Source organism: Reyranella sp., from assembly GCF_965279465.1.
Taxonomy (GTDB): Bacteria; Pseudomonadota; Alphaproteobacteria; order Reyranellales; family Reyranellaceae; genus Reyranella.
Genome location: NZ_OZ257242.1, coordinates 5,028,483 through 5,085,491, shown reverse-complemented (window position 1 = coordinate 5,085,491; position 57,009 = coordinate 5,028,483). Strand labels below are relative to the sequence as shown.

At 66.4% G+C, this 57,009-nt stretch carries 50 protein-coding genes and 2 tRNA genes (2 of these 52 running past the window's edge); 18 read left to right on the top strand and 34 right to left on the bottom strand.

All coding sequences use genetic code 11. From position 1 onward, the window contains the following. The 5 genes from ACQY8M_RS24755 to ACQY8M_RS24735 form a co-directional block, all read right to left on the bottom strand. Window positions 1-1,866, bottom strand: partial view of a TonB-dependent receptor gene (locus ACQY8M_RS24755; protein ID WP_428661067.1) — the 5' portion only. Its footprint begins 366 nt before the window's first position; the window shows 1,866 of its 2,232 coding nt (coding positions 1-1,866); it begins with the start codon at window positions 1,864-1,866; the stop codon falls past the left edge of the window. A gap of 119 nt (window positions 1,867-1,985) precedes the next feature. Beyond that, on the bottom strand, window positions 1,986-2,975 hold the full coding sequence (locus ACQY8M_RS24750; RefSeq protein ID WP_428661064.1) for a hypothetical protein: 990 nt from the start codon (window positions 2,973-2,975) through the stop codon (window positions 1,986-1,988). Between the two features lie 19 nt (window positions 2,976-2,994). Further along, window positions 2,995-3,071 (bottom strand) — tRNA-Arg (locus ACQY8M_RS24745). 7 nt (window positions 3,072-3,078) lie between these two features. Further along, window positions 3,079-3,381: an ETC complex I subunit gene (locus ACQY8M_RS24740; protein WP_428661061.1), complete on the bottom strand. Its 303-nt coding sequence runs from the start codon at window positions 3,379-3,381 to the stop codon at window positions 3,079-3,081. 34 nt (window positions 3,382-3,415) lie between these two features. Beyond that, window positions 3,416-3,492: transfer RNA gene (locus ACQY8M_RS24735), tRNA-Pro, on the bottom strand. Window positions 3,493-3,574: 82 nt separating this feature from the next. On the opposite strand from ACQY8M_RS24735, the gene ACQY8M_RS24730 reads away from it, so the two are divergent. Both ACQY8M_RS24730 and ACQY8M_RS24725 read left to right on the top strand, forming a co-directional pair. After that, a complete protein-coding gene (locus ACQY8M_RS24730) occupies window positions 3,575-3,982 on the top strand; it encodes a DUF2237 family protein (protein WP_428661059.1) in 408 nt (135 codons plus the stop codon). Between the two features lie 24 nt (window positions 3,983-4,006). Next, a complete protein-coding gene (locus ACQY8M_RS24725) occupies window positions 4,007-5,665 on the top strand; it encodes an amidase family protein (protein WP_428661057.1) in 1,659 nt (552 codons plus the stop codon). A gap of 6 nt (window positions 5,666-5,671) precedes the next feature. Here the strand turns inward: ACQY8M_RS24725 and ACQY8M_RS24720 are convergent, their stop codons facing one another. From ACQY8M_RS24720 to ACQY8M_RS24700, 5 genes are all read right to left on the bottom strand, one after another. Then, window positions 5,672-6,871 (bottom strand): GNAT family N-acetyltransferase, encoded by a 1,200-nt coding sequence (locus ACQY8M_RS24720; protein ID WP_428661055.1) that lies wholly within the window; start codon window positions 6,869-6,871, stop codon window positions 5,672-5,674. Window positions 6,872-6,940: 69 nt separating this feature from the next. Continuing rightward, on the bottom strand, window positions 6,941-7,306 hold the full coding sequence (locus ACQY8M_RS24715; RefSeq protein ID WP_428661052.1) for a hypothetical protein: 366 nt from the start codon (window positions 7,304-7,306) through the stop codon (window positions 6,941-6,943). Between the two features lie 71 nt (window positions 7,307-7,377). Next, complete coding sequence (locus tag ACQY8M_RS24710; RefSeq protein WP_428661050.1) at window positions 7,378-9,009, bottom strand: gamma-glutamyltransferase family protein; 1,632 nt, start codon at window positions 9,007-9,009, stop codon at window positions 7,378-7,380. A gap of 12 nt (window positions 9,010-9,021) precedes the next feature. Next, window positions 9,022-10,149 carry a divergent polysaccharide deacetylase family protein gene (locus tag ACQY8M_RS24705; RefSeq protein WP_428661047.1) on the bottom strand — a complete coding sequence of 376 codons (1,128 nt, stop codon included), beginning with the start codon at window positions 10,147-10,149 and terminating at the stop codon, window positions 9,022-9,024. Window positions 10,150-10,225: 76 nt separating this feature from the next. After that, window positions 10,226-12,904: a GNAT family N-acetyltransferase gene (locus tag ACQY8M_RS24700; protein ID WP_428661044.1), complete on the bottom strand. Its 2,679-nt coding sequence runs from the start codon at window positions 12,902-12,904 to the stop codon at window positions 10,226-10,228. Window positions 12,905-12,987: 83 nt separating this feature from the next. Here ACQY8M_RS24700 and ACQY8M_RS24695 point away from each other — a divergent pair, with 83 nt between their 5' ends. Continuing rightward, a complete protein-coding gene (locus ACQY8M_RS24695; RefSeq protein WP_428661042.1) occupies window positions 12,988-14,442 on the top strand; it encodes a S10 family peptidase in 1,455 nt (484 codons plus the stop codon). 84 nt (window positions 14,443-14,526) lie between these two features. Here ACQY8M_RS24695 and ACQY8M_RS24690 read toward each other — a convergent pair whose 3' ends face one another. Genes ACQY8M_RS24690 through ACQY8M_RS24680 form a run of 3 tightly spaced genes read right to left on the bottom strand, consistent with a single transcriptional unit; the run spans window position 14,527 to window position 17,968 of the window. Next, window positions 14,527-15,411: an EamA family transporter gene (locus ACQY8M_RS24690; RefSeq protein WP_428661040.1), complete on the bottom strand. Its 885-nt coding sequence runs from the start codon at window positions 15,409-15,411 to the stop codon at window positions 14,527-14,529. 7 nt (window positions 15,412-15,418) lie between these two features. Beyond that, window positions 15,419-16,153 carry a hypothetical protein gene (locus ACQY8M_RS24685; protein WP_428661037.1) on the bottom strand — a complete coding sequence of 245 codons (735 nt, stop codon included), beginning with the start codon at window positions 16,151-16,153 and terminating at the stop codon, window positions 15,419-15,421. A 9-nt stretch (window positions 16,154-16,162) separates the two neighbouring features. Then, window positions 16,163-17,968, bottom strand: a complete 1,806-nt coding sequence (locus tag ACQY8M_RS24680) for a chloride channel protein (RefSeq protein ID WP_428661034.1) — start codon at window positions 17,966-17,968, stop codon at window positions 16,163-16,165. A gap of 40 nt (window positions 17,969-18,008) precedes the next feature. On the opposite strand from ACQY8M_RS24680, the gene ACQY8M_RS24675 reads away from it, so the two are divergent. From ACQY8M_RS24675 to ACQY8M_RS24665, 3 genes are all read left to right on the top strand, one after another. Further along, the gene (locus tag ACQY8M_RS24675) at window positions 18,009-18,611 is read left to right on the top strand and encodes an anthranilate synthase component II (protein ID WP_428675481.1); all 603 of its coding nucleotides are present in this window, start codon (window positions 18,009-18,011) and stop codon (window positions 18,609-18,611) included. Between the two features lie 93 nt (window positions 18,612-18,704). Continuing rightward, window positions 18,705-19,670, top strand: a complete 966-nt coding sequence (locus ACQY8M_RS24670; RefSeq protein ID WP_428661032.1) for a Bug family tripartite tricarboxylate transporter substrate binding protein — start codon at window positions 18,705-18,707, stop codon at window positions 19,668-19,670. Window positions 19,671-19,724: 54 nt separating this feature from the next. Beyond that, window positions 19,725-20,792, top strand: a complete 1,068-nt coding sequence (locus ACQY8M_RS24665; RefSeq protein ID WP_428661030.1) for an isopenicillin N synthase family dioxygenase — start codon at window positions 19,725-19,727, stop codon at window positions 20,790-20,792. Between the two features lie 38 nt (window positions 20,793-20,830). Here ACQY8M_RS24665 and ACQY8M_RS24660 read toward each other — a convergent pair whose 3' ends face one another. The 4 genes from ACQY8M_RS24660 to ACQY8M_RS24645 are packed head-to-tail and all read right to left on the bottom strand — an operon-like array spanning window position 20,831 to window position 24,462. Beyond that, window positions 20,831-21,763, bottom strand: a complete 933-nt coding sequence (locus ACQY8M_RS24660) for a dihydrodipicolinate synthase family protein (protein ID WP_428661028.1) — start codon at window positions 21,761-21,763, stop codon at window positions 20,831-20,833. A gap of 5 nt (window positions 21,764-21,768) precedes the next feature. After that, entirely contained in the window at window positions 21,769-22,557 is a 789-nt protein-coding gene (locus tag ACQY8M_RS24655) for an ABC transporter permease (RefSeq protein ID WP_428661026.1), read from the bottom strand. Beyond that, on the bottom strand, window positions 22,554-23,312 hold the full coding sequence (locus tag ACQY8M_RS24650; RefSeq protein ID WP_428675479.1) for an ABC transporter ATP-binding protein: 759 nt from the start codon (window positions 23,310-23,312) through the stop codon (window positions 22,554-22,556). Before ACQY8M_RS24650 ends, ACQY8M_RS24655 begins: the two co-directional genes overlap by 4 nt. Before the next feature lie 55 nt (window positions 23,313-23,367). Beyond that, window positions 23,368-24,462, bottom strand: coding sequence for an ABC transporter substrate-binding protein (locus tag ACQY8M_RS24645; RefSeq protein ID WP_428661023.1), 1,095 nt, complete (start codon window positions 24,460-24,462; stop codon window positions 23,368-23,370). A gap of 231 nt (window positions 24,463-24,693) precedes the next feature. On the opposite strand from ACQY8M_RS24645, the gene ACQY8M_RS24640 reads away from it, so the two are divergent. Beyond that, entirely contained in the window at window positions 24,694-26,265 is a 1,572-nt protein-coding gene (locus ACQY8M_RS24640; RefSeq protein ID WP_428661020.1) for a PepSY-associated TM helix domain-containing protein, read from the top strand. 14 nt (window positions 26,266-26,279) lie between these two features. Here the strand turns inward: ACQY8M_RS24640 and ACQY8M_RS24635 are convergent, their stop codons facing one another. After that, window positions 26,280-26,483: a heavy-metal-associated domain-containing protein gene (locus ACQY8M_RS24635; RefSeq protein WP_428661017.1), complete on the bottom strand. Its 204-nt coding sequence runs from the start codon at window positions 26,481-26,483 to the stop codon at window positions 26,280-26,282. 76 nt (window positions 26,484-26,559) lie between these two features. On the opposite strand from ACQY8M_RS24635, the gene trpD reads away from it, so the two are divergent. The 7 genes from trpD (at window position 26,560) to ACQY8M_RS24600 (ending at window position 32,889) form a co-directional block, all read left to right on the top strand. After that, on the top strand, window positions 26,560-27,573 hold the full coding sequence (gene trpD, locus ACQY8M_RS24630) for an anthranilate phosphoribosyltransferase (protein WP_428675477.1): 1,014 nt from the start codon (window positions 26,560-26,562) through the stop codon (window positions 27,571-27,573). After that, entirely contained in the window at window positions 27,570-28,367 is a 798-nt protein-coding gene (gene trpC / locus ACQY8M_RS24625) for an indole-3-glycerol phosphate synthase TrpC (RefSeq protein WP_428661015.1), read from the top strand. Before trpD ends, trpC begins: the two co-directional genes overlap by 4 nt. Further along, the gene (gene moaC / locus ACQY8M_RS24620; RefSeq protein WP_428661012.1) at window positions 28,364-28,846 is read left to right on the top strand and encodes a cyclic pyranopterin monophosphate synthase MoaC; all 483 of its coding nucleotides are present in this window, start codon (window positions 28,364-28,366) and stop codon (window positions 28,844-28,846) included. Before trpC ends, moaC begins: the two co-directional genes overlap by 4 nt. A gap of 124 nt (window positions 28,847-28,970) precedes the next feature. Continuing rightward, window positions 28,971-30,188: a molybdopterin molybdotransferase MoeA gene (locus tag ACQY8M_RS24615; protein ID WP_428661009.1), complete on the top strand. Its 1,218-nt coding sequence runs from the start codon at window positions 28,971-28,973 to the stop codon at window positions 30,186-30,188. Between the two features lie 108 nt (window positions 30,189-30,296). Then, window positions 30,297-31,040: a transcriptional repressor LexA gene (gene lexA / locus ACQY8M_RS24610; protein ID WP_428661006.1), complete on the top strand. Its 744-nt coding sequence runs from the start codon at window positions 30,297-30,299 to the stop codon at window positions 31,038-31,040. Between the two features lie 108 nt (window positions 31,041-31,148). Then, entirely contained in the window at window positions 31,149-32,120 is a 972-nt protein-coding gene (locus ACQY8M_RS24605; RefSeq protein WP_428661003.1) for a Bug family tripartite tricarboxylate transporter substrate binding protein, read from the top strand. 10 nt (window positions 32,121-32,130) lie between these two features. Then, window positions 32,131-32,889: a class II aldolase/adducin family protein gene (locus ACQY8M_RS24600; protein ID WP_428661001.1), complete on the top strand. Its 759-nt coding sequence runs from the start codon at window positions 32,131-32,133 to the stop codon at window positions 32,887-32,889. A 78-nt stretch (window positions 32,890-32,967) separates the two neighbouring features. Here the strand turns inward: ACQY8M_RS24600 and ACQY8M_RS24595 are convergent, their stop codons facing one another. Further along, complete coding sequence (locus ACQY8M_RS24595) at window positions 32,968-34,557, bottom strand: ABC transporter substrate-binding protein (RefSeq protein ID WP_428660998.1); 1,590 nt, start codon at window positions 34,555-34,557, stop codon at window positions 32,968-32,970. A 77-nt stretch (window positions 34,558-34,634) separates the two neighbouring features. After that, window positions 34,635-36,764 carry a ComEC/Rec2 family competence protein gene (locus tag ACQY8M_RS24590; RefSeq protein ID WP_428660996.1) on the bottom strand — a complete coding sequence of 710 codons (2,130 nt, stop codon included), beginning with the start codon at window positions 36,762-36,764 and terminating at the stop codon, window positions 34,635-34,637. Between the two features lie 72 nt (window positions 36,765-36,836). Here ACQY8M_RS24590 and gltX point away from each other — a divergent pair, with 72 nt between their 5' ends. The 4 genes from gltX to ACQY8M_RS24570 all read left to right on the top strand — a co-directional run bounded on the left by gltX (window position 36,837) and on the right by ACQY8M_RS24570 (window position 40,747). Continuing rightward, on the top strand, window positions 36,837-38,240 hold the full coding sequence (gene gltX, locus ACQY8M_RS24585; RefSeq protein ID WP_428660994.1) for a glutamate--tRNA ligase: 1,404 nt from the start codon (window positions 36,837-36,839) through the stop codon (window positions 38,238-38,240). A 32-nt stretch (window positions 38,241-38,272) separates the two neighbouring features. Next, on the top strand, window positions 38,273-39,157 hold the full coding sequence (locus ACQY8M_RS24580) for a DMT family transporter (protein ID WP_428660991.1): 885 nt from the start codon (window positions 38,273-38,275) through the stop codon (window positions 39,155-39,157). An 84-nt stretch (window positions 39,158-39,241) separates the two neighbouring features. Next, on the top strand, window positions 39,242-40,540 hold the full coding sequence (gene gltA / locus ACQY8M_RS24575) for a citrate synthase (protein WP_428660989.1): 1,299 nt from the start codon (window positions 39,242-39,244) through the stop codon (window positions 40,538-40,540). 6 nt (window positions 40,541-40,546) lie between these two features. Then, window positions 40,547-40,747 (top strand): hypothetical protein, encoded by a 201-nt coding sequence (locus tag ACQY8M_RS24570; protein ID WP_428660986.1) that lies wholly within the window; start codon window positions 40,547-40,549, stop codon window positions 40,745-40,747. Window positions 40,748-40,822: 75 nt separating this feature from the next. Here the strand turns inward: ACQY8M_RS24570 and gloA are convergent, their stop codons facing one another. The 14 genes from gloA to ACQY8M_RS24500 form a co-directional block, all read right to left on the bottom strand. After that, window positions 40,823-41,230 (bottom strand): lactoylglutathione lyase, encoded by a 408-nt coding sequence (gene gloA, locus ACQY8M_RS24565; RefSeq protein ID WP_428660983.1) that lies wholly within the window; start codon window positions 41,228-41,230, stop codon window positions 40,823-40,825. 9 nt (window positions 41,231-41,239) lie between these two features. After that, complete coding sequence (gene fabZ / locus ACQY8M_RS24560; protein ID WP_428660980.1) at window positions 41,240-41,722, bottom strand: 3-hydroxyacyl-ACP dehydratase FabZ; 483 nt, start codon at window positions 41,720-41,722, stop codon at window positions 41,240-41,242. Window positions 41,723-41,739: 17 nt separating this feature from the next. Continuing rightward, window positions 41,740-44,034, bottom strand: a complete 2,295-nt coding sequence (gene bamA / locus ACQY8M_RS24555; protein WP_428660977.1) for an outer membrane protein assembly factor BamA — start codon at window positions 44,032-44,034, stop codon at window positions 41,740-41,742. A 106-nt stretch (window positions 44,035-44,140) separates the two neighbouring features. Then, window positions 44,141-45,517, bottom strand: a complete 1,377-nt coding sequence (gene rseP, locus ACQY8M_RS24550) for an RIP metalloprotease RseP (RefSeq protein WP_428660974.1) — start codon at window positions 45,515-45,517, stop codon at window positions 44,141-44,143. Between the two features lie 30 nt (window positions 45,518-45,547). Next, on the bottom strand, window positions 45,548-46,756 hold the full coding sequence (dxr, locus tag ACQY8M_RS24545) for a 1-deoxy-D-xylulose-5-phosphate reductoisomerase (protein ID WP_428660971.1): 1,209 nt from the start codon (window positions 46,754-46,756) through the stop codon (window positions 45,548-45,550). Beyond that, complete coding sequence (locus ACQY8M_RS24540) at window positions 46,747-47,388, bottom strand: phosphatidate cytidylyltransferase (protein ID WP_428660968.1); 642 nt, start codon at window positions 47,386-47,388, stop codon at window positions 46,747-46,749. The genes dxr and ACQY8M_RS24540 overlap by 10 nt, the downstream gene beginning before the upstream one ends. 34 nt (window positions 47,389-47,422) lie before the next feature. Further along, window positions 47,423-48,163 (bottom strand): isoprenyl transferase, encoded by a 741-nt coding sequence (locus ACQY8M_RS24535; RefSeq protein WP_428660965.1) that lies wholly within the window; start codon window positions 48,161-48,163, stop codon window positions 47,423-47,425. Next, window positions 48,163-48,717, bottom strand: coding sequence for a ribosome recycling factor (gene frr / locus ACQY8M_RS24530; protein ID WP_428660962.1), 555 nt, complete (start codon window positions 48,715-48,717; stop codon window positions 48,163-48,165). Before frr ends, ACQY8M_RS24535 begins: the two co-directional genes overlap by 1 nt. 3 nt (window positions 48,718-48,720) lie before the next feature. After that, complete coding sequence (pyrH, locus tag ACQY8M_RS24525; RefSeq protein WP_428660959.1) at window positions 48,721-49,446, bottom strand: UMP kinase; 726 nt, start codon at window positions 49,444-49,446, stop codon at window positions 48,721-48,723. A gap of 65 nt (window positions 49,447-49,511) precedes the next feature. Beyond that, window positions 49,512-50,438 (bottom strand): translation elongation factor Ts, encoded by a 927-nt coding sequence (tsf, locus tag ACQY8M_RS24520; protein WP_428660956.1) that lies wholly within the window; start codon window positions 50,436-50,438, stop codon window positions 49,512-49,514. Window positions 50,439-50,511: 73 nt separating this feature from the next. After that, window positions 50,512-51,321: a 30S ribosomal protein S2 gene (gene rpsB, locus ACQY8M_RS24515; RefSeq protein ID WP_428660953.1), complete on the bottom strand. Its 810-nt coding sequence runs from the start codon at window positions 51,319-51,321 to the stop codon at window positions 50,512-50,514. Window positions 51,322-51,525: 204 nt separating this feature from the next. After that, window positions 51,526-52,536 (bottom strand): DUF72 domain-containing protein, encoded by a 1,011-nt coding sequence (locus tag ACQY8M_RS24510; protein ID WP_428660951.1) that lies wholly within the window; start codon window positions 52,534-52,536, stop codon window positions 51,526-51,528. Beyond that, window positions 52,533-55,982 (bottom strand): DNA polymerase III subunit alpha, encoded by a 3,450-nt coding sequence (dnaE, locus tag ACQY8M_RS24505; protein ID WP_428660948.1) that lies wholly within the window; start codon window positions 55,980-55,982, stop codon window positions 52,533-52,535. Before dnaE ends, ACQY8M_RS24510 begins: the two co-directional genes overlap by 4 nt. Before the next feature lie 42 nt (window positions 55,983-56,024). After that, window positions 56,025-57,009: the 3' portion of an alcohol dehydrogenase catalytic domain-containing protein gene (locus tag ACQY8M_RS24500; protein WP_428660945.1), read on the bottom strand. 83 nt of this gene lie beyond the right edge of the window; only the last 985 of its 1,068 coding nucleotides appear in the window; its start codon lies off the right edge, out of view; the stop codon is at window positions 56,025-56,027.

The window sequence follows — 57,009 nt, the reverse complement described above, 5'->3', positions numbered from 1 at the left end:
ATAGCCGCCCCATACCTGCAGCTCCGGCGTGATGCGCCCGGCGATGCCTGCACGCAGGCCTTGGACCCGTATCTGGCCCGTCGCGCTGTAGGTGCCGTCGAAATTCAGCGTGCGCGCGTTGTTCTTGGTGATCTGGAACAACGCGCCGGTCAGCGACAGGCCGCCGTTCAAAAGGTCATATTTGGCGCCAAGCTCGAAAGCCTCGTTGTTTTCCGGCGGCAGCGGGTCGCGTGAACCCGTCGTGGAAACCAGCTGCTCGAGCGAGGGATTGAACGAGGTGCTGTACGAGAAGTAGTAGCTCTGCACCTTGTCAGGCTGAAACAACAGGCCGCCGCGCCAGCTTACGAAGTTGACGCTCTGCTGCATGTAGGGCGTGGCGGTATTGCCGGGCGTATTGGCGAGGTTGATCGAGTTTCCGATCTGCGCCCAGTAGTTGTCGAGGCGCACGCCGCCGACGAGCTTGATCTCCGGGATGATCTGGATCGTATCGTTGATGTACGGGGCAAAGTCCCAAGCCTGGGCTGAAGCGTAGTTGCCGGGGATTTGCGAAAGATTATTGCTGTAACCGGTGGTGTAGGCTGCCGCCACGCAGCCGACCTGCCCAACTGCCAGCAGATTGCCGTTGCACGTGCCCCGTCGCGAGAAGGACTTGTTGGTGTAGCTGTCGTAGTCGACCTCGAATCCGACGAGCAGATTGTGCGACAGCGGGCCGGTGTCGAACTTGGCCGTTAATTCCGTCTGATTCGTTACCGTGATGTCATTGATGTTTCTATCGCGACTGATCTGGCGAATGGTGAGATACGCAGGGCTGTTTGGACCTACCGGCGTGGGCACGAAGTTCCACGCACCATTCAATACGCCGGCGACACCGCCGGAAGTCTGCCGCACGTCGGTATTGACCCAGTTGAACTGGCTCTGGTTGCGCAGGCTCAAACTATTGTTGAACTTATGGTCGACAGTCGCATTGACCATGACCTGGTCGGTATTGGTGCGGTCGTCGGCGAGACCGTAGTTCGTATTGCGCGGCGGCGTCAGCAGATACCCGTTATAATTCGGAACGCCGTAGTCGACGTTGTCGTGGTTGTGCTGCAACAGAGCCGACAAGGTGACTTGGGTCGGCCCGCCGATACCCAGCTTGACCGACGGCGAAATGCCGAAGTCGAGCACGTCTGTCAGGTCGCGGGTCGATATCTTGCCGCGTTGGAACATCATGTTCACACGCGCCGCGGAGTCGGAATCCATCGGCTGGTTCACGTCCGCGGTGAATCGCGTTAGGCCGTTGCTCGTTAAGGCCGCCGAGACTTCCGTCGCCTTGTTCAACGACGGCTTCTTCAGGACCTGGTTGATTACACCACCGGTCGAGCCGCGGCCGAACAGCATCGACGACGGACCCATCAGGATCTCGATCTGCTCCAAGGCAAACGTGTCGCGATAGTACTGGCCGCGATCGCGCATGCCGTCGAGATAGATATCGGTTCGGGCCGAGAAGCCGTTGAGGTTGACGTTGTTGCCGATGTTGCCGCCTTCCGCCGCGCCGAGGGTCACACCGGGCGTGTTGCGGATGGCGCTCTGGAACGAGGTGGCGCCCTGCGATTGCATTAGCGCCTTGTCGATGATGACGATCGACTGCGGGATGTCGCGGATCTCGCCCCCCAGCCGGTTGATCGATGCCGGCGGTGGGAGGAAGTCGTCGCTCGGCCGGGAGCCGGTGACGGTCACCGGCGTCATCGTTGCCGCGGGTGCTGCGGGATTGGCTGGCGAAGCCGGCTGGGCCTGGGCGGCAGCGGGATCCGGAGTGGTGCCTGGCGTCTGCTGGGCGGGTGTTTGCTGAGCCATCGCGGCCGGTCCAACGAGCAGACCCACCATGGCAGTTTTCATAGGCAGACGACGCTTCACTGGTACTCCCCCACTTTACGCCGCCCCAGGGAATGTGGCGGCAATGCGAATTATTAGCATCTGAATAGATCAGATGCGAATGGCTCGCATTATCTTTTTTGGGGTTCGTTCCGCGAGGCGCGCAAGCCCGAGGCCAACAAGGCGCCTCCGACAACCAGCAAGGCTAAGCCTGCAAACATCAGTGCCTGTGTCCACCAATTCTGTTCCGGTGCATCGTCGACGATCAGGGGCCGAGGCTGCGGATCGTCCGGCCGGTAACGAATAAGTGTTTGCCGCACAGCGAGTTGGCCGTCGCGGTTGATCCTGTTCCAGAAGGCCTCGCTGACCGGTATCGGGCCGAAATGATGGACCGACCCCTGCCCGTCCTTCCAGGCAAGGCGAACGGCATGCGAGGCCTTGCCGCCGTCCCTCGCCGGCAGAGTGGTGGCGTCGACGATGTCGGCGGTGACCTCGCTGCCGCCCAAGGCGATCGCGTCGGCCGAACGTCCGTCGGACCAGGCGCTGAAGGCCATGAAGCCGCCGACCACGAGGGCGCCCAGCCCGATCAAGGTGCGCCGGGGCGGGGGCGCGGGCGCCGGCCTTGCCATGGCGGTGACGCGGCGGCCGCGGCCCTGAAGCAGGGTAAGCGCCGCAAAGCCCGCCCACGAGGCCAGTGCAGCATAACCCGCAGCCGCGAGCCAGGATTGCAGCGATTCCAGGCGTGCCGCCGCATCGGCCGTGATGACCGGAACGGCCGTCGCGTCGTCGAGCACCTTCACCGGAAGGGTCGCCAGGCGTACCTGCTCGCCGCGAACGATGCTGCGCGCCAGCGTCTCCGTAATCGGTACGTTGCGGAACTCACGCGGCTTGCCGTCCTTGCCCTGCCAGCGCAGATCGACCGACAGTTCCTGCTCGACGAAGCGCGGCCGCCAGCCGTCTGCCGCGATCGGCATCTTGCGCTGATACTGCGCACCGGTGACCTGGGCGGTCGTCGCATAGCCCTGGTCGAGCACGCGCTGCATCGACTGCCGATTGTCCCAGCAACCGAGCACGACGAGCGTGGCCAGCAGAGCGATCACCAGAAGGAGTTTGCGGCCCACGACTTCCCTTCAGTGGGAATGGCGACCCCGGCGTGACTCGAACACGCAACATCCTGCTTAGAAGGCAGGTGCTCTATCCGGTTGAGCTACGGGGTCAATCTCTTCAGTGCGTCCAGCGGCCCACGCGGTTGAAGGCGAAATTGTCGGCATAGGCCTTGGGCCTCACCGGGCGGCTGTGCGGCATCTCGACGGTGTATTGCCAGCCGCTCTTCTCTGCATGCGCCTTGGCCTCGTCTAGCGTCGGAAACCACAGCTGGACCTGCTGCATCGTGTCGCGCGAGCCGGTCCAACCCATCAGCGGGTCGACGAACTTGGGCGCAGGCTCGCTCTCCAGCAGCCATTCCTTGGTCTTGCCGACGCCGGACTGCATGGCCGTCTTGGCCGGCTTGAAGATGCGAACCTTCATAGGACTCCACTCTCCATATCGTCCCTGCGGGCGGTGGTCGGGGCGGCAGGATTTGAACCTGCGACCCTCTGGTCCCAAACCAGATGCGCTACCAGACTGCGCTACGCCCCGCCGCGACCGCTCGATGACGCGGCGCTTTCTACCAGCGGTCGGCGCGCCTCGAAAGCCCTAACTCCGGGTGCTACACTAAGCCATGTTCGATCAGACTCCGGAACAGGGCCGCCCCGGGCGAGCCCCCGCCATCAATGTCCTGGGCGGAGCCCTGCAGATCTGCTCGGGAGAGCCGCTGACGGGCTTCTATCGCGACGGCTGCTGCAACACCGGACGCGAGGACCATGGCCTGCACACTGTTTGCTCGGTCATGAGTGCGGATTTTCTCGCGTTTTCCAAGGCCGCCGGCAACGATCTCACCACGCCGATGCCGCAATACGGCTTCGCGGGCCTGCAACCCGGCGACCGGTGGTGCCTGTGCGCCGAGCGCTGGAAGGAGGCGCTCGAGGCCGGCGCGGCGCCGCAGGTCGTGCTCGAGGCCACCCATGCCGTCACCCTGCAGGTCGTGCCGCTCGAAGAGCTGAAGAAGCACGCCTTCAGGCTTCAATGAACTGCTGACGGGTCGGAGAGCACCATGGCCGAACCAACCCGGCGCGATCTCGCCATGCTCCCCGTGGCGGTCGCTGCTGCCGCGTCGGGACGCGCCGCCGCCCAGTCCGGCCTCGCCGTCGACAACGCCTCGCTTGCCGACGTGACCCAGGCGCTGGCGGACGGGAGGATCACCGCCAGCGCCCTCACCCGCGCCTATCTTGCTCGGATCGAGGTGTACGACCGCGCCGGGCCCGGGCTCAATTCGGTTCGCGAGGTCAATCCCAATGCGCTGTTCATCGCCGAGCGCCTCGACGGTGTGAAGCCATCGGCGCAACAGCCGCTGGCCGGCGTTCCGATCCTGGTGAAGGACAATGTCGCCACTGACGACCAGCAGCACACGACCGCAGGGTCGCTCGCCCTTGCGACGGCGCGCGCCCGGAACGACGCCACCGTCGTCAAGCTGCTGCGCGCGGCAGGCGCGGTCATCCTCGGCAAGGCGAACCTGACGGAGTTCGCCAACATCCTCGCGATCGACATGCCGTCGGGCTACAGCTCGCTGGGCGGCCAGGTGAAGAATCCCTATTCGCCGGCACTGCTCGACGATCGCGGAATCCCTGTCGTGCTGCCTGGCGGATCGAGTTCGGGATCGGCGGCTGCGGTCGCCGCAGGCCTTTGCGCGGCGGCGATCGGCACCGAGACGTCGGGCTCGCTGCTCAGCCCCGCGACGCAGAACGGCCTGGTCACCGTCAAGCCCACGGTCGGGCTGATCAGCCGCGCCGGCATCATCCCGATCGCCCATAGCCAGGACACGGCGGGTCCCCTCACCCGCACCGTGCGCGACGCGGCGATCCTGCTCAACGTGCTCGCCGCACACGATCCGCTCGATCCCGCCACGGAGCCATCGCAGCGGCCGGACGATTACACGGCCGGGCTCGACAAGGACGGGTTAAAGGGCGCGCGCATCGGCGTGCCGAGCGATCCTGCCGATCCGCTCAACGATCCTTATTTCGGCAAGTTGCCGGCGCGCTCCGCCGCTGTGATGGCCCAGGCGATCACGGTCCTGCAGGACGCCGGCGCTACGGTCGTCCGCGCCGGCATCCCGACCGCGGGCTGGATTGGCGGACCGGGCACGAACATGGCCGTGCTCAACCGCAACCCGCTCAGCAGGAACAAGGGAAATCCGGGTGGCGCGTCGATCGTTTTCCTCTACGAGCTGAAGCACGACCTCAATCTCTATCTGCGCGACTGGGCGGTCGGCACCGACATCAAGACCATGGCCGACGTGATCGCGTTCAACCAGGCCAACGCCGACAAGGCGCTGCGCTTCGGCCAGGACCTCTTCCTGGCGGCCGAGGCGACGCGCGGCGACCTGTCGGAGCTGGAATACCGCTCGGCCCGCGCCATGGATCTGCTGTCCGCCAGGGAGCGTGGCCTCGACGCCTACATGACCCGGCACCAGCTCGACGCGGTGGTGTTCCCGGGCACCGCCGGGGCGTCGATCGCAGCCAAGGCGGGCTATCCCAGCATCCAGGTGCCCGGTGGCTTCGTCGCCGGCTTCAACGGCAAGGAAACCCCGGACTATCCGCTCGGCATCACCTTCGCCGGCCGTGCGTGGAGCGAGGCCAGGCTGCTGCAATTGGCGTATGCCTACGAGCAGGCGTCGGACGCCCGCCGCCCGCCGCCGGGATTGCCGGCCCTTTAGGCTTCGCTAGCGGATCGCCATCACCATGGCGGACCCGAGATAACGCCAGACCTCCTCGGCGTCGACGAATCCGGCATCGAACAGCTGTCGCTTGTGGGCATCGGGCGCGTGACGCACGGTCCAGCGCGTCTTGGCCTGGCGGTCTCTGGCGATTGCGGCCGCCACCTCGGGCAGCTTTTCAAAGCGCGCGTTGAAGGCGGGAAAGCTGCTGCCGAGGCGGCGGCGCTGATAGTCGCCGCCGAGGTTGCGCCAGTCGCCCTGCAGGCCGTCCATGAAGTCGGCGTTGAACAGGAGCCCGCCGGGCCTCAGCAGCTGCGCGATGTTTCCGTACAGCGTCAGCAGATGCCGGGGCTCGATCTCGTGGGTGACCCAGCCGAGGAAGGCAACGTCGTACGATCCTGCGGTCAACTCCGACGCCCATGCATTCTCCGTCAGATCGCCCTTGATGAAAGTCACGGGAGCGTCGGACGCAACGAGCTGCCGGGCGACCAGCAGGCCTTTTTCCGAGCCGTCGACGGCGGTTATCTTCCGCGGCGGCGACTTGATGAGCAGCTGTCGTGCCGTGAACGCTGCGGTGCCGCAGCCGACGTCGAGAACGTTCAACGCTTCGCCCTGCAGCATCTGGCGCATGAGTTCCTCGACCAGCTCGAAGCACGAGGTGCGGCCGCCGCAGTAGCTCGACATGTAGCCGTTCCAAAGCCGCTGGTATTCGATGGCCGCCTGGCTCAGCTCGACCGGCTTCGGCCGATCGAGGCGATAGAAGACCCACGCGTCCCCGTCGAAGCGCTCTGCGAAGCGACCCTCCACCGGCAAATCGGAGTGTGACTTGTCGGGGGTGAATCCGAGCGACTCGAGCGTCTTGCGCGACGCTGGATTGCTGTCGCGCAGGCAATGGGCGTGCGCGTAGTCGAGGAGCAGACGATTGAAGGCGTAGCCGAGAGCAAGATCGGCGGCCTTGCTCGCGAGTCCCTTTCCCCGGTGCTCCTGTCCGACCCAGAAAGCCAGCTCGCCGGAATTGTCGGAAGCATCCAGCCTTTTGAGCGTCACGGCGCCCGCAACCACGCCTCGATCGATGATCGCAAAGGTCAGGGAGGTCCTTGGCGCAGCGTTGTTGTCACTGATCCAGGCGGCAACGTCCGATGCCTCGCAGGCCGCCGGGACCGAAGACGTCCGGCTGAGCTCCGGATCGCGCGCCAGGCGCAGCATTGCATCGGCATGGGATGGGTCGAGGACTTGAATCGAGACGTCTGTCATCGGTCCAGTATATCAGCTCGGTCAGGCTTCGATGAACTGATAGCCGGTCCGAATGCGGCCATCGTCAGCCAGGACCAGAAAGTCGAATCCGATCGAGATCACCTCGCCGCCTCCCGCCGGCAGCATCTCCCAGCGCAACTTGATCGTGTCGTGATGGCCGTCGACACCGTCGCGCAGACGGAAGACGTTGCCCTTCTCCTTGACCCATTTCTCGTAGGCGGTAGCGACGCGGCTCTCGATCCCCGCATGGCCGACCGCCTCGATCGTGCGCGCCAGATGCCGGGCGTCCTCATACCAGAGGTCCCGGATCGTCTGCCGCCGGCGTTCGGCGTCCGGCTCGTTCCAGACATTGATGTAGCGATCGACGAAGCTTGCGATGTCGTTCATGGCGGGTCTCCTTGTCGATGGAGACATGGCGCTTTAAGCGCGCCGCGACGATGACATCGCAGGTAATTGCGTCAAACCGCGATCACCACCCCGTCGTGGCCGGGATCGGCACCGCCGTCCAGACCGTCCTCGTGAATGCGGATGCCGTGCACGGCGGCGAAGCCGAAGCCGTAAGGACTGCGCACAACCGGATAGCCCTTCCCCTTCAGCTCGCGCTCGACCCGGCCCTGGATCCGGTTGGAGATATCGATCGTGTCGGAGGTCGCCGAGAAGCGCGGCGCGCTCACCGCTTCGACCATGGTCATGTCGAAATCGAGCGCGTTCAGGATCACGTGCAGCACGCCCATCGCGATCTGGGTCGCGCCGGGCGCGCCGATGATCAGGTGGGGCTTGCCGTCCTTGAACAGGATCGAAGGCACCACCGAGCTGAAACGCGCCTTGCCCGGCGCGATCGAACCGGCACGGCCCGGCCGCGGATCGAACACGCCCATGCAGCCATTGTACATGAAGCCCAGGCCCGGCGTGATCACGCCCGAGGGCATGCCCAGCGAATGGGTCATGGTGAAGCAGTTGCCGTCCTTGTCGAGCACGGAGATGTGCGTGGTGTCCTTCGATACCGCGCCCGAGTTGAACCGCGTCACCGAGGCCTTGACGCCGCGCGCGATCTCGCCCGCCATGGTCTTGGCGTAAGCCTTGGAGTTCAGCTCCGCGACCGGCACGGTGACGAACTTCGGATCACCGACCTTCGCGTCCTTGTCGATCGTCGCGCGCTTCATCGCCTCGGCGACGATGCGCAGATGCTCGGCCGAGCCGTGCTCCAGCGCGCCGATGTCGAAGTTCTCCAGGATGTTGAGCATCTCGATCAGCATCACGCCGCCGCCGGGCGGCTGGTTGGTCGAGACCCGGTAGCCGCGATAGTCGCCCCACAGCGGCGCAGTGCGCACGGTCTTCCAGGCCTCGAGGTCGGCGATCGACAGCAGCGCATCGTTGCGGCGCATGTCCTCGTCGATCGCGTGGGCGATGTCGCCTGAATAGAAGACATCGGCGCCGCCCTTGGCGATGGCGCGCAGGGTCTGGCCATAGTCGCGATTGATCACGGCGTCGCCGACACGCTTGGGCACGCCGTCCGGGCGGCAGTACAACGCGCGCGCTGCAGGCGTGAAGCCGGTGCGCTCGAAGTTGGGCGCGCGGCCGAAGGCGCCGTCGTCGGCCCACCAGAAGTGGACGTGCGGCCGCACCGTCCAGCCGTTCTCCGCCCAATGGATCGCGGGCTCGACAATACGCGACCACGGCAGGCTGCCGTGCTCCTTGTGCGCCTCGTAGTACATCTTGAGGTTGGCCGGCGTGCAGATCGACTGGTAGCCGATGTCGTTGACCCGGCCTTTCAGGATGAAGCCGTAGCCGTCGCGCGCCTCGCTTTCGATCAGGTTGGCCCACATGTCGGGCCGCGCGGCGAGCGGCGCCGGCGCGTGGGCGTCGATGTATCCGTGGAACTTCTTGCCCGGCATGTAGATGCCGCAGGAACCGAACCCGGCGATGCCGCACATCTGCGGATCGACCACCGTCTGCACCAGCGCGCAGGCGATGCCGGCATCGACGGCATTGCCGCCCTCGCGCAGCACGTCGGCGCCGGCCTCCGCCGGCTCCGGCTGCGGCGCCACGATCATCGCCTTCTTGTGATATCGCACGAACGTCTCTCCCATCCTTTGATGTACTCAATCCCAGCCATTGCGCTTGCGCAATACAGCGGACAGCGGCGCGAGAGCGAAGCCCTTCCCGCTAACCGTCGGCAGCCAGTCGGCGAGTGCCTGGATGGTCGCCTCGTGTGGATGGCCGATGGCGACGGCGAACCCCTGGCGCCGCGCCACCTCCTCCGTTTCGGCCAGCCGGCGGCGCACGGCGCCGAGCGATTCGTCGTCATCCAGGAAGACGTTGCGCGCCACGCTCGGCACGCCGAGCTCCCGCGCGAGCTGGTCGCCGACCGACTGCGGCGTGGTCCGCGAGTCGAGGAACAACAGGCCGCGCGCCTTGAACTGGCGCAGCACCGTCTCCATGCCCGGCTTGAAGGCGGTAAAGCGGCTGCCCATGTGGTTGTTCACGCCGACATAGCCGTCGAAGCTGTCGAGCGCCATCGTCACGCGCTGCTTCAGCTCCGCATCGGGCAAGCTCACAAGCAGCGCGTTGGGGCCGGGATCGGCGCGGCCGGTCGGCTCCATCGGCAAATGCAGCATCAGCTCCTGGCCGTGGGCGCGTGCGGCCTTCGCCTGCTCGCGCAGGTCCTTCGCATAAGGCAGGAACGACATGGTCAACGGTCCCGGCAGCTCCCAGGCACGCTTCGAGTGTGGCCGGTCGAGGCCGACGTCGTCGATCACGATCGCGATCAGCGGTTTGCCGTCGAGGTCGCGGAACGGCAGCGCGTTGCGCCGCCAGCTCTGCTCCGTCGCTGCAGCCGCCATCGCGACCTGCCTGGTGCGCGGCTTCTCCTCGACGGTCGCCCTCTGCTGGCCCGGCTCGGTCTCGGTGTAGCGCGGCAGGCCGGGAATATCCTCGATGCGCGCGTAGGTCTCCCTGAGCGGCGGAGGTGGCGCCTGCGCGCCGCGCTTCATATCCTCGAGCGCATCGCGGGCGATCTTGTCACGGTCAGAACCATCCACACGTCCGGCGATCCAGTAGCCGCCGACGAGGCCGCCGGCGAACAGCAGCAGGAGTCCGATGGTCGCGGCGTGCCAGCGATGAGTGTGTATCCAGCCGGCAAATGCACGCCAACGCAGCGTCAGCGCGGACGGCGGCCGCTTCGCCCTCCTTCTGTTCGCCTTCCCGCTTCTGTTCTTCCTAGACGCCATCTCAGCGGTCGATTCTAACTCGTTGGCCCGTCGCCACAATTCTGCCCTCAAGCAGACGGCGGTGGCGGAACACGGGTTACAATGTTCCGAGCTGCTTCACCATCGTGATGTCGGTGTTTCCGGCACGCCCAGTTTCCGGCGCGAAGCCGAGGCGCTTGCTGAGCTCGATCATCCCGCGATTCTCGCGCAGGATATGGCCCACCACGCGCTTCACGCCGCGCGCCTGCGCGTAGGCGAGGACGTGGCGCAGCAGCAGTTCGCCGTAGCCCCTGCGTTGCCGGTCGGAGGCGACGACCAGCGCGAACTCGGCCTGCTCGAAACCCGGGTCGGCCGCGAGGCGCCCGACGCCGAGCAGCTCCTCGCCGTCGAGCAGCAGGAAGGCCATCTCGCGGTCGTAGTCGATCTGGGTGAGCCGTGCGGCCATTTCGTGCGTGAGCTCGCGCATCGGCCCGAAGAAGCGCAGCCGGATGTCCTCCGGCGTCAGGCGACGGATGAAGCGCTGCAACAGCGCCTCGTCGTCGGGCCGGATCGGCCGGATGCGCAGCTTCTCGTCGCCGTGCCGGACCTCGATCTCGAGCTCGACCGGATAGGGCTTGATCGAGAAACGCGCGGCGCGCTCCTCGCCCGCTTCCGGCTTGCGCACGACGATGCGGGCGTCGAGCGCGAGCACGCCGTCGGCATCGACCAGCAGCGGATTGATGTCCAGCTCGGCGATCTCGCCCACGTCGGCGATCAGCTCCGACAGACGCACCATGGCCTCACCGACCGCGCCGCGCGCGGCCGGCGCGCGGTCGCGATAGCCGCGCAGCAGACGATCGACCCGCGTGCGGCTGAGCGCATCCTCGGCCAGCACGAGATCGAGCGGCGGCAAGGCCAGCGCCTTGTCGTCGATCACCTCGGCCGCGACGCCGCCGTGGCCCACCATCAGGATCGGACCGAAGACAGGGTCCTCGGCCGCGCCCATGATCAGCTCGACCGCATGTGGCCGCTTGATCATCGGTTGCACGACGAAGCCGTCGATCCGGGCGCCGGGCGCAACGGTGCAGACCTTGTCGTGCATCGCCTGCACGGCGTCGCGTACCGCCTGCTCGGTGCCGAGATCGAGTGCAACACCGCCGACGTCGGTCTTGTGCGTGATGTCGCGCGACAGGATCTTCACGGCGACCGGAAAGCCGATACGGGTCGCGGCATGCGCCGCCTCGGCAGCGTCGAGCGCGACCTCGGTCGGCACCACGGGGATTCCGTAGGCCGCGAGCGCGCGCTTGGCCTCGGGTTCGGTCAGCACACTACGCTTTTCCGCCAGCGCACCGTTGACGATGGAATGCACCAGATCGGTATCGGACCGCGCTTCGGGAATCGAGGGCGGCGTGCGCTGCAGGGCGCGCTGGCCGCGTCGGTAGGCCACGATGTGCATGAACCCGCGCACGGCGCGCAGCGGTGTATCGAAAGCCGGCATGCCCGCGTCCTGCAGCACCTTGCGGCCGACCGCGGCATCCGGACCGCCGATCCAGCAGCCGATCACCGGCACCACCTTGCGGCCGGCGGCGCCGGCGATGGCCTGCGCGGCCTCCTGCGACGAGGTGAGTGCGGTCGGCACGTTCATCGCCAGCACCGCGCCGACGCCGCGGTCGTCGGCCAGGATGTCGAGCGCGGCGGCATAGCGCGCGCCGTCGGCATCGCCGACGATATCGACCGGGTTGGCATGCGACCAGATGCGCGGCATCGCCTTGTCGAGCTGCCCGATGGTGCGCGGATGCAACGGCGCCAGCTCGCCGCCTTCGTCGATCAGCAGGTCGGTCGCCACGATGCCGGCGCCACCGCCGTTGGTCAGGATGGCGAGCCGCTCGTTGCGCGGCAGCAGGCCGTGGCCCAGCGTCTCGGCAGCATCGAACAGCTCGCCCAGCCCCTTAACCGATACCAGGCCCGCGCGCGCGAAGGCAGCGTCATAAACCGCGGCCGAGCCTGCCATGGCGCCGGTGTGCGAGGCAGCGGCTTGTGCCGCCGCGGCATGCCGGCCGGCCTTGAGCACGATCACCGGCTTCAGGCGGGCGACGCTGCGGGCGGCGGACATGAACTTGCGCGCCTGGGTGATGCCTTCGACATACATCAGCACCGCGCGGGTCTCGTAGTCGCGCGCCAGCATGTCGAGTACGTCGCCGAAATCGACGTCGGCCATGTCGCCCATGGAGAAGAGGTGCGAAAAGCCAATTCCCTGCGCGCTGCCCCAGTCGGCGAGCCCGGCCAGCACAGCGCCCGACTGCGCGATCGCGGCCAGACGTCCCGCCTTGACCTTGGCCGGCCCGAAGCTGGCGTTGAGACCATGACGCGGGGCCATGTAGCCGATGCAGTTCGGCCCCACGATCCGCAACAGATGAGGCTGGGCGATGCGCAGCAGCTTCCGGCGCCAGCGCTCGTTGTCCTCGCGGCCGTCGGCGCCTGCGCCGGGACCGGCGCTGATGATGACCGCCGCCCGGGTCCCCTTCGTACCCAACTCCTGCAGAATGCCCGGCACGGTCTCCGCAGGCGTCATGACGACGGCAAGATCGGGCACGCCCGGCACCTCCGCCAGCGACTTCAGGACAGGACGGCCGGAGATTTCGCCGCCCTTGCGGTTGACCAGATGGATTTCGCCTACGAATCCGCCGCCGAGCAGATTGCGCGTGACGGCGGCCCCGACCGAGCGCGGCCGCGAGCTGGCGCCGATGGCGACGATCGATTTCGGCGCCATCAACTTGTCGAGATTACGGGTGGACATCGATCCCTTCCATCGTCGACCGCTATAGTGAACGCATGACAGTGAACCCTGTGTTAAGCAAGCCGGCCGCGACGATGCGACCGTTGCTGCGCCGAGCAGTGCTGGCGGTGCTCTTCCTCGCCGCCGTTCCCGTCGCTTACGCCGCGACGCCCGATGCCCCGCCCGACTCCGTCACGCATCACCAGTTCAGGATCGGCGATGCGAGCGTCGCCTTCACCGCCACGGCAGCGACCTTGCCGCTGACCGACGACAAGGGCGAGCGGCAGGCCGGCATGTTCTATGTCGCCTATACGCGCGACGAAGCGAATGCCGAACGCCGGCCAGTGACCTTCGCCTTCAACGGCGGTCCGGGTTCGAGCTCGGCCTATCTTCATCTCGGGGCGCTGGGGCCGCGCATCGTCCCTTTCGGACCGCAGGGCCAGATGCCGCCGCCGGCGTCCGGGTTGATCGACAATCCCGACCATTGGCTCGACCTCACCGACCTCGTCTTCATCGATCCGGTCGGCACCGGCTACAGCCGCGCCGTGGGCGACGCGGGCAAGCGCTACTGGGGAGTCACCGAGGACCTGGCCTCGATCGCGACCTTCATCGACCGCTATCTCACGGCAGCCGGCCGCCGCGCCTCGCCGAAATATCTCGCCGGCGAAAGCTACGGCGGCTTTCGCGCGGCGCGCCTGCCCGAGGTCCTGGCCGACGACCACAACATCGCTGTTTCCGGCGTGCTTTTGATTTCGCCGGTGCTCGAATTCAGCCTGATCGCCGACGACAGCCTGGCCCTCCTGCCCGATGTGCTGCGCCTGCCCTCCTACGCCGCCGTCCGGCTCGAGCAGTCGGCGGCATCGACGCGCGAGGCGCTGGCCGAGGTCGAGCGCTTCGCCCTGGGGCCCTACCTGACGGCATTGGCCGCCTCACCGCGCGACGAGGCCGCGATGCAGGGCATCTACGCCGAGGTCGCCCGCCACACCGGCGTGCCGCAGGCGGTGATCGCACGGCATGACGGCCGCCTGCCGCTCGGCGTGTTCGCCAAGGAAGCGCGCCGGCCGGACAAGCTCCTGGTCAGCCGCTACGACGGCTCGGTGACCGGCCTCGATCCCTATCCCGACTCCAATCGCGCGCGCGGTGATGGATTATTCGACGGTCTGCGGGGCGTGCTGGCCAACGCCATGCCCGCATATCTCGCCGGCTCATTGGGCGTGCGCACCGAGCTGCCCTATCGGCTGTCCAACGGCCAGGTCGTGCGGCAATGGAATTGGCGGAGCGGCCTTGGCGGCCGCGAGGGTTATGCCGGCGCATCCGACTCGCTGCGCGAGGTGCTGGCCCGCAACAAGGACTTCAGGATCGCGATCGCGCACGGCATGACCGACTTGGTGACGCCCTATCTCACCAGCCGCTACGTCATCGATCACCTGCCCGCCTCGCTCACCGGGGACCGGGTGACGTTCAGCCTGCATCCCGGCGGCCACATGATGTACCTGCGCGCCGCCTCGCGCGCCGGGCTGCACGCCGATGCGGAGAGGCTGTATCCGAAGGCGGAGTAGGTCATGCTCTTCCGGACCGCGAGCCTCTGGCTCGCTCATGCTCACGAGAGAGCCAGAGGCTCGCGGTCCGGAAGACCATGAAACTTAAAGAAGCTGCGGTCCGTTCATCAGGATCAGGCCCGACACGATCACCGCGGCGGCCAAGACACGGCGTAACCCGAACGGCTCGCCGAGCAGCAGCGTGCCCATCAGTGCGCCGAACAGCACCGAGGTTTCTCGCAGGGCCGCGACATGCGCCATCGGGCCGAGGGCAAGGGCGTAGATCGCAATGCCGTAGCCGGTGTTGGCGATCAGGCCGCCGACCTCGCCCCGCCACCAGTTGCGCCGCAGATGCGACCACACAGTCTGCGGCCGCACCATGACAGCGAAGACCAGCAGCCACGGCCCCTCGAGCACACAGAGCCAGGCGATATAGGCGAGGCGATGGCTGGCATCCGGCCCGGCGGCGCGCACGCCAAGACCGTCGGAGATGATGTAGCCCGCGATCGTGAAGCCGGTCAGCACGGCAAAAAACGTCGCCAGGCCGTGCCGCGCGCCGGGCTTGGGCACCAATGACTTCAGTGGAATGGCGAGCGTCACCAGGCCGGCACTGAGCAGGATCACACCGACGATATCTTGCACCCGAAGGTGCTCGCCGATGAACTGCCCCGACACCATTGCGACCAGCAAGGGGCCCATTCCCCGGGCGATCGGATAGGTGTGGCTGAGATCGCCGTAGGAATAGGCCTGGAGCAAGAAGGTGTAGTAGGCGACGTGCACGATCACCGAGATCGCGAGATACTTCCAGGCGCCAAAGGCGATCGACGGCAGGAACGGCACGGCGATCAGCCCCATCACGGTACCGGTCGTCATGATCACGCCGAAAGTGGCGAGCCGGTCGGAACGATCCGCCTTGAGCAGCGCATTCCAGGTCGCATGCATCAGCGCGGCCGCCAGCAGCAGCCCCACGACCAGGGGTTCCACGACCATTGCGGACTCAGCGCGCCTTGTAGTTCGAGTATGTCACCGTGACGCGCACGTGAACCGTCTCGTTGCCGATTCGCGCATCCTCATCGGCGCGGATCGATATCGGGAACCAATACTGGTCGTCGACGAGCTGCCGCTCCACCCGATAACGCATCGGCGCGATCGGTGCGCTGCTGCTGCGGCCGCACAGCCGCATCACCGCGTCGTTGCGCGCGCGCACCCAGGCCCGGCCCTCGAAGCCGCGTATGTCGGCCGTCGTGCTGCGCGGCATGACGTCGAACAGCGAGGCATTGATCTCGCCGATGCGCTGACGCCCGGAATAGGCGATGTCGCCGGCCGACACGCGATCGGCCGTCAGCACGAACGCGTCGCGCAACGTATCGAGGTCCCGGTCTGCGAACTTGATGCGCGTCAGCGTATTGACCGCCCCCTCGGCGATCTCCCGCTTGGGCCCGCTGTCGTCGAAGCGGAGGGTCGCGACGTGGCGGTATTCGCCGTCGACGGTGTCGCCCTGCAGGGTCTGGATGCTCGCTTCGACAGTGTAGCCGAAATTGGCCAGTGCACGGGCGAAGGCGGCTTCCTTGGCCGACACCCTCCGGATGAAGTCCGGCGCGCTCAGCCGCGATACGGCCTCCTGATCGACCGGCCCGAGATCGTCGCTGCACTTGACTTGAGCCACGGCAGGCCAGGCCACGGCAACAGCTGCCACGGCAACGGCGAGGGATCCGAGGACACGCCCGTACATGGCCCTATTCTAGCGCGGCGGCTCGCCAGTGGAGAAGAGGTCGCGTTCGCCCAGCTCGGCGGTGCGCCGGCGCTCCAGCTCCTGATTGTAGCGGCGCAACGCGTATTGCTCGGAGAGATAGCCGATGACTTTCTTGTCGGTCGGCGACTCGAGGACGGGCAGGCTCTCGACCTCCTTGTCCTCGAAGCGGGCGAGTGCCGTACGCACATTCTCGTAGGACAGCAGATAGAGGTCGCCCTCTTTCGCGAAGTTGCGCGCAGTCTGCGTCGCGAGATCGGACGGCATCTCGTCGTACAGCGCCGCCACGTCGAGCGATCCGGCATACTCGCCGCTCTCGGAAACCACGAACGCGCGCTTGGTGCTGCCCGGTGGAAACCTCTCGCGCAGTTCTGCGAGCGGGGTCGTTTCGGGCACCGTCTTGGCATCTGTGCGCATCAGCCGGCTCACCGTCAGGTCGGCAAGCCAGCCGATGTCGTGCGCGCTGCGGATGCCGATGCCGCGCTGGTGGAAACGCCAGGTCGAGAAGGAATAGCCGAAGGCCAGGCGCACGATGGTCGAGGCGACCACCACGCCCGCCATGACCCCGACCGTCACAGGGAAGTTGTCGGTGCCCTCCAGTACCAGGAACACCATGGTCAGGGGCGAGCCGATCACCGCCGCCGCCACCGAAGCCATCCCGACCAGCATCAGCACGGCCTGCTGTCCGGCAAGACCGGGCGCGATCAGGGTGAGGAGCTGGCCGAACACCGCGCCGAACAGGCAGCCCAGCAGCAACGAGGAGCTGAACATGCCGCCACGGAAGCCCGACCCCAGCGAGATCGCCGAGGCAACGAGCTTGGTCACCAGCAGGACCAGCAGGAAGATCAGCCCCAGATCCCGGTCGAACAGCTCCTGGATCGCGCCATGCCCGCTGCCCAGCACCTGGGGCACCACCAGCGCCATGGCGGCGACGAGCGCGCCGCCGATGGCGGGGCGCAGCCATTGCGGCAACGGCAGCCGGCGCAGCAGCCGCTCGGCCCAGGTCACCGACTGCATGGCGAGCACGCTGTAGCCGGCCGCCGCGGCACCCAGCAGGGCGAACATCAGGTAGAACCACGACGGGATGGCCGGGAACGGGCCGACGAAGAACAGCGCCGTGGGGTGGACGATCGCCCTCTCCACCAGGGTCGCCGACAGGGTGGCGGCCGCCACGGGCGCGAGCGCCCGCACCGAATAGCCCCCGATGATCAGCTCGAAGGCGTAGAAGGCGCCGGCCAGGGGCGCGTCGAAGGCGGCCGCGATCGCCGCCCCCGCCCCAGCGCCGACGAAAATGCGCTGGTCGGGGCGGCGCAGGCGGAAATATTGGCCGACCTTGGCCAGGATCGCTGCCCCGAGCTGGCTGTAGCCCGCCTCCATGCCGACCGCGACACCCGACGCATTCGACCAAAAGGTCGCGATGAGCAGGCGCAGGCTGTCGGTCATCGACATGCGGCCGCCGTGCAGGGCGTTGGCCTCGATCGGATCGACCACCTCGGTCGGGCGTAGCCGGCGCATGACCACCACGCCGATACCCAGCACCAGCCCGCCCGCCGCCGGCACGATCAATATGCGCATCGGATCGACGCCGATACCGGTGCTGAGGGTGAAGGTGCCCGAGAGGTTGAAGGCCAGGGCATGGACGAGGTCGACCAGCTTGTGCAGGCCCGAGATCAGGGCGCCGACCAACGCGCCGAAAACGGCGCAGACAAAGATCTGCGTCGGCTCGTTGGAACGCAGCCTGCCCTGCAGGAGCAGGAACCGGCGCGCTTGCCCCAAGGCGGAAAGCCGGATGTCCATCAGGCTTCCCTTCTACGACCGAACCGGCGAAAATGCCCGCATGTTGCTCCTGATCGATAACTACGACAGTTTCACCTACAACCTCGTGCACTTTCTGGGCGATCTCGGGGCACGCTGCGCAGTGCACCGCAACGACCAGATCACGGTCGACGAGGCGATGGCGATGAGGCCCGACGGCATCGTGTTGTCGCCCGGGCCGTGCACGCCCAACGAGGCGGGCATCTGCATGGACCTGATCAAGGCCGCAGCCAAGGCACAGGTACCGCTGTTCGGCGTCTGCCTCGGCCACCAGGCGATCGGGCAGGTGTTCGGCGGCGAGGTGGTGCGCGCACCGACGCCGATGCACGGCAAGCTGTCGGGCATCCAGCACAAGGGGCAGAGCGTGTTCGAGGACGTCCCCTCGCCGTTCGAGGCGACGCGCTATCACTCGCTGATCGTGGCGCGCGACAGCCTGCCGAACGAGCTCGAAATCACCGCCGAGACCGGCGACATCGTCATGGGCCTGCGCCACAGGACGCTGCCGATCCACGGCGTGCAGTTCCATCCCGAGAGCATCGCCTCGCAGCACGGCCACAAGATCCTCGAGAACTTCCTCAAGATTGCCGGCGAGCATCCGACGCAGCAAAACAAGAAGGCGGCCTGAGGATCCCAATCGCCGGCTGCCGTCATCCCGAGCGGAGCGAGGGATTCTTACGGCAACGGGAAAAGCCCCCCTCGTTTCACTCGGGATGACAGCATGCTGATCCGTCGCTCCTTCGTTTCCTCGATCGCAATATCTGCGGCTCTCCCGGCCCGCGCCCAACAGGCCTGGCCCACCAAGCCGTTGCGCATCATCGTCCCCTTCCCGGCCGGCCAGTCGACCGACATCCTGGCCCGCGTGACGGCCGACCAGCTCGGCAAGGCGCTCGGGCAGCAGGTCATCGTCGAGAACCGCCCCGGCGCGGGCGGCAGCATCGGCGCCGACGTCGCGGCCAAGGCGGCGCCCGACGGCTACACGTTGCTGATGGTGACGATCTCGACCCACGGCATCGCGCCGGCACTCTATCCGAAGCTGCCCTATGACCCGCTGAAGGATTTCGCGCCGATCATCAATGTCGGGCTGACCCCGCAAGTCCAGATGGCCAGCCTCAAGAGCGGCATCACCTCGGTGAAGGATCTGATCGCCAAGGCCAAGGCCGGCGGCGACCTCAATTACGGCTCCTCAGGCAACGGTTCGGCGAGCCATCTGGCAATGGAGCAGCTGCGCAGCGCCGCCGGCATCAAGCTCACCCACGTCCCCTTCAAGGGCAACGCCGATGCCTATCTCGCCCTTCAGAGCGGCGACATCCAGCTCATGTCCGACGCGATCCCGGGCGCCGTCGGACCGGTGCGCGCCGGCAAGGTGACGGCAATCGGCATCGCCGACACCAATCGTTCGCCCTACCTGCCCGACGTGCCGACCGTCATCGAGCAGGGCCTGCCGGGCGTCGTCGCGGTCGGCTGGATCGGCCTCTCGGCGCCCGCCAACGTCCCCGGCCCGATCCTCGACAGGCTGAATACCGAGATGCAGAAGATCCTCAAGGAGCCCGAGGTCGTCGATAAGCTGAAGGGGTTGAGTTTCATGCCCGCCGGAGAATCGCGGCAGGCGTTCGCACGCTACATCGAAGCCGAAATCGCCAAGTGGCGCGGCGTCATCCAGACGGCGGGCGTCAAGATCGACTAGAGTCTGGCTCGGATCGTGCTTCTTGCGATGCCGCCAGACCGCGGGGACAACGCCATGGACACGCTGCAGAGCCGCCCGATCGGGATCAACGAGATTCCCGTCCTGGACTTCGCGCAATTCGATCGCAGCGCCTCGGCGCAGAACCGCCTGTTCCATGAGATGCATGAGGCCTGCGCCTCGGTCGGCTTCTTCTACATCCGGAACCATGGCGTCCCGGCCGCAGCGATCGACGACATCTTCACGCAGGCGCACCGGTTCTTCGACTTGCCCGACACCGAACGCGACGCGCTGCACCTCACCGATTCACCCTGGTATCGCGGCTACTTGCCGACCGGCGCGCCGGGCGCCAACAAGGTGACGCGCAACAATCTGCTCGAGGCCTTCAACCTTGCGCGCGAACTCGGGCCCGACCATCCCGACGTCAAGGCGCTGAAGCCGCTGCACGGCCCCAACCAGTGGCCGAAAGAAGAGAGCCTGCCCGGTTTCCGTACTTCAGTCCTGACCTACTACGACCTGATGGAAGTTCTGTCGCGCCGCGTGCTGACGGTGCTCAGCGGCGCCATGGGCATCGCTACGCACGATCTCCTGCCGAAGTTCGATAACCAGCTCGCCCAGCTCCGCCTGCTCTACTATCCGGCGCAGCCGGTGCAGGACGATCCCGTGCTCGGCGTGCGGGCGCATCACGACACCTCGTTCATGACCATGCTGGTGCAGGACGACGCCGGCGGGCTGGAAGTCGAAGGCCGCAACGGCGAATGGCTGGTGGCGCCGCCGCGGCCCGACATGTTCGTGGTCAATGTCGGCAGCTACCTGGAATGCCTGTCGAGCGGCATCTACACCGCGGCCAAGCACCGCGTCGTCAACCGCTCCGGTCGGCGGCGCTTCTCGGTGCCGTTCTTCTTCAGCCCGAAGTTCGAAGTCACGGTCGAGCCGCTGCCGCATTTCGCCGACCGTCCCGAGGCCCGCAAGGTCGCGCCGATGAATGTCGGCCAGGACATGGTCCGCTTCTTCGATACGCTGTTCCCCGCCGTCGCCGACAAGGGCGGCGGCCCGCACGACAAGCACAGGACCGCTGCCAGCCGGGTCGTGCACAGGATGGCCGAAGGCTACGAGGCGGCCTGAGGCTTCTCGTAGGACCGCGTGCCTGGAGGCCCGCGGTCCTATGAGTTCGAATATGCAGCGCTTGCGGCGCGGAGTTCGGTAGCGGCGGCGGTGATCGCCTTCAGCGCGTCCTCGTCGGTGGTGTTGGCAAAGAATGGCCCGATCGGGCCCGTGTCGGAGATGCCGGCCAGGCGAACGGCATCGTGCAGGACGGGGATTTGCCCCCAGGTCAGGCGCAGCGCTTCGAGCTCGAGGAAGTGCTCGCGCAGCCGTCCCGCCTCCTCGAGGTCGCCCCGCTTGACGGCCGCCAGCAGTGCCATGGTCAGATGCGGCGCCACCACGCCGGAGCCCGAGGTATAGCCCTTCAGCCCGAAACGGGCGTGCGTCGTGATCGTGCGCTCGCCCGCCCCATCGATGATCGCATCGGCGCTACCCGCCCGATCCAGCAGTTCGGCGAGAAATGGCTCGGCCTTGTCGTCGGTCGAGCCGCCAACGCCGTACTCCACGCAGCACAGCACGCCGTCCTTCAGCAGGACGGCGAGATCGGCCGCGCGCACGTATTCGGGACTTTTGAAGAAGACCATCAGTGGCTTGCCCATCGTGTCGGATAGCCGCCGCAAACCGGTGGCGACGCCCGACTGGCTCACGGGCGCGAGCGGCAGCAGCATGGCGGAAGGAAAGCTGCGATCCTTCAAGATCGCGACCTGGTCGAGCGCCTTGCCGAAATCCGGTCCGATGGTCGGGATCACCCAATCGTCGGCCTGGGCCAGGGATTCGATCGTGTCGAGCGTCGCCGCATAGTCGCGCACGCCCATGTTGAAGAAATTGGCGCAGCCGCCATAAAGGAATGTCGTCACGCCGGCCGAGCGCAGCCAATCGAGAATCTTGACCTGCTCGGCCAGCGCGATCCCGCCATCAGGCGTCCGCGCCATCGGCGGCAGGGCGAGCGGGCAGCGCAGCAGGTCCGCCGTGGTCACGTCGCTGGTCTTCATTGTCCCTATATCCCGGTCTGATGGATGTCGCGCGTGTCGAGCCAGAAGATCAGCTTGCGGCGCAGCACCTGGACGGCGAGGTGCAGCACCACGCCGATTGCCGACAGGACGATCAGGATCGCGAACACGCCGGCCATGTCCATGGAGAAGTTCTTCTGCAGGATGAGGAAGCCCAGCCCCGCCTTGGCGCTGACGAACTCGCCGACGATCGCGCCGATCACCGCCATCATCAGGGCGACGTCGACGCCTACGGCGATATAGGGCAGCGCCTGCGGAATCTGGACCTTGCGGAAGATCTGCCAGCGCGTTGCGGTGAAGGCCAGGAGCAGCTCGACCTGCTCGGGCGGCGTGGCGCGCAGCCCGGCAATGGTGTTCGCCAGGATCGGGAAGAAGGAGATGATTGCGGTGATGACGATCTTCGAGCCGACCCCGAAGCCGAACCAGATCACGATGATCGGCGCCAGCGCCACCTTCGGAACCGTCTGGAAAGCCACGAGATAGGGGTAGAGCGACTTCTCGAGCAGCGGGAAGCGGCCGATCAGGCAGCCGAGCGCCAGGCCGGAGAAGGCGCCCAGCGCGAAGCCCGCCAGGATCTCGTACAGCGTGACCCCGAGATGCATGGCGAAGGTCGCCGATTTCAGCAGATCGACCATCGACTCGGCGATGTCGGTGGGCGCCGGCAGAACGATCGGCGGCACATCGAGTGCCCAGACCGCCAGCTCCCAGCCGCCGAAGCCGACGATGAAGATCGCCAGCGCGATCGGCACCTCGGGCCGGCGCAGGATGACGTTCACGCGTGCGCTCCGCCGAAGTGGCGCCGGATCGCCTTGACGTAGCGGCCGAACGGCTCGGAGTTGATCATGTCGAGCGTGCGTGGCCGCGGCAGGTCGACCTCGACAATATCGACGATGCGGCCGGGCCGCGGCGACATCACGATCACCCGGTCGGCGAGCAGCACCGCCTCGGCGATCGAGTGCGTGATCAGCACGACGGTCTTGCGGCTTTCGTCCCAGATCCGCAGCAGCTCGATGTTCATCGTGTCGCGCGTCATGGCGTCGAGCGCGCCGAACGGCTCGTCCATCAGCAGCACCGCGGGATCGTGCACCAGCGCGCGGCCGATGCCGACCCGCTGCTGCATGCCGCCCGACAATTCGTGCGGATACTTGTCTTCGAAACCCTCGAGGCCGGCGAGCGACAGGTAGCGGCGGGCGCGGCCGAGATGGGCCTGCCGGTCGCGATGCTGCAGCTCGACCGGCAGCAGCATGTTGGACAGCACCGTGCGCCACGGCAGCAGGATCGGCTGCTGGAACACCACGCCGACCTCGCGCGAAGGCTTCTCGACCGGCACGCCGTTCATTGTCACGGAGCCGGTCGACCGGCGCATCACGCCCGCGAGGATCTTGAGCAGCGTGGTCTTGCCGCAGCCCGACGGACCGACGACGGTGACGAACTCGCCGTCGGCGATGTCGAGATCGACGTTAGAGAGCGCGGTGATCTCCTGGCCGCTCGCGGTCGCATAGACCTTGCTCAGGCCGGCGATGCGGATCATCGCGGGGCGCGACTGCGCGCCTGCCGCGGCCCCCGATTCCGGCGTTGCGGCCAGGCTAGAATCCGGCACAGGCCTTGGCCTGCGCTTCGAGCGCGGCGTGATCGAAGCTGTTGGCCTTTTCGAACAGGCCGGGAATGGCGGCGATCAGGCTGTCGTTCGGCACCTTGGCCTTGATCAGGCCCGCGCGCAGCAGGAAGTCCTGCAGCACCGCGTAGTCCTGCGGCCGGTAGTTGCCCCACAGCTTGCCGCCGGCCAGCTCGAAGGCCTCCTTCATGCCCATCTGCTGCGCCTTCAGATTGTTCAGGTCCCAGCTCACCTTGGTCTCCTCGGCGAGATTCTGGCCGGAGGGCTTGGTGTCGGGCCAGGTCTTCCACTGGACGCGCCGGACGCAATCCGGATTGGCAAAGGAGAAGACCGAGCCCTTGACCGCGCCGCGCACGATCCCCTCGACCATCTTCGGATCCGCATCGACCGTCTTCTGCAGCGTGTTCAGGGAGAAGTCGGGCTGCTGGCGCCAGTCGGCGCCATGGAAATAGCGGAACTTGCCGCCGAAATTCTCGAAACCGGCGATCGCGGCCTGGAAGAACATCAAGCCCTGCACCTTGTTCGACTTGATCGCCTCGTAGGCCGGCGCGCCGAAGCCGACGGCCACGATCGAAACATCGCTGTCCGGCACCAGCCCATTGGCCTGGAGGATCTCCTTCAGCATCGGCATGCCGCCGGTCGACAGGGCCGGCACGCCGATCGCCTTGCCCTTGAAGTCCTTCATGCTCTTGATCGGGCCGTCGTCGAGCGCCACCACCGACCAGTCGTTGACGGTGTTCAGCATCACGGAGCGGATCGTCATCTTGTTGTTGGCGTTGGACTGCACGACCACGCTCGAATTCACCTGGGCAAAGTCGACGTTGCCGGCCGCGAGCTGCTGGATCGCCTCAAGGGAGCCGCCGACCGCAACGACCTCGACGTCGAGCCCCTCTTCCTTCCAGTAGCCCATCGCCTGCGGCAGGGTGAGCCACGGATAGGCGATGCTGATGACCCGCGCGCCCATCGCGATCTTGACCTTCTTCGGCGCCGGCTGCGCCTGCGCCGACGAGAAGGCAGCAAGCAGCGCCGCCACAGCGGCAAAGCAGGTCAATAGTCGTGGCGTCATCCCAAGCGTCCCCTCACCGGCTGGCGAGAGGCACGCAATAAGCATGCCGCCTATCGCTGCATGCCTGCAGTCTCGTCATTCGCGTTGACGACACGCCCGCATCGGGTCCGGACGCAACAGGGTGAAAATCCGGACGCTTCGTTCGTCATAGAGACAGTGACCTGGAGCGTAGTCCCGCCGTGAATAAGGCGATCCTCATGATTCTGCAGTCGATCGCGGCAGGCTGACGCAATGGAGCCGACCTTCCGTGCGTCGCTGAACTGGCTGCACACCTGGGCGGGGGTCGTGCTGGGCGGAGTGCTGTTCGCGATCTTCTGGATGGGCACGCTGTCGGTGTTCGATCGCGAGATCGACCGCTGGATGGCGCCGATGACGCGGCTCGCGGCGGCGGAACCGGCCTTTTCCTACGAGAAGTTGCGTCCTGGCTACGAGGCCGCGGCGGCGGCTAAATCGCCGTCCTGGTTTGCCACGATGCCCACCGAGCGTGAGCCGACCGTGCGCATGAGTTGGCGCGAGCGTCCGGATTTCATCGTTCGGCTGCTCGATCCGGCGACCGGTGCCGCGCTGCCCGATCCGGGCACGCTGGCCGGCACGCGCTTCCTCTACCCGTTCCACTACATGCTGCACGTCCAGCTGTGGCAGCTGGGGTACTGGATCGTCGGCACGGCGGCGATGGCCATGCTTGCGCTGTGCGTCTCGGGCGTGGTGATCCACCGCAAGATCTTCGTCGAGTTCTTCACCTTCCGGGCCGAGAAGCAGCCTCGCCGCCTGTTGCTCGACCTGCACAACGTGACGGGCGTGCTCGGCCTGCCGTTCTATTTCGTCATCAGCCTGTCGGGCCTGATCATCTTCTACACGGTGTACTTCCCGGCCACCGCCCAGCTCGCCTATGATGGCGGCCAACGGGCGTTCATCCGGGATGCCTACGGCCAATACGAGAGGCCCAAGGCCGGACAGCCGGGCACTCTCGGCTCGCTCGATGCCATGGTGGCCGAGGCGCGGGCCCTGTGGGACGGAGCGCCGGTGCGCTATCTGTTCGTCCGCAACCCCGGCGACGCTGCCGCCTATGTGCAGATCGGCCGGCTCGGCGAGGATCGCGTCGCGGGCAACGACGACGTGGCCTTCTTCGACGCCGGCACCGGTTCGCTGCTGCACCAGCGAAGCGGATACAAGCCGCTAATGGGCGTGCAGCAGTTCATCTCCGGCCTGCATCTGATTCAGTTCCGGCACTGGATCCTGCGCTGGGTTTATTTCGGCCTGGGCCTCACGGGCTGCGTGCTGATCGCCACCGGCTTTCTGTTCTGGCTGGAATCGCGGCGCAAGAAGCATCTCCAGCTCAGGCTGCGCGGCGTGCGCGTCGTCGAAGGACTAACCTTGGGATCGGTCACCGGAATCCTGATCGCCACCCTTGCCTTTTTCGCCGCCAATCGCGTGCTGCCCCTGGGATCATCCTTCCTCGGGCAGGACCGCGCCGCGCTCGAGATCTGGACGTTCTATCTCGTCTGGCTGGCAAGCTTTGCCCATGCCTGGCTGCGACCGCGCAGCGCCTGGATCGAGCATTGCTGGGCGCTCGCGGCGCTCGCGGTGGCGGCCGTCCTGCTGAACTGGCTGACCACCGGCGACCACCTCGTCCGCAGCCTGTCGCTGCGCCATCTCTGGCCGATTGCCGGCATCGACCTGCTGCTGCTGTCCGGCGCGTCACTGGCGGCGCTGACCGCCCGTCGACTGCAGCGCCGTGCCGCAAATCTCCCAAAATCCCGGCTCGGCGCTCGCACTCGCGCCTCCCAGGCCGCCGCCGAATAGCGGACCGCGCGAGGTCAGGAGGAAGCGACCCCGAAGCCGGCGCGCTGGATTGCCCTGGAGATGGCGGCGACGTCCGCCCCTTCGGGCAGGCGCATCTCGCCGCTCTTCAGATCGACGGAGATCGGCGCGGTGCCCGCGCCTGTGGCAGCACGGGTGACGGCCTTGACGCAGCCGTCGCAATCCATGCCGGTGACCTTGAGGATGAGTTCTTGAGCCATGTGATATAGCTAGCCGCCCCGCCGCCCGGCCGGCAAGGGGCAAAACGAGCGGAGCGGGGTTCGGGTGAGCGGCGATATCGACGATTTTAGGGGCCTTCTGGCCAAGGTGGGCAACGGTCAGTCCCTGACCCTCGACGAGGCCGAGCGGGCCTTCGACATCATGACCTCGGGCGACGCGACCCCGGCGCAGATGGGCGCCTTCCTGATGGGCCTCAAGGTGCGCGGCGAGACGGCGGACGAATTGGCCGGCGGCGCGAAGGTGCTGCGCGCCAAGGTCCAGCGGGTGCGCGCTCCGGACAACGCCATCGACATCGTCGGCACCGGCGGCGACCACCACGGCACCTACAACGTGTCGACCTGCTCGGCCCTCGTGGTGGCCGGCGCGGGCGTCCCGGTCGCCAAGCACGGCAACCGTGCCTTCACCTCCAAATCGGGTGCGGCCGACGTGCTGGGGGCGCTCGGCATCAATCTCGATCTGCCGATCGAGACCCTCGAGAAGGCCCTGCTGACGGCTGGCGTCTGCTTCCTGATGGCGCCGCGCCACCACAGCGCGATGCGCAATGTCGCGGGTCCCCGGGTGGAACTCGCCCCGACCCGCACCATTTTCAATTTGCTGGGCCCGATGTCGAACCCGGCGCTGGTCAGGCGCCAGCTCGTCGGCGTGTTCGATCGCCGCTGGCTCCGGCCGGTCGCCGAGGCCCTCGGCCGGCTGGGACTGCAACGCGCGCTCGTCGTGCATGGGCAAGACGGCATGGACGAACTCACCACCACGACCGCCAGCTGGGCTGCCTCGCTCGAGGGCGGCAAGGTCACCGAGATCGAGATCACCCCGGAGGAGGTCGGCGTGCCGCGCGCGACGCTCGCGTCCCTCAAGGGCGGCGACGCCGCACATAATGCCGAGGCGATCCGCTCCGTGCTGGCGGGACGGCGCGATGCGTTCCGGGATATCGTGATTCTGAACAGTGCCGCGGCCCTGATGGTCGCCGGCGCGGCCAGGGACCTCAAGCAAGGCGCCGAGATGGCCGCCGCCTCGATCGACAGCGGCCACGCCCGCAAGGCGCTCGAAACTTTGGTGAGGATCTGCGCATGAGTGACACGCTCACCAGGATCGTCGACGACAAGCGCCGCCATGTCGCCGCGTGCAAGGAGCGGCGGTCCCAGACCGGGTGCGAGACGATGGCGAAAGCCGCGGAGCCGCCACGCGGGTTTGCCAAGGCTCTGAAGGCCTCGATCGCGGCCGGACGCTACGGGCTGATCGCCGAGATCAAGAAGGCCTCGCCGAGCAAGGGCCTGATCCGGCCGGATTTCGATCCGCCGTCGCTGGCCCGCGCCTACGAGCGCGGCGGCGCGACCTGCCTCTCGATCCTGACCGACGAGCCCTATTTTCAGGGCAAGGATGAATTCCTGACCCAGGCCCGGGCCGCGGTAAAACTGCCGGCACTGCGCAAGGACTTCATGATCGATCCCTACCAGGTGGTCGAGGCGCGGGCGTTGGGCGCCGACTGCATCCTGCTGATCATGGCCTGCCTCGACGACCAGCTGGCCGCCGAACTGGCGCGGCTCGCGCATCTTTACGACATGGACGTGCTGGTCGAGGTGCACGATGCCGACGAGCTCGAACGCGCACTGCAGGTCGACAGCGATCTTATCGGTGTCAATAATCGCAACCTCAAGACCCTGGCGGTCGATCTTGCGACCACCGAACAGCTCGCGCCCAAGGTGCCGAAGGACCGCGTCCTTGTAGCCGAGAGTGGATTGGGCTCGCCGGCAGACCTTGCGCGCATGGCCAAGGTCGGCGCCTCGGCCTTCCTGATCGGCGAGAGCTTCATGCGCAAACCGGACGTCGAGGCGGCCGTGCGCGAGATTCTGGTCAAGGCGGCATGAGCAGCGAACTCACCCATTTCGACGATCTGGGCAATGCCCACATGGTCGATGTCGGCGCCAAGGACATCACCGAGCGCGTCGCGGTGGCGCAAGCCACGGTGCTCATGCAGCCGGCGACCCTGAGGCTGATCCGCGACAAGAAGGCCGCCAAGGGCGATGTGCTGACGGTGGCGCAGCTTGCCGGCATCATGGCCGCCAAGAAGACCCCCGACCTGATCCCGCTGTGCCATCCGCTGGCCCTCTCCTCGGTCAGCGTCACGCTGGCGCTCGACGAGGCGCGCAACGCCGTCGACATCGAGGCGACCTGCAAGCTGAAGGGCCGTACCGGCGTCGAGATGGAAGCCCTTACCGCCGCCTCGGTCGCCGCGCTGACCGTCTACGACATGTGCAAGGCGGTCGACCGCGGCATGGTGATCGCCGAGGTGAAACTGCTGCACAAGTCGGGCGGCAAGTCGGGGACATTCGACGCCCGCTCATGACGCTCCACTCGCCCGTACAAGCCCAGTGTCATCCCGAGCGGAGCGAGGGATCTTTGCTCTTGGCTTTAAAGATCCCTCGCTCCGCTCGGGATGACAATTTTGCTTTGATAAGCGTAGGTGCGCCATGCTGAGCGTCAAGGAAGCCCATGCCCGCGTGATCGCGGCCTTCTCCTCCCCCCTGCCCGCCGAGATGGTGTCGATCGCCGACGCGGCCGGCCGCGTGCTGGCGGTCGCGCCGACGGCCCGCCTCACCCAGCCGCCCGCCGCTCTCTCGGCGATGGACGGCTACGCCGTGCGCGGCGAGGACGTGCCGGCCGCGCCGACGACGCTCACCCTGGTCGGTGAAGCGGCCGCCGGCGGGTCGTACGATCACGCGCTGAAGCCCGGCGAAACCGTCCGCATCTTCACCGGCGGCCCGCTGCCGATGGGGGCGGATTCGATCGTCATCCAGGAAGACACCCAGGCCAACGGCGACAGGATCACCATTCTCGAAGCGCCGATCCCCGGCCGGCACGTCCGCAAGGCCGGCCTCGACTTCAGTGCCGGGGAGTCGCCACTGGCGGCCGGCCGCACGCTCACCACGCGCGACGTGGGCCTCGCCGCGGCGATGAACCTGCCGTGGCTCACGGTGCACAGGAAGCCGCGGGTGGCGATCCTCTCGACTGGCGACGAGCTGGTGATGCCGGGCGAGCCGGTCGGCCGCAACCAGATCGTCTCCTCCTCCGGCATCGCCGTGGCGGCCCTGGTGAAAGGCTGGGGCGGCGACCCGACCCTGTTCGACATCGCACGCGACGACGCGGCACTGATCCAGGACCGCATCGCCGCCGGCACGCAGCACGACATCCTGATCACACTCGGCGGCGCCTCGGTCGGCGATCACGATCTGGTGCAGGACGCGCTGATGGCGCAGGGCTTCGCGATGGATTTCTGGAAGATCGCGATGCGCCCCGGCAAACCGCTGATGTTCGCCGCCAGGGACCGCGCCCGCGTGCTCGGCCTGCCGGGCAACCCGGTCTCGACCATGGTCTGTTCGCTGCTGTTCCTGAAACCCGCGATGGAGCGGATGATGGGCCAGGCCGGTGACTTGCCGGCGACCGTCCCGGCGCGCCTCGCGGTCGACGTCAAGGCCAACGACCAACGGCAGGACTACGTCCGCTCCCTGGCGACACGTCAGCCCGACGGCAGCCTGACCGTCGAGCCCCACAAGGTGCAGGACAGCTCGATGCTGTCGGTCCTGGCATGGTGCAACGCCCTGCTCATCCGACCACCGCACGATCCGGCCAAGAAGGCCGGTGACACCGTGCGGATTGTGGATCTTTCTGTTCTCCCCGGTGGCTATTGATCCCCAGTGTTCCTGGGAAAAGTTGACCAATCCCCAGAACTAAACTAGAACATGTGTCGGGTTTCGGGATTTGTTCCGAAATCTGGTAAGCGTTCCGGGGAGAAGACGGTGCTAACCCGCAAACAAAACGAATTGCTCCTGTTCATCAACAAGCGCCTCAACGAGGGCGGCGTTTCGCCGTCGTTCGACGAGATGAAGGAGGCGCTGCGGCTCAAGTCGAAGTCCGGCATCCACCGCCTGATCACCGGGCTGGAGGAGCGCGGCTTCCTGCGCCGCCTGCCGCATCGTGCGCGCGCGCTGCAGGTGTTGAAGCTGCCGGAGGCGGCTGCCATGCCGGCGTCCAACGTCACGCCGCTGCTCGACTCGCGCCGCGGCATGGCCGAGCCACGCGAAGGGTTCGTGCCGCAGATCGTGCGCGGCGAGCGGATGCCGCTGGCCGGCGCCATTCTGGCGGCCAATGAGGCGCAGGCGCTCAGCCTGCCGCTCTACGGCCGGATCGCCGCCGGCACGCCGATCGAGGCGCTGCGCGACAATTCCACCACCGTCGACGTGCCGGTCTCGCTGCTCGGTTCGGGCGCGCACTATTGCCTCGAGGTGCAAGGCGATTCGATGGTCGAGGCCGGCATCCAGAACGGCGACATCGCCATCATCCGCAGCGCCGACTCGGCCGAGTCGGGCGAGATCGTCGTCGCCTTGATCGACGACAGCGAGGCGACGCTCAAGCGCCTGCGCAAGAAGGGCGCCTCGATCGCGCTCGAGCCAGCCAATGCCGCCTACGAAACCCGCATCTTCGGACCCGACCGGGTCAAGATCCAGGGTCGCCTCGCGGGCCTCTATCGCCGTTATCATTAATGCTGGGAGCGCGGCTCTCCAGAGCCGCCATGATCATGAGCGGCTCTGGAGAGCCGCGCTCCCAGCGCACCCGTTGCGCCTCCGCGAGACACGTGTTCAAACGTGTCCATGACCGAATATACGCGTCGTCTCCTTTTGACGGGCGCGGCTGCCGCCCTCGCCGCTCCGGCCATCGCGCGCGCCGACACCTGGCCAAGCCGACCGATCCGCTGCATCGTCGCCTTGCCGCCCGGAGGGGGCACCGACGCCACGGGACGGATTGCCATGCAGTACCTCTCGGAGGCACTTGGGCAGCCCATCGTCATCGAGAACAAGCCGGGTGCCGGCGGGACGATCGGTAGCGACATCGTCGCCAAAGCCGCACCCGACGGCTACACGTTCGGTATCGCGACCTCGAGCAGCCATGCCGCCGCGCCGGTGTTCCGCAAGGACCTGCCCTACGATCCGGTGAAGTCCTTCACAGCGGTCACGATGATCGGCACGACATCCTACATTCTGATCGGGGGACCGGCCGCCGGCGCCAAGGACCTCCCGACCTTCATCGCCAACACCAGGGCACAGCCCGGCAAGGTCGCCTGCGCCTCGCTCGGCCCCTCGACGCTGGGCTATCTGTTGACGCGCCAGTTCGAGCAGATCGCCGGCCTCAAGATGATCGATGCGCCGTACAAGGGCGCGGCCGCGGTCTATCCCGACCTGATGAACGGCACCGTCGCGGTGATGCTCGACAATCCCTCGGGCTCGGCCGGGCTGGTGCGTGAGAACCGCCTGACCGGTTTCGCGGTCACACGACCGTCGGCTGCGGTGCCGAACGTGCCGACCTTCGACAGCCTCGGCGTGAGGAATTTCCAGGACGTGTTCTGGTACTGCATCGTGGCGCCGCCCGGCCTGCCGCCAGAGATCGCCGAGCGCGTCCAGAAGATCCTGGCACAGGCGCTGCTCGCCGATCCCGGCCGCGGCAGGCTGCGCGCGATCGATGTCGAGCCGGTGGTGTCGACGCCGGCCGATTTCGGCGCGACCATGGCGCGCGAGACGAAGCAGTGGCGCGACCTCGCCGATCGCCTCGGCATCAAGCCCGAATAGGAGCCCGATCATGATGGATGGCAGCCCCGCCCTCGCCTTTCGCGTCAACGAGCTGACGCCCGACCCGAGCGTCTCGTTCGATCCGAAGGTTGTGAAGGACTACGTCACCTACGCTCACCGGATCGCCAACCGCGGCCTGGTCAACAGCAGCGTCGGCGGCATGGTGATCCGCGTCGCCCATCCCAACCATTCCGACGGCGTGTGCTACGCAAAGCCCCAGGGCATCAGCCTCGAGGAAGTCGAGGCTGACGACCTCGTCATCACCGACATCCCCTATGGCCGGATCCTGGCCGGCGAACGCGCGACCACCGTCGGCCACCAGATGAACCGCGAGATCCTGCGCCTGCGGCCGGACGTCAACGCGGTGATCCATCTCCACCACGACGAGATGATCGCCTTCATGGCGGCGGGCTATGAAAAGATCAACTCGTACAGCCTGACCTACGGCTACCTGATGCAGAAGCCCGCACACTACCTGCCGGCCAGCATCAACGTCGAAGAGGATGTCGGACCGATCAAGGAGTTCATCCAGGACACCAACTGCATCATCATGAAGCGCCACGGCTTCACGGTGCTCGGCCGCACCGTGTCGGAGGCCTATCACCGCACCTGCGTGCTGGTGAGCGAGATCAAGCGCAACATCATCGTCGAGATGCTGTGCGCGGCCAACGGCAGGACGCCGGAAACCGTCACCGACGAGGAGATGGCTTACATGGCCACTCACGGCGATTCGGTGATGTATCCGAAGGTAATCAAGGCGAAGGGATAAGGTCTGTCATCCCGAGCACAGCGAGGGATCCTTCTGGAGCGGGTAAGGATCCCTCGCTGCGCTCGGGATGACAGTTTCCTACTTCATCGTGATCGGCGAGAAGTCCTGGAACCAGTTCTGGGCCTGGATGAAGCCGTTCACCTTGGTCGACATGGCACGCGGCGCGACGTCGTGCGTCACGAACAGGAAGAGCGCCTCGTCGACGATCTTCTCGTGGATCTTCTGCAGCACCTTGTCCTGCTCGGCCGCGTCGAAGGTGGTGCGCGCCTGCTCGATCAGCGCGTCCATCGCCGGTTCCTGGTAGTAGCCCCAGTTGGTGCCGTTCGGCGCCACGAGCTTGGAATCGATGTGACGCACGAAGGCGGTGAACGGATCCTGGATGAAATAGGAGAAGTTGATCCCATTGGCACCCTTTGCGAGGTCCGACTTCGCACCGGCGCGCCATAGGTTGATCATCGTGTTCCACTCGACGACGTCGAAATCGACCTTGATGCCGACATCGGCGAGGTTCTGCTGGATGTACTCGTTCATCGCCAGCGGCTGCATCTGGCCCGAGCCCGAGGCCGAGATCAGGATCCGGACCTTGGCCGGATTGCTCTTGCTGAAGCCCGCCTCCGCCAGCAGCTTCTTCGCCGCCTCCGGATCGAACTTCACGTCGAACGACGGCTTGCCGAACCACTGGCTGCCCGGCACGACGAAACCCTTGGCCGGGATCATCAACCCACCGAGCATGACCTTGAGGCCGGCGCGATCGACCGCGAGGTTGGCCGCCTTGCGCACGCGAATGTCCTTCCACGGCGAGCCGTCGACCATGCTGAGGTGCCAGGTCCAATTGTGCGGATAGGCGTTGGAGACGATCTTGAAGCCGGCCTTCTCGAGGCTGGGCACGGCGTCGGGCGACGGCGCCTCGATCCAGTCGACCTGCCCGCCGCGCAGTGCGGCCGTGCGGGTGGTGGCTTCCGGCAGCGGCAGCAGCACGAGCTTGTCGAGCTTCGGCACCCGCTTGGGATCCCAATATTCCTTGAACGGCACCAGCTCGGCGCGAGTCTGGGGCACGAAGGAAGCGACCTTCCACGGCCCGGTGCCGGACGGCGTCTGGGCGAACTTGTTCCAATCCTTGCCGACCTTCTCCCACTGCGCCGGGCTCGAGATCATGACCCAGCCGATCTGGTATGGCAGGAACGCATCGGGCCCGTTGGTGCGGACCTCCAGCGTGTAGTCGTCGATCACCTTGTAGGACTTCACCGCCGGGATGCGCGAGCGGCCCTGCGCGGCCTGCTTGGGATCGAACTGCGGTGCCTTGTCGTTCAGGAGCTTCTCGAGGTTCCAGACCACGGCGTCGGCTTTGAAGTCACTGCCGTCATGGAACTTCACGCCCTGGCGCAGGGTGAAGACCCAGCGCGTCTTGTCGCTGTCGTCGATCTTCCAGGCGGTCGCGAGGCCGGGCGTCAGCACCGACGGCTTGTCGGCCGACGACAGGTCCCAGTTGATCAGACCGTCATAGACCGTGTAGCCCATGAAGCGCATGCCCTCGCCGCCCTGATCGGTCTGGCCGGTGGTGAGCGGGATGTCGGCGGCCGTCATGCCGATCCTGAGCGTACCTTGGGCAAGGGCAGACGCACTGCCGGCAGCAATCATCAGGGCAGCAACCAGCCAACGAACGAGCATTCCAGACCTCGGGCATGACAGAGTTGCACCGAGGGAAGCCAGTATCGTGCCAATCAATCTTCAGGCGCCGGCAATATTCAAGCACCTGGCGCCTTCACCGCCGTCGCCTGCCGCGACGGGCTGTTCGGCACCCATGGCCGATCGCCGCGCGCGGCATTGGTGGTTTCGCGTCGCACGCCGGTCTCGTCGAGCCACAGCGCGTGCGCGCCATCCCGCCAGGCATCGCGCCGGTCGATGACAAGGCGCGGGCCGCGGCATTTGCCCTGCGCATCGACCGTCGAGAGCACGATGTCGGCACTGCCGCAGGCCTCGGCGAGCCGCCGGTCGTCGCTCACCATGGCGACCCGCCACGGTCCCTTGCGCCAGCGGCAAAGCCCCGTCTGGCAGCCGAATCCCAACGCCTGTTCCTCGGCGCTCGCCGTCCATTTGCGGGCCCCCTCCTGCCCGCTGCGACGCGCCCAGGTGTCGCTCACGAAGCGGTCGATGCGCGCCGAGGCGACATGCACCACGCCTTGCTGGTCGCGCAGCCCGAGCACCCGCCCATCCTCGCTCATGAGGAGATCGGGGGCCTTGCCCGGACCGAGCATCAGGGCGATCGCCACCACCGGAAGGCCGGCGAGCCGCCAGCGCCGCCGCCACAGGCAGAACCACAAGCCGCCGATCGTCATCAGCCACAGGCTCGCACCGGGCAGCGACGGCACCAGCGCCGCCGCCTGCGGCCAGGCCGCGACATGGAAAGCGATCGAGTTCAGGCCGTCGACGCCCCAGCCCATCGGCACCAGCGCGAGGCGCTCCAGCCCGAACGGCATCAGCAGCATGGCAAGCAGGCCCCACGGCATTATCCAGAAGCCGGTCAGCGGCACACCGAGCAGGTTGGCCACGACGCCGAGCAGCGACAGCCGGTTGAAATGATAGGCCGCGAAAGCACCGGTCGCGACCGAGGCGATGAGCGTCGTCGCGAGGCTGGCACCCAGCGCCACCAGCGCCCGCCACAGCCAGCGATGGCGCCAATGCTCGGCGCGGTCGTGCAGGCGACGGCGCCAGCCGGCGCCCATCTCCCACGCCGCGATCAAGGCGATGACCGCGGAAAAGGACATCTGGAACGAGGCGCCGGTCAGCGATTCCGGCGCCGCGATCAGCACGATGATGGCGGACCACGCAACGAGTCTGAGCGACAGCGCCGTGCGGTCGAGCAGGATCGCGAGCAGTGCAAACGCCGCCATGGCACAGGCGCGTTGGGCCGGCACCGGCGCGCCGGCCAGTGCGGTATAGAAAAGTGCCGCCGCCAAAGCGAAGACCGCCGCGATCTTCTTGGCGTCGACCCTGAGCGCCAGTGGCGGCACCAGCGCGATGCCGTAGCGGATCAATCCCATGACGAGCCCGACGACAAAGACGATGTGCAGGCCCGAGATCGACAGAATGTGCGCCAGGCCCGAATCGCGCATCGCCTGGGCGATGTCCTTGTCGACCGCCGACTGCTCGCCGGTCAGCAAGGCAGCGACGACGCCCCCTTCCGCACCCGGCAGCGCCTTCAGGATCCGATCGGTGATGTCGGCGCGCAACGCGTCGATGAAGCGGACGAGACCCGACGGCTGGCCGTGGTCGATCACCACTGCCGGCGCGAGCGCGTAACCGACCGCTCCGAGCTGCATGTACCAGGCAACCCGCTGAAAGTCGAAGGCGCCCGGCGCGGCCGGTCCCGAGGGTGGCGAGAGATTGGCAAGCACGAGGATGCGGTCGCCGACCGTGAGAGGCGGTGCGCCTCTGCTGAGCGACACGCGGAGCCGTACCGGCATCATCTCAGCCGGCGGGACGTTGCTGCCCTTGAGCCGTACCGCCTCCAGAACAACACGCTTGCCTTCCGGCAGGCGCTGGATATCGGCGATGCGCCCCTCCACATTGATGCTGAACAGCGGACGGCCGATCGTTGGAGCGGCGAGATTCGAGGTGCGCCAGGTGACGAGCCCCAGCCCCAATCCTGCCGCGACCAGGCCGATGCACAGGGCGCGCCCCTTGCTGCCCGCCGGCGCGAAAGCGACCGCCACGCAGCCACCGCCGGCGATCGCTGGACCCAGCCAGAGCGCAGGCTCGCTCGGCAGCTCGAAATAGACCGCGATGCCCAGCCCCATCGCGACGGGTAGCCAGAGCATCCAGCGGCCGCGCTCGGCATCGAGCTGCTGCAGGATCCAGGTGCGTGCTCCCGTCATCTCCCCTCGTTTGACAGGCCAGCCACGCTCCCCTACCTACCGCGCGCTTTTCGGGCTCAATTGCGGCAAATCATGACCGTCGTCACACGCTTCGCTCCCTCGCCGACCGGCTACCTCCACATCGGCGGCGCGCGCACGGCGCTCTTCAACTGGCTGTTCGCCAAGCACCATGGCGGCAAGTACCTGCTGCGCATCGAGGATACCGATCGCGCGCGCTCGACCCAGCCGGCCATCGAGGCGATCCTCGATGGCCTCTCGTGGCTCGGTCTCGATTGGGACGGCGAGGTCACCTACCAGTTCGAGCGGGCGACGCGGCACGCCGAGGTCGCCAGGCAGATGCTGGCGGAAGGCAGGGCCTATCATTGCTATGCCTCGCCCCAGGAACTCGACGAGATGCGCGCGGCCCAGAAGAAGGCAGGCATGCCGATGCGCTACGACGGCCGCTGGCGAGACCGCGATCTCAAGGACGCCCCGCCGGGCGTCGCGCCGGTCGTCCGGCTGAAGGCACCGCAAAGCGGCAAGACGGTGATCCAGGACGCCGTGCAGGGCGAGGTCACGGTCGAGAACGCCCAGCTCGACGACATGATCCTGCTGCGCGCCGACGGCACGCCGACCTACATGCTGGCGGTCGTGGTCGACGACCACGACATGGGCGTCACGCACGTGATCCGCGGCGACGACCATCTCAACAACGCCTTCCGCCAGCTCCAGATCATCAAGGCGATGGGCTGGCCCGAACCGGTCTATGCCCATATCCCGCTGATCCATGGCCCCGACGGCGCCAAGCTCAGCAAGCGGCACGGCGCGCTCGGCGTCGACGCCTATCGCGACATGGGCTTTCTGCCGGCGGCGCTGCGCAACTACCTGTTGCGGCTCGGCTGGGGTCATGGCGACGACGAGATCATCTCGACAGAGCAGGCAATAGAATGGTTCGACCTGCCGGGCGTCGGCCGCGCCGCCTCGCGCTTCGACTTGGCGAAGCTCACGAACCTCAATGCACACTATCTGCGCGAGATGCCGGACGCCGAATTGCTGCCGCTGGTGATGCCCCGCATCGAGGCGAAGATCGGCGGCAAGGTCGACCCTGTCGGCCTGGCGCGCATGGAGCACGGCATGAACGGCGTGAAGCAGCGCTCGCGCACCGTCGTCGAGCTCGCGGACAATCTCGTCTTCTATGCCCGCGACGGGGCGCCCGAGATCGCCGACGACAAGGCGCGGGCGCAGCTCACGCCAGACGCCAGGGCGCTGCTGGGCAAGCTCGCCTTGGCGCTCGAGGGCGAGAATGACTGGAGCGAGCCGGCAATGGAAGCCGCAATCCGGCGCTTCGCCGAGGCGCAGGGCGTGAAGCTCGGCCAGGTCGCCCAGCCGCTCAGGGTGGCGCTTTCGGGCTCGACCGTGTCGCCCGGCATCTTCGAGGTGCTGTCCGTGCTCGGCCCGGCTGAGGCCAGGCAGCGATTGCTGGCTGCCGCCGGATAGAGTCCGGCTGCCGACGCGGCGACAGTCGCGCCATGAGTTGGCGCGTCTGGATCTGGTTGCTGTCGCTCTCGATTCTTTGGGGCGGCTCGTTCTTCTTTGCCAAGGTGGCGCTCGGCGCGCTCGGGCCGTTCACCGTCGTGTTCTGCCGCGTGGCGCTGGCGGCGCTCGCACTCAACCTGGTGAAGCCGCTGCCCCGCAACGCGCCCTGGCGCACCTACTTCGCAATGGGTGCGTTGAACAATGTCGTGCCCTTCTCGCTGATCTTCTGGGGCCAGACTCACATCGCCTCTGGACTGGCCTCGATTCTCAACGCCACCACGCCCCTGTTCACGGTCGTGGTAGCGCACGCGCTGACTAATGACGAAAAGATGACCGGCGCCAAGGTTGCAGCAGTGCTGGCGGGGCTCGCAGGTGTTGCCGTGCTGATCGGTCCGGATGCATTCGCGCGATCGACGGCCGGATTGTGGGGCCAGCTCGCCTGCCTCGGCGCGGCGCTCTCCTACGCCTTCGCCGGCATCTACGGCCGGCGCTTCCGCGCCATGGGCATCGCACCGCTCGACGCTGCAGCCGGCCAGGTGACGGCGAGCAGCGTGTTGATTCTTCCGATCATGCTGATAGTCGAGCCACCGTGGACGTTGGCGGCCCTGCCGCCGGCCACGACCTGGGCCGCCCTGGCCGGCCTTGCCCTGCTCTCGACGGCGCTCGCTTACGTCCTTTACTTCCGCATCCTCGCCGCTGCCGGCGCGACCAATCTTCTGCTCGTAACCTTCCTGATTCCCGCGACATCGATCCTGTTGGGCGCTCTGTTCCTGCACGAACAACTGGAGGCTCGCCACGCCGCCGGCATGGCGCTGATCGGCCTCGGCCTGGCCGCGATCGACGGCCGGATCGCGCGCCTCACGCGCGCGGCGAAATAGCGGTCCGGCTGCACAATTGCGCGCTCCGGGGCGGCTTGTTAGGGTGCGGCCGAACCCGTCAAATCGAGCCGAAAGAGTGTTCCAATGGCCAAGTCGACCGCCACGCTGACCGATAACGAAACCGGCAAATCCTACGACTTCCCCATCATGCACGGCACGATCGGGCCGCGCCTGGTCGATATCCGCAAGATGTACGGCGAGTCGGGGATGTTCACCTACGATCCCGGCTTCACCTCGACCGGCTCTTGCGGCTCCAAGATCACCTATATCGACGGCGACGAAGGGGTGCTGCTCTATCGCGGCTACAACATCGCCGAGCTGGCCGAGCAGAGCGACTTCATGGAGTGCTGCTACCTGCTGATGAACGGTGAGCTGCCGACCAAGCCGCAGAAGGACAAGTTCGTCAAGGACATCACCAACCACACGATGCTGCACGAGCAGCTCAGCACCTTTTATCGCGGCTTCCGCCGCGACGCCCATCCGATGGCAGTGTGTTGCGGCGTGGTCGGCGCTCTGTCGGCCTTCTATCACGACTCGCTCGACATCCACGATCCGTACCAGCGGATGGTGGCGTCCTACCGCCTGATCGCCAAGATGCCGACGATCGCCGCCATGGCCTACAAATATTCCGTCGGCCAGCCGTTCGTCTATCCGAGCAACACCCTCTCCTACTCCGGCAATTTCCTGAAGATGATGTTCTCGGTTCCGGCCGAGGACTACGTCGTCAATCCGATCGTCGAGAAGGCGATGGACCGCATCCTGATGCTTCATGCCGACCATGAGCAGAACGCCTCGACCTCCACCGTTCGTCTCGCCGGCTCCTCGGGTGCCAATCCGTTCGCCTGCATCGCCGCCGGCATCGCCTCGCTGTGGGGCCCGAGCCATGGCGGCGCGAACGAGGCGGTGATCTCGATGCTGAACGAGATCGGTGGCAAGCAGAACATCCCGGGCTTCCTGAGCCGCGTGAAGGACAAGCAGGATCACACCCGCCTGATGGGCTTCGGCCATCGCGTCTACAAGAACTACGATCCGCGCGCCAAGGTGATGCGCCAAACCTGCCACGAGGTGCTGACCTCACTCGGCATCACCCACGACCCGCTGCTCGAGCTGGCCATGGAGATGGAGCAGATCGCGCTCAAGGACGACTACTTCGTCTCGAAGAAGCTCTACCCGAACGTCGACTTCTACTCGGGCATCATCTTCCGGGCGATCGGCATCCCGACGTCGATGTTCACCGTGCTGTTCGCCGTGGCGCGTACCGTCGGCTGGATCTCGCAGTGGAACGAGATGATCGAGGACCCGGACCAGAAGATCGGCCGGCCGCGCCAGATGTACAGCGGTCAAACGGAGCGGCCGTACAAACCCCTCCACCTGCGGGGATAAGGGATCGTGGCGCATTCCTCGCACGGCTCGCGCCGGATGGCCGCCTGGGCGACTGCCCAGAGGCCCCGGGCGATGCCGCGCGTGGTGCGGCTCGGCCGCGCGGCCAACGACAACACACGCCAGCCCAACCTCCGGGTCCGGCTGGTGGTCGCAGGATCGGTGCTGGTGCTCGCGGCGCTCGCCCTGCTGAGCGGGTGGCCTGTCTAAACGCGACTACGAGTAGAGTTCCTCCCCGCACCAAGCACGGGGAGGAGTATCGGCAGTGGCCGGTGCGGACCGTATCTACTTCCGCTCGATCAGCTCGATCTTGTAGCCGTCGGGATCCTCGACGAAGGCAATCACGGTGGTGCCGAATTTCACCGGCCCGGGCGCGCGCGTGACTTTGCCGCCGCTCTTGGTGACCTGCTCGCACAGGCCATAGACGTCCGGCACGCCGACCGCGAGGTGCCCGAAGCCGCTGCCCAGGTCATAGGGCTTTTCCTGATCCCAGTTGTAGGTGAGCTCGACGGCGCAGTGCTCGTTCTCCTCGCCGTAGCCGACGAACGCCAGCGTGTACTTCCCATCCGGGACCTCGCGCTTGCGCAGCATCTTCATGCCCATCGGGCCGGTGTAGAAGGCCAGCGACTTGTCGAGATCCTTCACGCGGATCATCGTGTGCAGCATGCGGTAATTGGCGGCTGTATCGGGCATCTTCCCCTCCTACTTGTCTCGGATCATGGCGGCAAATGTGGCCTCCGCGGCAACCTTGCCGTCGACGATTGCCTTGCCGTCGAACTTCCAGACGTTGCCGCGGCTCTGGGCCTTCTTCACGTGCAACTCGAGGCGGTCGCCCGGAATCACAGGCCGGCGGAAGCGCACGCCGTCGATCGACATGAAGTAGACGAGCTTGCCCTCGGACTGCGAACCGAAGGTCGCAACCACAAGCACCGCGGCCGTCTGCGCCATCGCCTCGACGATCAGCACGCCGGGCATGACCGGCTCGGATGGGAAATGACCTTGAAAGAACGGCTCGTTGACGCTGACGTTCTTGATCCCGACCGCGCTCTCCGCGAGAACCATCTCGGTCACTTTGTCGACCATCAGCATCGGATAGCGATGCGGGATCATCTGCAGGATCCGCTTGATGTCGACCGAGGTCGCGGTCGACGCCGCCACGCTGGTCTTGTCGGTCTGCATGTTCATGTCGCCACCGTCCTCGCTCAGAAGCGCGCTCCGAAGCTGAAACGGAAATTCTCCGTCTTGTCGAAGTATTCCTTCTGGATAGGGATGGCATAGTCTACACGAATAGGGCCGAACGGCGATATCCATTGGATGCCGAAACCGGCCGCCACGCGCATCAGCTGACTGTCGAGAACGTCCACCGTGCTGGGATCGTCGGCCGAACCCCAGAGCGATCCGACATCCATGAAAGCCTTGCCCAGAATACCGATTTCCTTCGGCAGGCCGAGCGGGAAGCTCAGCTCTGCCGTCCCGGTGTAGTAGTATTTGCCACCCAGCGAATCCCACGTATTGGCGTCACGCGGACCGATGCCGCCCACCCTGAAACCGCGCAACGTATCGCCGCCGATGAAGAACCGGTTGTTGAGGAGCAGGGTCGTGTTGTTGTAGGGCGCGATGATGCCGGCAGAACCACCGATCGAGGCGACGAAGTCCTCGATGATCGTCTGGTAGTACACGCCGTCCACGGTCGATCGCACGTAGTACTGCGTGCCGCCGAGACCGCCGACCGCCACGGTATTGCGCAACAACCAGCCCTTGGTCGTATTGAGGCGCGTATCGCGGGTATCCCAGGCGATGGTTTCGGAGATCTCCGACACGACCGACGTTCCCTGTTGCCGCTGAACGATCGTCGAGGCCCAAGGCTGGACGTTGTAGATGTCCGACTGGCGCAGCGTGTAGCGCACGGTCTGGCGGGTGTGCTCGGTGAAGGCCCAGCCGGCGCGCAAGGCGAAGCCCAGGCTGCGGTCGCTGTAAGAAGCGATGTTCTGGCGGTCGTTCGACGTCCTGAAGATGTCGAAGCCCGCGGAGATATTCCGGTCGAGGAAATAGGGCTCCGTGAAGCTGAGGTCGATCAAGGTGCTCAAGGTGCCGAGCGACAGGCTGAGGCGCAGGTCCTGGCCCTTGCCGAGGAGGTTGCGCTCGCGGATCGAGATGTCGCCCAGGATACCCGAGGTCGTCGAGAAGCCGGCGCCGAAGGAGATTTCGCCGGTGCTCTGCTCGACCACCTGGACTTCGAGGTTGGTCTTGTCCTGCGCCGAGCCTGGCGCGGCCGAGATATCGACCTTCTCGAAGAAGCCCAGGTTCTTGAGACGCTGCTGGCTGCGGCGGACCTTGGCGGTCGAGAAGGCGTCGCCCTCGGCGAGACGGAATTCGCGGCGGATCACCTTGTCGAGGGTGCGGGTGTTGCCGGAGATGTTGATGCGCTCGACGTAGACCCGGGGCCCTTCCTGGATGTCGAACGTCAGGTCGATGGTGTTCGTGTCCTTGTTGCGCCGGATGTTGGGGCGAACCTCGACGAAGGCGTAGCCTAACGTGCCGACCGCGTCGGCCATCGCCGTCACCGTCTTCTCGACTTCGTCGGCGTCGTACCAATCGCCTTCGCTCATCGTCAGGTAGCTCTTCAGGGTGTCCGTATCGAGCCCCTGGAAGCGCGACGTGACCTCGATCTTGCCGAACTTGTAACGTTCGCCCTCGCTGATCGTGAAGGTGACGAAAAAGCCGTCGCGGTCGGGCGCAAGCTCGGCCACCGCGGAGACGACGCGGAAGTCGGCGTAGCCCTCGGACAGATAGAATTTGCGCAGCAATTCGCGGTCGAGATTCAAGCGATCGGGATCGAAGCGATCGTCGGACGACAGGAAGCGCCACCAAGCGCTTTCGGTGGTCTTGATCCTGCCGCGCAAGGTGCCGTCGCTGAAATGCTCGTTGCCGACGAAGCTGATGCGCTTGATGCCGGTGACGTCGCCCTCGTCGATCTCGAACACCAGGTCGACGCGGCCCTGCTCGAGCTGGATGATCTTGGGCTCGATGACGGCGTTGTAGCGACCGCTGCGGCGATAGATCGTGAGGAGGCGCTCGACGTCGGCTTGCACGCGCGCGCGGGTGAAGACCTGGCGCGGCTTGGACTGCACTTCATCGCGCAGCTTGTCGTCGTCGATCTTCTTGTTGCCCTCGAAGGCGACGCGATTGAGGATCGGGTTCTCCGTCACCTTCACGATCAGGGTCGAGCCCTGCATGTCGATCACGACGTCGGAGAACAGGCCGGTCGAGAACAACGCCTTGAGCGAACGGTCTGCAGCCGCGGCATCGTAGGGTTGCCCTTCCTTGAGCTGCAGGTAAGAGCGGATCGTCTCCGGCTCGGCGCGCACGTTGCCCTGGATCTGGACGGACGTGATCACGCCGGCGGGCGCAGCGCCGCCGCGCTGCGCGACGGCGGGCGAGGCAAAGGCCAGCATCGCAACGACGACCCATACGGCCCAGCGAAAATTCAAACCCACCCGCGCCACCTTCACCGCAAGCCGTTGGCCACGTTCAGCAAGGGAGCTTCATAAACCGGCCTTGGACGATTCGTCACCCCTTTTGTCCCCCACCCCTAGTGCGAATTCAACGCAACAACAACTTGATGTCGTTGAAGGTGGCGATCAGCGCCATGCCGATCACCAGGGCGAAGCCAACTTTCAGCCCGAGTTCCTGCGCCTTGAGCCCCAGCGGCCGACCACGTACGGCCTCGTACAGGTACATCGCCAGATGCCCGCCATCGAGCATCGGCACAGGCAGAAGATTGAACACACCCAACACCACCGACAGCGCGATGACGAGATTAAGGATGCCGACCCAGCCGCCGTAGGACGCCTCGCCTGCCGCCTTGGCGATACGGATCGGGCCGCCCAGCTCGTCGACCGGTCTTGTCGCCGTCAGGATCTGGGCCATCGACGTATAGAACATCGTGGTCATGCCCCAGACGTGGCTCACGCCGGCGCCGACGGCGCCCAGGACGTCGTGGCTGCGGAACTCGGTCACGCCGGCCGGGCGGATGCGGAGGCGCCCGACCGTCTTTTCCTTGCCGGTGCAATCGGTGACCTTGTCGGCCTCGGGCACGAGCGACGTCGTGTAGTCACGGCCGTCGCGGCTGTATGTGACGCTCACCGGCTGGCCGGCCTTGTCACCGATCAGTTCGGGAATGTAGGTGAAATGAGTGACCGGCTTGCCATCGATCGCTTCCAGGCGGTCGCCGACCTTCAACCCTGCCGCCTCGGCCGGACTATTGGGCGTGAACCCGCCAACCACCGGCCGGATGAGCTGGTCCATGCCCAGCTCGCCGTAACGCATGGTGTTGTTGTACTTGTCTGTCCGCTCGCAGAACTGCGGTGCGATCTCGCCGGTCAGGAGCTTGCCGTCGCGCCGGTATTCGACCGGCATTGGCTTGGCCCAGTAGAGGAACTGGGCGTCCTGGATGTCCTCGTAGCGATTGATGCGCTTGCCGGCGAGACGGACGAGTTCGTCACCGGTATGCAGTCCCGCCTTGGCCGCCGGTCCGTCGGCCTGCACCGCGACGGTGGCCGGCGAGTAAGGCTCGCCCGCGGCATAGAAGACGCCGGTAAGGAGCAAGACCGCGAAAAGCAGGTTGGCTGCCGGACCACCGAGGACGACGGCGGCACGGGCGTACAGTGGCTGGGTGAAGAAGGCGCGCTTGCGCTGCTCGGCCGTCAGTGGCTCGTCATGGGTCGCGCTGGCGGCATCGCTGTCGCCCAGGAACTTCACGTAACCGCCGAGCGGGATCGCGGAGATCTTCCACCGCGTGCCGTTGCGGTCGGTCCAGCCGAGCAGCTCGGGCCCAAACCCGATCGAGAAGACCTCGGCATGGATGCCGAAACGGCGGCCGACCCAGTAGTGGCCGAACTCGTGGACGAACACGAGCAGCGTCAGCACCAAAACGAAATACGGCAGATAGGTCGTGAATAGGCTGACGATACCGTGCATGATCCACTACACCATGAATGTCGTTCTACTTCAATTGGTTAGCGTGTGACTTTTAAGAGCCTCGTCGGCCCTCCGGCGGGCCTCGCGGTCGGCCGACTGAATCTGCTGGAGCGAGTCGACAGGTCCTGCAAAGTCGTCGCTCGCCACCATCACGTTCTCAACCACTCGCGCGATGTCGAGGAAGCCGATCCGCCGGGCGAGGAACGCCGCGACCGCCACCTCGTTCGCCGCATTCAGCACCACCGGAGCAAAACCGCCCAACGCCAACGCCTCCCGCGCGAGACGTAGCGAGGGAAAGCGGCCGGAATCGGGCCGCTCGAAGGTGAGCGGCGCGAGGTTGGTAAAATCGAGTCGTGCCGCCGGTCCGTCGATGCGCGCCGGCCAACCGAGCGCATGGGCGATCGGCACGCGCATGTCGGGCGTGCCGAGCTGGGCCAGCACGGAGCCGTCGCGATAGGCGACCATCGAATGGATCACCGATTGCGGATGTACGACGATCTCGATCTGCCCGGTCGGCAGGCCGAACAGCAGGTGCGCCTCGATCAGTTCGAGGCCCTTGTTCATCATGGTCGCCGAATCGATGGAGATCTTGGCGCCCATGTCCCAGTTCGGATGGGCAAGCGCCTGCTCCGGCGTGGCTTCGGCCATGTCGGCAAGCGACCAGTTGCGAAACGGCCCCCCCGATGCGGTCAGGATGAGCCGATCGATCGACGCGCGCTGGCTGGGGTCGAATACCTGGAAGATGGCGTTATGCTCAGAGTCGACCGGCAACAGGGCGCCGCCCGATCCGGAGATGGCATCGATCAGCAGACGGCCGGCGCAGACCAGCGCCTCCTTGTTGGCCAGCGCAACCATGGCGCCGCGCCGGGCGGCCACCAAGGTCGGCGCCAGGCCGGCATAACCGACCACGGCGGCCATCACCCACTCCGCCGGCCGGGACGCGGCCTCGATCACCGCCTCCGGCCCGGCTGCGGCTTCGATGGACGTGCCGGCCAGTGCGTCCTTGAGGGCCCGGTAGCGCTGCGGATTGGCGACGACGGCCATCTTCGCCTTGAGCCGGCGGGCCTGCTCGGCCAGCGCCTCGACCGAATTGCCGGCGACAAGGGCCTCGACACGATAGCTGTCGGGCGCGCGCGCGATGAGGTCGGCCGTGCTCTGGCCGACCGAGCCGGTCGAGCCGACGATCGTGACGTGCCGCGGCGTATCGGGCGACGGCGCGGTCCAACGCATCATGCCCATGGCCAGTCTCCTGCTGTCGCCAGCCGTAGCGCGGCGATGAATACGAGGGCGGCGATCAACCCGTCGATGCGGTCGAGTATACCGCCGTGTCCCGGGATCAGGTTGCCGCTGTCCTTAACCCCCGCACGGCGCTTGGCCGCCGATTCGAGCAGGTCGCCGCCCTGTGCCACCACGGCGATGGTGATCCCGATAACCGCCAGCATCAATGTCTCGCCGGCATCGAACACGAGGCCGCAGGCGGCGCTCACAACGGCGGAGAAGCACATGCCCCCCACCAATCCCGACCAGGTCTTGCTCGGGCTGATCGAGGGCGCGAGCTTGGCACCGCCGGCCAAGGAGCCGATGAAATAGGCGCCAATGTCGGTTGCCCACACGCAGGCCAGGATCCAGAGGATCGTCTCACGGCCGTAGGCCGGCTGGTGGCGCAACCACAGCAGGGCGAGCAAGGCAGCGATCGAATAGGCAGCCGCAAGTACGAAGGCCACCGGCCGCCGATGCGTCAGGCGAAACCACTCGCGGATCATGATCGGCGCGCAGAGCGCGGCGACGACGTCGATCCAGGGGAAACCATACCAGACCGCCGCCAACAGCAGCGGGCCCAGGATGACGGCCGACACGACCCGAAGCAGCAAGCCACGGAAACGCGCTGGAGACGCCTGGGGCGCCCTAGCTTCCGACGCCGCCATAGCGACGTTCGCGGCGGCGGAACTCGGCGATCGCCCGCTCCAGATGCTCCTTGCCGAAGTCGGGCCACAGCGTGTCGACGAACACCAGCTCGGCGTAGGCGCACTGCCAGAGCAGGAAATTGCTAATGCGCTGCTCGCCGCTGGTGCGGATCAGCAAGTCGGGATCTGGCACGCCGGCGGTCAGCAGCTCGCGTTCGAACAGCGCTTCGTCGATCTTCTCCACGGCCAGCTCGCCGGCGGCGACCTTGCGCGCGAGGTTGCGGGTCGCCTGGACGATCTCGTCGCGCGAGCCGTAGTTGATGCAGATATTGACGTCGATCCGCGTGTTGGACTGCGTGCGCCGCTCGGCATCGCCGATATCGGACACGATATCCCTGGCCAGGCGGCCTCGGTCACCGATCACGCGCAACCGCGCGCCGTTGCGGCCGAGTTCTTCCAGCTCGTTGCGTAAATAGTGCCGCAGCAGGCCCATCAGGTCGCTGACCTCCTCGGCCGGACGGGTCCAGTTCTCGGTCGAGAATGCGAACAGCGTGAGCACCGGAATGCCGAGCTCACCCGCCCCGCGGATCACCCGTCGCACTGCATCGGCGCCCCGCCGATGGCCCGCCACGCGCGGCAGCCCCCTCGCCTTCGCCCAACGGCCGTTACCATCCATGATGATGGCGACGTGCCGGGGAGCCGACGACCCGTCGGGCGAGGCAGGCAGCGGAGCTGTCGGCATCAGACGGTCTTGATCTCTTTTTCCTTGGTCGCCAGCGAATCGTCGACCTGCTTGACGTACCGGTCGGTGAGCTTCTGAACCTCGTCCGATTTCTGACGATGCTCGTCCTGAGAGATCTTGTGGTCCTTCTCCGCCTTCCTGAGCGAGTCCATGCCATCGCGACGGATGTTGCGAACCGCGACGCGCCCGCCCTCGGCATACTTATGCGCCAGCTTGGCGAGTTCGTTGCGCCGGTCGGTGGTAAGTTCAGGGATCGGAATTCGGATCATCTGGCCGTCCGGCGCCGGATTGAGCCCGAGGCCCGCGTCGCGGATCGCCTTGGCGGTCGGCATGACGAGGCCCTTGTCCCAGACGCTCACAGTCAGCAGCCGCGATTCTGGCGCGCTCACCGTGCCGACCTGATTGAGCGGCATGCGCTGGCCGTAGGCCTCGACAGTCACCGGATCGAGCAGATTGACCGACGCGCGGCCGGTGCGCAGGCCCTGGAATTCCTTCTTCAGCGCGTCCATCGCGCTTTGCATGCGCTTCTCGAGTTCCTTGAGGTCTGTGCTCATCCTTCAGCCCCCGTCCTTGATGATCGTATATGTACCCTCGCCGGCCATGGTTTCGGCGAAGGATCCGGATTTGTGAATGTCGAAAACGATGATGGGAATCCTGTTCTCGCGCGCCAGCGAGATCGCGGAGGCGTCCATCACCTGGAGGTCCTGTTGCAGCACATCCATGTAGGTGAGCGTCTCGTAACGCTTCGCATTCCTGTCCTTGCGCGGATCGGCCGAATAAACGCCGTCGACCTGCGTGCCCTTCAGCATCGCATCGACGCTCATCTCGGCGGCGCGCAGGGCGGCGGCGGTGTCGGTGGTGAAGAAGGGATTGCCCGTGCCGGCAGCGAAGATCACGACGCGGCCCTTCTCCATGTGGCGGGCGGCGCGACGGCGGATATAGGGCTCGCAGACGGTCGTCATCGGAATGGCCGACTGTACACGGGTCTGCAGCCCTTGCCGCTCCAAAGCGCTCTGCATCGCCAGTGAATTGATGACCGTCGCCAGCATGCCCATATAGTCGCCGCTGGCGCGGTCCATACCGGAAGCGGCGGCCGAGACGCCGCGGAAAATGTTGCCGCCGCCGATCACCAGGCAGACCTGCACACCCATCTCGACGACCGTCTTGATCTCCAGGGCGACCATCTCGACCATCTTCGGATCGAGACCATATTCCCGCTCGCCCATCAGGCCCTCCCCCGAGAGCTTCAGCAGGACGCGACGGTAGCGGGGAGCCGGGGGCATTCGAACGCCTCAGTCAGTTTTTGGGCGACGCGGGCATACCTAGCCCGCGTCGACTGCCGTTCATACTACTTCTTGAGTTGCGCAGCCACCTCGGCGGCGAAATCTTCCGACTTCTTCTCGATGCCTTCGCCCAGGGCGAAACGCAGAAAGCCTGCGAGCCGAACCGGCGCACCGACCTGCTTGGCGGCATCGTCGACGACCTTCGACACCTTGGTCTTGCCGTCGATCACGAAGGCCTGCTCGAGCAGCACGACTTCCTGGTGGAACTTGCGCAACCCGCCTTCGACCATCTTGGCGATGATATCGGCCGCCTTGCCGGTCTGGCTGGCCTTCTCGGCCAGCACGCCCCGCTCTCGCTCGATCGCGGCCTGGTCGAGCTCGGCAACGGTCAGCGACTGCGGATTGGTGGCGGCCACGTGCATGGCAAGCTGCTTGGCGAGCCCCGCCAGCTTGGCCTTGTCGCCCTCGGACTCGAGCGCCACCAGCACGCCGATCTTGCCGAGATCCGGCGCAACGGCGTTGTGGGTGTAGGCCACCACGACGCCGTCGGACACCGACAGGGAGGCGGCACGGCGCAGGCTCATGTTCTCGCCGATCGTGGCGATCATGTTGGTGAGCTCGCCCTGTACGTCGCGGCTGGAGCCGGGGAACGGCGAGGTCGCGACCTTGGCCAGGTCGCCGCCATTGTCGAGGGCGAGCCTGGTCACGGCACCGACGAACTTCTGGAACTGCTCGTTGCGGCCGACGAAGTCGGTCTCGGAATTGACCTCGACGACAGCGCCGCGGGTACCGTTCGCAGCGACGCCCACGAGGCCCTCGGCAGCGACGCGGCCCGCCTTCTTGGAAGCGGCGGACAGGCCCTTGGTGCGCAGCCAGTCGACGGCCTTCTCGAGATCGCCCGAGACCTCGTTCAGCGCCTTCTTGCAATCCATCATGCCCGCGCCGGTCTTCTCGCGCAGCTCTTTGACCAGGGAAGCGGTGATCTCAGCCATAGTTCAGCTCCATCAAGTGCAATAAGGGCCGGTCTTGCGACCGGCCCCGTTGTTGGTCTGCAGAGGGGCCGGCCTACTCGGCCGGCGCTGCCTCGGCGGCCGGAGTGTCGGCGGACGGACCGTCGGCCTCGGCAGCAGGAACTTCTTCAACCGGCGGCTCGTCGAGCGCGCCCACGTCGCCGCCGGAAGCAGCGATCTCGGCGCGGATACCGTCGAGCACCGCGCTGGATATCAGGTCGCAATACAGCGACACGGCGCGGATGGCGTCGTCATTGCCCGGGATCGGATAGTCGACACCGTCCGGATCGGAGTTGCTGTCGAGCACCGCCACGATCGGAATGCCGCGCTTGCGGGCTTCGAGGACCGCGATCGACTCCTTGTTGGTGTCGATGATAAACAGCATGTCGGGTGTGCCGCCCATTTCCTTGATGCCGCCCAGCGACCGCTCGAGCTTGTCGCGCTCGCGCGTAAGGTCGAGCTGTTCCTTCTTGGTCAAGCCGACCACGTCGCCCTTCAGCCGCTCATCGAGCTCGCGCAAGCGCTTGATCGAGGCAGAGATGGTCTGCCAGTTGGTGATCATGCCGCCCAGCCAGCGATGGTTGACGTAGTATTGGCCGCAACGCTTGGCGGCTTCGGCTACGCGATCCGCGGCGGCAGCCTTGGTGCCGACGAACAGCACGCGGCCGCCGTTGGACACGACCTGGCGCACCTGCAGGAGCGCCTGCTCCAGCAGCGGTACGGTCTTGGTGAGGTCGATAATATGAACCCCGTTGCGCACCCCGAAGAGGTACGGCTTCATCTTGGGATTCCAGCGCCGGGTGTGATGTCCGAAGTGGACGCCCGCTTCCAGCAATTGACGCATCGTGAACATCGGCATAGCCATGCCGTATCTCCTTTTCCGGTTGGGCCTCCGCGGGCGTCGTCCCCCCAAGCTTATGAGCCCTGGGGACACCGGAGCGAGCGGCGGGATTTCTCCCCGTCGACCGCAAACCCGCGTGCGAAGTTGGCGCGTATTTAGGGGGTTGGCGGCACGAATGCAAGCTCATCCTCCCTCCCCGCGGGGAGGGGATCGACGAGGGAGGGCGAGTTAAAGCTGGCTCGCGATTTCCCCGGCGAGCTTCAGCAGCGACAGCGGCGCACTGCCCTCCGCCTTGTTGTTGGCAGTTATCCACACCCTGCGCCCTGCCTTGAAGGCGCGGGCGGCCATGCGGGCCAGGATCCGGCGGCTCTTGGGGTCCTCGTCGACCAGCTTGTCGAACGGCTCGTAGCGCTGCTTCGCCGCCTGATAGAGGAAGCCCCGGTGCAGGTTCCAGCGCACCACAAGGTCCCCCGGCAAGCCGCCGTCGAGAACCTCGAGCGCCTTTTCCTGGCGCTCGACTTCCGGCATGCGGTCGTGCAGGCCGACGCAATAGCGCACGCCCTGCTCGCCCAGCATCCTCATCAGGCGCGGGGTCAGCAGCTCGGCATTGCGCAGCTCCAGGGCATAGATCGGCCGCTGCCTGCCCAATTCCTTGGGCAGCGCCGCGAAAAATGCCGCCAGCCGCTCGATCACTATAGTGGCCTCGTCCACCAGTCCGCGCGGTAGCGGCGAGACCTGGAAGACCAGCGGACCAGCCTTCGTGCCGAGTCCCTCAAGGCAAGGCACGACGAACTCGCGCGCCGCGATCGCCGGGTCGAGGAAATGCGGATTGGGGACCTTCCCGCGCCCCTGCTCGTCGCGCATCACGGCGTCGCAAACCAGCGCGGGCGCCTTCACGACGAAGGAAAAGTGATCCGGCACCTGCATAGCGTAGCGCGCATATGCGACGGTGGTGATCGGCGCGTAGAAGGTGCGGTCGAGGCTCACGGTGCGCAGAAGCGGAATCTGGGCGTAGGCCGCCAGGCCTTTCTTGCTGAGCGCGGTCTGCGGATGAACGCCGTCGTAGACGAGTCCGCGCCACCCAGGGAAGAACCACGAGGAAGTGCCGAGCCGGATATCGGTCGGCAGCACCGGCGCCTGCAGCAGCGGCGAGTCCCACGAGGGCCGCACCTCGCCGGGCGCGAGCTTCCGGCGCTTGGGCGCGCCCGGCTGTTCGAACAGGCCGGGCTGGGAACTCAAATTTCCTCCACCTGGGAGACGCCCGGCAGCATGCCGATGATGTCGCGCAGGCCGCCGGCGATCGAGTAGGTGCCGGGCAAGGTGACCTCGACCTCGCTCTCCTCCTGCTCCATCGGCACGACCAGCGTGACCCGGCCGCGCCCGCGCTTGCCTTCGAGCGACTTGCGCAGCGCTTCGAGCGCGCCGGGATCGGAGATCACGATGCGCAGCCCGGCGGCAGAGTTGGCGACGGCGTCCTCCAGCTTCTCCACGGTCTGCGCCATCAGCTTGATCTGCTCGCCGTCGAGCCGTCCGTCGCAGGAGATCAGCACCGCCTGCCCCGCTTCCAGGAGATTGCGCTTGGCGCTCAGCACCTCGCTGAAGACGGTGAGCTCGAAAGCGCCCGACTGATCGGAGCACTGCACGAAGGCAAAGCGGTTGCCCTTGGCCGAGGTGCGCTCGAGCTTGTCGATCACGGTGCCGGCCAGCTTGATGCGGCCCGACGTACCGCGCTGCAGGAGCCCCAGCAGGTCGGCCGCGCGCGTCACGCCCAGCCGCTGCAAGCTCTTGTCGTACGCCGCCAGCGGATGCGACGAGAGATAGAAGCCGATGGCCGAGAATTCCTGCTGCAGCCGTTCCATCGGCGCCCAGTCGGGCACCTTGGGCAATTGCGGTCGGCGCTGCGCGGTGTCGTCGCCGAACAGGCTGTTCTGGTTGCTGCCGCGCGACTCGTGCGTCGCCTGCGAATGGCGCATCAGCGCCTCGATGGCCCCGAACGTCTGCGCCCGGTTCTTGTTCAGCGTATCGAAGCCGCCCGCCTTCACCAGGCTTTCGACCAGCCGCTTGTTCAGCACGCGCTGGTCCAGTCTCTCCGCGAAGTCGAACAGATCCTTGAAAGGGCCGTTCTCCTCCCGCTCGCCAGCCAGGCGCGCCATGGCCTCGCGGCCGACGCCCTTGATCGCGGCCAGTGCGTAACGGATCGCCTTCTTGCCCTCGGCCGTCCGCTCGACGGTGAACTCGGCCGTCGAGCGCGTGACGTCGGGCGGCAGCAGCTCGACACCGATTTTCTCGAGGTCGCGGCGGTAACCGTTCAGCTTGTCGACGTTGCCCATGTCGAGGGTCATCGTCGCGGCGAAGAACTCGACCGGATGGTTGGCCTTGAGATAGGCCGTCTGGTAGCAGACCAGCGCATAGGCGGCCGCGTGGCTCTTGTTGAAGCCGTACCCGGCAAACTTGTCGACCTGGTCGAAGATCGAGGAGGCCTTGTCTTTCTTGACGCCGTTCTTCTCCGCACCCTGCACGAAGTTGGCGCGCTGCGCGTCCATTTCGGCCTGGATCTTCTTGCCCATGGCGCGGCGCAGCAGGTCGGCGCCGCCCAGCGAATAGCCGCTCAGCACCTGGGCGATCTGCATCACCTGCTCCTGGTAGATCATGATGCCGTAGGTTTCCTTCAGGATTCCTTCGAGCAGCGGATGCAGGTAGTCGGGCGTCTCCTCGCCGTGCTTGCGCTTGATGTAGCTCGGGATGTTTTCCATCGGACCGGGCCGGTAGAGCGCCACCACGGCGATGATGTCCTCGAAGCGATCGGGCTTCAGCTTGCGCAGCACGTCGCGCATGCCGTTGCCTTCCAGCTGGAACACCCCCGATCCGTCGCCGCGCGCCAGCAGCTCGAAGGTCTTCTTGTCGTCGAGCGGCAGCTTGGGAATGTCGATCTGGTCGCGGCCGATCAGATCCCACGCCTTCTCGATCACGGTCAGGGTCTTCAGCCCCAGGAAGTCGAACTTCACCAGCCCCGCCGGCTCGACCCATTTCATGTTGAACTGGGTGGCGGGCAGCGAGTCCTTGTTGTCGGTGTCGCGGTAGAGCGGCACCAGCTCGTGCAGCGGCCGGTCGCCGATCACCACGCCGGCGGCATGGGTCGAGGCGTTGCGGTAGAGCCCTTCCAGCTGCAGGGCGAGGTCGATCAACCGCTTGATCTCCTCGTCCGCGTTGTATTGCTCCTTCAGGAGCTGCTCGGTCTCGAGCGCCTTGGCCAGCGTCACCGGGTTGGCAGGATTGTTCGGCACCAGCTTGCAGATGCGGTCGACCTGGCCGTAGGGCATGCCGAGCACGCGCCCGACGTCGCGCAGCACTGCACGGGCCTGCAGCTTGCCGAAGGTGATGATGGCAGCGACCCGGTCGGCACCGTACTCGTCGCGCACGTAGCGGATCACGCGGTCGCGCTTGTCCTGGCAGAAGTCGATATCGAAATCCGGCATCGACACGCGCTCGGGGTTGAGGAAGCGCTCGAACAGCAGCCCCCAGCGCAGCGGATCCAGGTCGGTGATCTTGAGCGCCCAGGCGACGAGCGAACCTGCACCCGAACCGCGCCCCGGTCCGACCGGCACGCCGTTGTCCTTCGCCCACTGGATGAAGTCGGCCACGATCAGGAAGTAGCCGGCAAAACCCATCTTCACGATCATGTTGAGCTCGTAGAGGAGCCGCTCCTCGTACTTGCCGAACTCGATTCCATCGGCCAGCCGCCCCAGCAGCCGGAGCTCGTCGAGACCGCGCCGGGCCAGATCGCGCAAAGCCTCCTCCTCGGACCGGCCCTGCAGCTTGGTGTAACTCGGCAGGATCGGCTTGCGCGGCGCGGGCATGTAGGCGCAGCGCTGGGCGATTACCAAGGTGTTGTCGCAGGCTTCGGGCAGGTCGGCGAAGATCTGGCGCATCTGGACCGCCGACTTGAAATAATGCTCGGGCGTCAGCCGCCGGCGATTGGGATCTTCGATATGCACGCCCTGCTCGATGCAGAGCAGCACGTCATGCGCCTCGTACATCGACTCCTTGGGAAAGTGCACGTCGTTGGTACCGACGATCGGCAGGCCCTTGGCATAGGCAAGATCGAGCAGCGGACCTTCGATGCGGCGCTCATTGTCCTCGCCGTGACGCTGCAGCTCGAGATAGAGCCGGCCGTCGAACAACTTCTGCAGCCGTTCGAGGTGATGTTCCGACGCCGGGCCCTGGCCGCCGCCCAGCAGGCGGCCCAGCATGCTGCTCGCCGAGCCGGTGAAGGCCAGCAGGCCGTCGGTATATCCGACCAGATCGTCGAGCGGCAGGGCCGCGGTCGAGCCGGTCTTGAATTCGAGATGGGCGCGGCTCACCAGCCGCATCAGGTTGAGATAGCCCTGCTCGCTCTGGACCAGGACAGTCAGCCAGTCGGTCGTCGGCAGCTTGCCGGCCGTGGCGATGCCGCCCTCCTCCTCGCGCCGGATGGCGAGATCGCAGCCAACGATCGGCTGGATGCCCGCCTTGGCAGCGTACTGGGAGAATTCCAGCGCGCCGAACAGGTTGTTGCGGTCCGTCACGGCGACCGCCGGCATGGCGTTTTCCTTCGCCAAGCCGACGATCTTGTCGACCTTGTTCGCGCCTTCGGTGAGCGAATAGGCGGAGCGGACCTTCAGATGGATGAAATCAGCGATGGGCACGGGCCACTATGGCCCCTACATCTTGTGGAAAGCGAGGCGGGATTACGGTCTGACCACCGTCATCTTGAAAGGACCCGCGTTCGCCGCGGCATGCGCCACGGCCTCATTCACCTGGTCCAGCGGAAATTCGGTCACCGTGAACCCGTCCAGCCGGATTTGGCCCGAGCGAACCATCCCGACCAGGCGCCGGATGGCGTCGCGCGGATACATCCACTGGCCCCTCACCTCGATGCCGTAACGCATCATCCAGGCATAGGGCAGCGCTACGTCCTCGCGGATGCCGCCCATCAGGACGACGCGCCCGTAGGGTCGTACCGCGAGGGCGGCCGCGCGCACCCAGCTTGCGCTCGCTTCCGGCGGCAGAAGGTCGAGCACGATGTCGACCGGTCCGCCCGCCGCACGCTGCATGTTGCGTCGGTCGTCCTCCTCGCTGCCGCTCATCGTCACCGTTCGGACGCGATCGCCGAAGCGGTGCTCTAGCTCGGCCAGCACTGCCGCATTGCGACCGGTGGCGACGATGCGCGCCGCGCCCATGGCGATGCCGGCCATTACACCGGCGCTGCCGAAGGCGCCGGTCGCGCCGTTGACCAGCAGGGTCTCGCCCGCCAGCAGCCGGCCAGCAAGCAGCCCGCCGTAGGGTACCAGCAGCCGGCCGAGCGCGAACCAGCGGCCGGCATCTGCAGGATCGATGGCGCCGATCGGCACGGCATTTTCGGTCGGCACACGCACCCGCTCAGCGAAGGCCCCATCGTGGTAGTAGCGCTGCAGCCGCAGGGCTTCGGGGGTGCCCGCCGTCAGCCCCTGCAGGATGATGTCGGGAGCCACGGCGTCGTCACGTCCACGGATGGTCGGATCGATCATGACCCAGTCGCCGATCGAAAGCCGCGTCGCGTCCGGCCCGATCGCCCGTACCCGGCCGATGCCGCCCGATCCCGGCACGATGGGCAGCTCCAGCAGGTACTGCCGCTTGCCGCTGAAGACGTCGCGGGCATAGGCGAGCATGCCCGCGGCCACGACATCGACGATC

Coding starts and splice junctions, on each gene's coding strand:
- ACQY8M_RS24600 (WP_428661001.1), top strand. CDS start 32,131: ATGATGGATGGCAGCCCCGCCCTCGCCTTTCGCGTCAACGAGCTGACG.
- ACQY8M_RS24580 (WP_428660991.1), top strand. CDS start 38,273: ATGAGTTGGCGCGTCTGGATCTGGTTGCTGTCGCTCTCGATTCTTTGG.
- ACQY8M_RS24650 (WP_428675479.1), bottom strand. CDS start 23,312: ATGATCCGCATCGCCGGCCTGAGCAAGGTCTATGCGACCGCGAGCGGC.
- ACQY8M_RS24660 (WP_428661028.1), bottom strand. CDS start 21,763: ATGAAGACCAGCGACGTGACCACGGCGGACCTGCTGCGCTGCCCGCTC.
- ACQY8M_RS24635 (WP_428661017.1), bottom strand. CDS start 26,483: ATGGCTCAAGAACTCATCCTCAAGGTCACCGGCATGGATTGCGACGGC.
- ACQY8M_RS24725 (WP_428661057.1), top strand. CDS start 4,007: ATGGCCGAACCAACCCGGCGCGATCTCGCCATGCTCCCCGTGGCGGTC.
- dxr (WP_428660971.1), bottom strand. CDS start 46,756: ATGGGCATGATGCGTTGGACCGCGCCGTCGCCCGATACGCCGCGGCAC.
- ACQY8M_RS24700 (WP_428661044.1), bottom strand. CDS start 12,904: ATGTCCACCCGTAATCTCGACAAGTTGATGGCGCCGAAATCGATCGTC.
- ACQY8M_RS24715 (WP_428661052.1), bottom strand. CDS start 7,306: ATGAACGACATCGCAAGCTTCGTCGATCGCTACATCAATGTCTGGAAC.
- ACQY8M_RS24685 (WP_428661037.1), bottom strand. CDS start 16,153: ATGTACGGGCGTGTCCTCGGATCCCTCGCCGTTGCCGTGGCAGCTGTT.
- ACQY8M_RS24665 (WP_428661030.1), top strand. CDS start 19,725: ATGGACACGCTGCAGAGCCGCCCGATCGGGATCAACGAGATTCCCGTC.
- gloA (WP_428660983.1), bottom strand. CDS start 41,230: ATGCCCGATACAGCCGCCAATTACCGCATGCTGCACACGATGATCCGC.
- ACQY8M_RS24645 (WP_428661023.1), bottom strand. CDS start 24,462: ATGACGCCACGACTATTGACCTGCTTTGCCGCTGTGGCGGCGCTGCTT.
- ACQY8M_RS24670 (WP_428661032.1), top strand. CDS start 18,705: ATGCTGATCCGTCGCTCCTTCGTTTCCTCGATCGCAATATCTGCGGCT.
- pyrH (WP_428660959.1), bottom strand. CDS start 49,446: ATGCCCCCGGCTCCCCGCTACCGTCGCGTCCTGCTGAAGCTCTCGGGG.
- gltA (WP_428660989.1), top strand. CDS start 39,242: ATGGCCAAGTCGACCGCCACGCTGACCGATAACGAAACCGGCAAATCC.
- gltX (WP_428660994.1), top strand. CDS start 36,837: ATGACCGTCGTCACACGCTTCGCTCCCTCGCCGACCGGCTACCTCCAC.
- ACQY8M_RS24640 (WP_428661020.1), top strand. CDS start 24,694: ATGGAGCCGACCTTCCGTGCGTCGCTGAACTGGCTGCACACCTGGGCG.
- rseP (WP_428660974.1), bottom strand. CDS start 45,517: ATGCACGGTATCGTCAGCCTATTCACGACCTATCTGCCGTATTTCGTT.
- ACQY8M_RS24590 (WP_428660996.1), bottom strand. CDS start 36,764: ATGACGGGAGCACGCACCTGGATCCTGCAGCAGCTCGATGCCGAGCGC.
- rpsB (WP_428660953.1), bottom strand. CDS start 51,321: ATGGCTATGCCGATGTTCACGATGCGTCAATTGCTGGAAGCGGGCGTC.
- ACQY8M_RS24740 (WP_428661061.1), bottom strand. CDS start 3,381: ATGAAGGTTCGCATCTTCAAGCCGGCCAAGACGGCCATGCAGTCCGGC.
- ACQY8M_RS24730 (WP_428661059.1), top strand. CDS start 3,575: ATGTTCGATCAGACTCCGGAACAGGGCCGCCCCGGGCGAGCCCCCGCC.
- tsf (WP_428660956.1), bottom strand. CDS start 50,438: ATGGCTGAGATCACCGCTTCCCTGGTCAAAGAGCTGCGCGAGAAGACC.
- fabZ (WP_428660980.1), bottom strand. CDS start 41,722: ATGAACATGCAGACCGACAAGACCAGCGTGGCGGCGTCGACCGCGACC.
- moaC (WP_428661012.1), top strand. CDS start 28,364: ATGAGCAGCGAACTCACCCATTTCGACGATCTGGGCAATGCCCACATG.
- ACQY8M_RS24595 (WP_428660998.1), bottom strand. CDS start 34,557: ATGCTCGTTCGTTGGCTGGTTGCTGCCCTGATGATTGCTGCCGGCAGT.
- ACQY8M_RS24690 (WP_428661040.1), bottom strand. CDS start 15,411: ATGGTCGTGGAACCCCTGGTCGTGGGGCTGCTGCTGGCGGCCGCGCTG.
- trpC (WP_428661015.1), top strand. CDS start 27,570: ATGAGTGACACGCTCACCAGGATCGTCGACGACAAGCGCCGCCATGTC.
- ACQY8M_RS24710 (WP_428661050.1), bottom strand. CDS start 9,009: ATGGGAGAGACGTTCGTGCGATATCACAAGAAGGCGATGATCGTGGCG.
- ACQY8M_RS24535 (WP_428660965.1), bottom strand. CDS start 48,163: ATGCCGACAGCTCCGCTGCCTGCCTCGCCCGACGGGTCGTCGGCTCCC.
- frr (WP_428660962.1), bottom strand. CDS start 48,717: ATGAGCACAGACCTCAAGGAACTCGAGAAGCGCATGCAAAGCGCGATG.
- ACQY8M_RS24705 (WP_428661047.1), bottom strand. CDS start 10,149: ATGGCGTCTAGGAAGAACAGAAGCGGGAAGGCGAACAGAAGGAGGGCG.
- ACQY8M_RS24680 (WP_428661034.1), bottom strand. CDS start 17,968: ATGGACATCCGGCTTTCCGCCTTGGGGCAAGCGCGCCGGTTCCTGCTC.
- ACQY8M_RS24615 (WP_428661009.1), top strand. CDS start 28,971: ATGCTGAGCGTCAAGGAAGCCCATGCCCGCGTGATCGCGGCCTTCTCC.
- ACQY8M_RS24605 (WP_428661003.1), top strand. CDS start 31,149: ATGACCGAATATACGCGTCGTCTCCTTTTGACGGGCGCGGCTGCCGCC.
- ACQY8M_RS24675 (WP_428675481.1), top strand. CDS start 18,009: ATGTTGCTCCTGATCGATAACTACGACAGTTTCACCTACAACCTCGTG.
- ACQY8M_RS24720 (WP_428661055.1), bottom strand. CDS start 6,871: ATGCTGCGCCTGGCGCGCGATCCGGAGCTCAGCCGGACGTCTTCGGTC.